Here is a 57,671-nt window from a genome sequence, read left to right as displayed (position 1 = left end):
CTTAGTTTTACAGATTTAGAGGGGTTAACGGAGGAAGAACTCAATACTGGAGGAAACAAACTCAGAGCAACCAGAAAACAGCAAATGCTAGATGAGATTGCAAAACTCGCTAGTGGTCTTTCTGGTTCAGAGCAAATACAACTCAACAAAATCTTGTCTACCATTAGCCCACTTTATCAAACCATTTTGGCCGACGTAAAGTTCCAGCAAAATATTCTACCGCCCGCAGCAGCCATGGCGGGTGTCTATACCATGGTTGATAATGCCCGTGGCGTCTGGAAAGCCCCAGCGAACGTCAGTCTGAATGCGGTCGTTGCGCCAACTGTCAACATTAGCGATGATGAGCAAGAGGATTTAAACGTTACCACACAAGGTAAATCTATCAATGCGATTCGTCCATTTATCGGTGAAGGCACTCTCGTATGGGGAGCACGAACATTAGATGGCAACAGTTTAGACTGGCGCTATGTTAACGTGCGTCGAACTATGATTATGCTGGAAGAGTCAATCCGACTGGCCTCAAAAGCTTACGTGTTTGAACCGAACGTTGCCAATACATGGGTTTCCATGGAAAGTATGATTAGCAGTTTTCTATATGGAATTTGGAAGCGTGGCGGATTAGCAGGGGCCGCGCCAGCGGACGCCTACAGTGTTAGTGTCGGATTAGGAAAGACCATGACACCAGATGATATCTTAGAAGGAATTTTACGTATTACTGTACTGGTTGCGATTAGTCGTCCGGCTGAGTTTATTGAAATCACTTTCCAGCAACAAATGCAGAAATCGTAAACCACTAACACAAACTCCTAGATAACTAGGAGAATAAATACATATAAATAGGAGAATCCCATGGCAGATGATGGATCAGCACAGTCAGAAACCGTATGGCCAATGCCAAAATTCCATTTTGAAGTGAAATGGGAAGGTGGCGCTGGAGCAAAAATGGTTGCTGCGTTTCAGGAAATATCTGGGCTCGATACAGAAGCTCAACCCATTGAATACCGTGCCGGTAATAGCAAGGTTTTCTCAACCATAAAAATGCCAGGTATCGTTAAAACCAGTAACGTCACCTTGAAAAAAGGCATATTTAAAAGTGACAATAAATTCTATGATTGGTATTCACAAATCAAAATGAACACCATTGCTCGAACACCTGTCACGATCAATTTATTAGATGAAGCTGGTAGTCCGGTTATGACTTGGAAACTGACGAATGCATGGCCAACGAAAGTCACAGGCACGGATCTAAAATCAGATGGAAATGAAGTCGCCGTTGAGACCATTGAATTGGCTCATGAAGGCTTAGCGATCTCAGTCTAATTGACTTATCACAACCAGCCATCATCACACTTATGGTGATGGCTGGATCTCAAATGCATCCTTTAAAATAATAGAGAAAAGGTACAAATGTCTGACCAATGGCCCCTCCCTGCATTTCATTTTAGTGTTGTGATTAGCGGCAGTATGAGTGATGCTGCATTTCAAGAGGTTACTGGAATTCAAACACAGATAGAAACACAAGAATACCAAGAAGGGGGAAGTAATTTAGTCTATCACCTCCCCCAGTCTGTCAAACATAGTAATCTCACTCTTAAACGGGGTATTGCTGAATCACAATCGGCCCTAATGAAATGGTGTCAGAGTACCCTTGAGTCACAATTAAACACGACAATCAAAACAAAAACGGTCACCGTACGGCTTTTAGATGCCGATGGTTCACCATGCCGTATTTGGGAGTTCCATAATGTTTATCCAGTTAAATGGAACGTCAATGAATTTCATGCAACTAAAAACGAAGTAGCGATTGAAGAAATTGAACTTTGCTATAGCCGTACTAAAAGAACATTATAACTATGCCTATTGAAGTCAAACAAATGACCATGCGGTCAAACATTACAACAAATAAGACGAACGACTCCGGATCAGAAAAGTCGCAAGAAAATACAGATGAATGTTCACAACAATCTCAGTTGCAACTTCACGATGGAGAACAGTTTCAGACAATGAAAAGACTCTTTAATAAGCTAAAACAAGATCGTAGGGAGCGCTGAGTGACATGGATAAGTTAAAAATCCTATCACAAGAAGGCGCCTATATTGCCATGCTCAACCCTAATTCACTGAAACATGGGTATGGGATAGACTACACAAATAGCGAGTGTAATAATCGTCAAGCACAAGGTAACTTGGCTCCAAAAGTTGAATTAAAAGGCTATAAGAGTGAAAAGCTAAGCTTTGAAATAATAATAGATGCCACAGGGGCTGTTGACCAACTGATTACCATTCCCGTACCGGTACAATTTAAACTATTAAAAAGTGTTATATATGATTATTACGGGGATAAGCACGAACCCTACCCAGTAATTATCACATGGGGTACGCTTATTTTTAAAGGTCGGTTAACGTCCATGGATATCACCTATCAATTATTTGATTCCTATGGTATTCCTCTGAGAGCGACCGTTAGCTTAAGTTTTGACGAATATTTAACAGACAAAGAAAAAGAGAAACTCGCAAAAAATTCCTCGCCAGATCTCACTCATATTGTTGAATTTAAAGCGGGAGATACACTCCCTCAGCTTTGTCATAAAATTTATAACGACAGTTCGTACTATATGGACGTTGCTCGCGCTAATCAACTCGTTAGTGTAAGACAAATAGCGCCGGGAACCAGACTTTATTTTCCACCTCTCATCTAATAAGGAATTTTATGGCGGAATCTCCAATAACAAATATTTCTGGTGCGACCTCTTTTACCATTAAAGCAAATGGCAGTACCATCAACAGTGAGATTGGAATAATTGCCATCCATGTGTTTTATCAGGTCAATCAAATAGCCTCAGCAGAATTAGTATTAAGCGATGGTAATATGGCCATGCAAACGTTTGATACCAGTGAAGGCGAAACGTTTAAACCTGGAAGCAAAATTAGCATCAGCGTCGGCTATTCAAGTCAAGAAGAAGTCATCTTTGAAGGCCTCGTTATATCCCATGCCATCCGTATTGACAACAACAATCAATCTACCCTAAATATCACCTGCAAAGATCAAGCGATTGCCATGACGGTAGCTCGCAACAGCCAAAGTTTTTTAAAACAATCAGATAGCGACATAATCAGCACTCTGATTAGTAACTGCTCTGGTCTTACTGCTGAAAAAGTAGAGAGCATTTCTGAGAAACATGATGAATTGGTTCAGTTTAATTGTACAGACTGGGACTTTTTGCTAACGCGAGCAGAAGCCAATGGTCTGGTGGTCAGTAATCAATCCAATAGCCTCTCTGTAACGGCTCCCGCCATTGATAAAGCACCTGAACTGGTCGTTACCTATGGGACGGACTTGATTGATTTTTCCGCCGAAACGGATGCCCGTCATCAACTCAGTCAAGTAACAGGCATTGGCTGGGATCCAAGCCAGCAAAAAATACTCAAAGGGCAAGCCGCCGCAACATCGATTTCAGGTCAAGGTAATTTTAGTGACAGTGATCTCGCAAAAGTATTGGATGTCAAAGACTACCGCTTACAAACCTCCGGTAGTCTCACACAGGAAATGCTGGAAGGCTGGGCAAAAGGTCAACGGGTAAAATCCATGCTAGCCAAAGTCCGAGGCTCACTCACCTTTCAAGGTAATGCCAAAGCAAAAATCAATACCCTCATACAACTGGCGGGGGTGGGCGACCGGTTCAATGGATCCCACTATATCGGCGGAGTGCACCACCAGATAGAAAACGGTCAATGGCTCACCACAGTCGATTTAGGACTATCCCCTATGTGGTCCACTGAACACCGTGACCTTGGTGCACCATCAGGCGCAGGTTGGCTACCTCCTGTGGATGGATTGCAAATTGGACTTGTCACCAAACTGGACGAAGACCCGGAATCCCAGTTCCGCATTCAAATAGAAATGCCAGCTCTGGGAGATGAAAACAATCTGGTTTGGGCAAGACTTGCCAGTTACTACGCCACCCAAAAAAGCGGTAATTTTTTCATCCCTGAAATAGGTGATGAAGTCATCATTGGTTACGTCAACAATGACCCTAGCCAACCCATTGTGTTAGGAAGCCTATACAGCAGTCAACATACGTCACCTTATGATTTAACCGCAGAGAACAACACCAAAGCAATTGTGACCAAAAACCAACTGAAAGTGGAATTTAATGACGAAGATAAAGTGATTACCATCGTCACCCCTGGCAACAACAGTATTACTATCAGTGATAAAGGCAAATCCATCACCCTTTCAGACCAAAATAAAAACACCATTACCATGGATGATAGTGGTATCACCCTCGATAGTCCGAAAGACATCACACTCTCAGCGAAAGGAAAAATAGAGCTAAAATCAACAAACAATACTAGCATCACTGCACAAGCTGATGTCAAAGTACAAGGGCTCAATGTCAATCTAGAGGCACAAACAGGACTCACTGCTAAAGGATCAGCAACGGCAGAATTGTCCGCCTCAGGCATAACGACCATCAAAGGTGGTTTAGTTAAAATTAATTAAAGGAGAAGATTATATGACATTTGCAGCAAGACTAACTGACATGCATGTTTGCCCAATGGTCACACCAGGGTTACCTCCCATTCCTCACGTGGGTGGGCCAGTGATTGGACCAGGTGTCCCTACGGTTCTGATTGGCAATCTTCCTGCTGCGGTTGTTGGCGACATGTGCACCTGCGTAGGGCCTCCATCCACCATAGTGAAAGGGTCTGCTACGGTTCTCATTGGTGGAAAGCCAGCGGCTAGGATGGGAGACAGTACCGATCATGGTGGCAGCATTGTACTTGGTGACCCCACCGTAATGATTGGCGGATAATGCTTCAAGCATCAATACTCTATTAACATGACCACTCTTTGAAAAAGGAATTTAAATGAGTAAACAAAACGCTTTTCTAGGTTCAGGGTGGGCTTTCCCGCCCACATTTGCACCATCAAATCAACGTGTCACATTAAGTCAGGATGAAGTAGATATTCAACAAAGCTTGTCTATCCTCCTCTCTACTTCCCCTGGAGAACGGATAATGAGCCCTGACTATGGCTGTAAACTCAATCAATTTGTGTTTGCAGAACTGACTCAAACAACGCTCACTGAAATCAAATATGAAATTCAGCAAGCTATTTTATTTTTTGAATCGCGCATTAATTTACAAGAGATTCATATTCAGCCCAACGTAGATCAAGGCCAATTAATGATTAGGCTTGAATATCTCATTGTGACAACCAATACACGCAGCAATATGGTCTACCCATTTTATTTACAGGAAGGAACCTTAATCAATCCCAGCCTACTTCCAGCTCGTGATGAACAGGATGCATAGCCCATGACAACGCGGCAGCAACGAAAAAACAAGGCTCTTTCCCCGCATTTTTTTCAGCTTCACGAACAAAGCTTTGAACAGCTTTTAGTTTGGGTCAAACGATTTGCCAGACAGATTCCTTATCGTGATCAAAACGATCAAGCGGCAGGGCATTGGGGAGGCATGTTCGAGCAAAGTGAACTGGTTGTCAGTGCAACAGTAATAAGCATTAATCTGAATCAGTACAAACAGCAATTTAAACAGGCTAAACAATTAGGTGAGGACTCAACACGACAATATTTGCTTCACTTATACCACCAACTCAACCAATGGTATGTACACCTACCAAGCTCTCCTGACATTGCTTATCAACTAAAATTCACCTTATTAAATCTTTTTCAAACGCACCTTGCTGTCCCCCTTAAACAACTCCTAGAAGATGTGACACCTGAAGACCGTCCGGATATGAGTCAATTCGATGCGCTGTGGGGGCTAGATAAACTCGCGTTAACTCAGCATCTGTTGCCAAATTCGCTGGATCACTTACAATTCTGTTTTTCAAAAATCAACCTTGTTATCACCCGATTACAAGATATATGCCAGAGCATACTTACCTCTTCTCTAAAACAAGGTGAGCAAGCACCGCAGCTAGCACTTTACATCAGTTTCTTAAAACTGTTTGAACGTGCACAACAAAAAATCAATACCTTTACCCAACGGCATTTACTCTTTTACTATCAAGATGTTCTACAACAAGATTATAAAAAAGTACCCGACGATCTGGTTTATCTAAAGCTGTCACAATCACCGACGAGTTCGACCCCAGCCGAGATCATCAAAGGGAAGATTTTTAGTCCTGGCAACAATGCACAGTTTCAACGGGTCGACTACCAAGCAACTTACCCGATGGTAGTGACCGATGCGGAAGTAACACATGTATTTAGTTTAACCTTGCACAGAGACTCTCAGGCCTCACCCGAAAGAGAAACAGGCTTCGTTTGTGGCATTAATGCCCGAAAAATCATGGTGGAACCGACTGCAAAAGGACCAGACTTTCCCAAATCCCAAAACTTCCCCATGTTTGGCACGCCCATTGAAGAAAATGAAACCCAAGTAAACTCGCATACACAGAGCATAGGGCTGGTTATTTCAGACCCTATTTTATCCATGGCGGAAGGACAGCGTAATGTCACCATACGGTTTGCACTGCAAGAAGTTCGCCAAGGGATTATTGAGCAACAGCTTTATCTATTCAGCGAGTTCAAAGGCCAGCAGGATAAAGACATCGATATCCGAAAAGTATTAACTCAGTTCTTTGAACAATTACTCATTATACACAACCATCTTCTTGATCATGTCGATACCAAGATTTCAGCCAGTCAATTGGTGGAACAGCTACAGCCTAATCAGTTACAACAACTGATAGCACACTCTCCATCACAACAACTTAATGATATCTATCGCCTATTTTTCCTCACCTTACTAAAACAGACAGAACAGCTACAACAAACAGAACCACTGCAACAAGCTGCGCGACAAAAAGAAAGCAAACAGCAAGACATCTTTTTTGGCATTTTTGGTCAATTAATTTGTCGGCACATTCTAAGCGCTAATGACTGGCTGACAGAAAACGATATAGACAGTATTTGTCAAAATGCCAAAATACTCGCAGACAAACAAATTATCGACTCCGTCGCTCTAGAAACCATCCAGAATTTATTATCTCACTCTAAAACAACCGCCTTTTATCAACTATTTAATGGCGTATTTAATGTAGAGATTACGACCACGGACGGCTGGAAAAGCGTCCATAATAGCCAAATACACCCTGTTAATGAAACAACGGATGACAACACAACATCCCAACGAATGGGCTTCATATTATCACTAAAAATGGACCCTGGGTTTTCAGCGACGGTACCAGCTACGCCAGAACAACACGGTCAACAATGGTCTTTACCTCACCCGGCATTAAAGCTCACCCTCAAAAAGCAAACCAATTGTTATCCTTATTCCATTTTTCAAGGATTTGAGTGGTCCAATATGTCCATCCATTGTCAAGTCACAGGAATGACACGCTTGCAGCTTTATAACAATGATGGACAAGCTGACCCAAGCCAACCTTTTTTGCCTTTTGGTGCCCAACCAAGTGACGAATCTTATTTAGTGATTGCCAATGAAGAGCTTGCTCGCAAGCATGTAAAATCACTGACGTTTCAAATGGAGTGGGCAGGTCTACCCAGAGGCAGTGATGGGTTTAGGCAGCATTATGATGGGTATTCCTATCTTTTTAAAAATCACAGCTTCCAAGTCAGCACCGACGTCTTAAATAATGGTCAATGGACAACGCTCGGTCCATTAAGCCAGCCTTTGTTTCAGCCAGCAGATGGGCTGTTAGAAAAGAACAGCCATCTTCATATCAATGCGATGCAGCAAGCGTTCACCCCAATAACGCAGAACTGGCCAAATACCCCCTTTAGCCCTCAATCGGGCATTCGTAATGGATTATTCAAGATCAAACTGAATGGCCCACAAAATGCATTTGGTCATCGTGATTACGGACCACTATTCAGTCAAATTTTGACAGCCAATGTAAAAACGAAAAAGCCTAAGCCCTTACCCAATTTACCTTATACACCACTATTAAATCGTTTTTCGATTGATTATCAAGCCCAGGTACAAATCGACTTTGCGACTCTGGACCCAGCCCAACAAGGGCAAATAATACATTTACACCCATTTGGTCAGGCTCAAATCTACCCACCTTTAGAAGCTATGCGCCTTCAATGCCCTAGACTACTGCCAGATTACCGACATGATAGTCATCTATTTATCGGCCTATCCGCCTCCCAGCTGTCTGGTTATCTCAATCTATTTTTTCTACTTGATGGCAGCTCTAAACTTCTAACACCGTATCCATCAACCAGCTATCACTGGCATTACCTAGTCAATAATCAGTGGGTAACACTTCCTCCACAAAACATCATTCACGACACCACTCAAGGATTCCTAACCACGGGGTTAGTCACACTGGATATACCTGAAGAGATTAATGCAACCCACCAAGTAATGCCAGACGGTGTATACTGGCTTAAAGTGAGCACCAATCATGGTGTGAACCGCTACCCTAATTGTCTGCATGTCGCTACCCATGTACTGCAAGTTAGCGGACGCAGTGAGCCAACTCTTGCTGCTTCATTTAGTGAATGGAAAGCATACCCAAAGCAGCCTAATCTCACGAAAATAGCGCAATTGACGCCAATGAAACAAGCGCGAGAACAAGAAACTCAGGAACAGTGGATCACTCGGATTAGCGAAACCTTACGTCACAAAGGACAAGCTATTACACCCTGGGACTATGAGCGCTTAGTGTTGGAAAAATTCACAGACATTGGCGCTGCCTATTGCTTTTCGAGTCGTCAATTTGATCATCAAGAACCCGCTCCTGGAAGAGTATTACTGATCGTGACGCCCAGAAAAACAGACTGTCAGCACTCGCCTTGTCAGCCTAAAATGGTGGACGCTACAGCACTGCTGAGCATTCGCAACATGCTGCAATCCGTTGGCCGTCAAGGATTACAGATCGAAGTGCGTAACCCCGGCTATGAGAAAATCCAAGTCCGCTGTCGTGTATCATTTCATGCAGGTGTTCACCATGGCCTCGCTTTACGCCAATTAAATTACGCCCTTCATTGCGCCCTGTGCCCATGGCAAGAAAACAGCATGAATCAGGGGCTTGGATGGCAATTGTCTTTAAGCAAACTGGCCTCGTTTATTAACCAGCAACCCAATGTGGCCAACGTGAGTGGTATCTCGGTACTAAAAATCAGCCAACAACAAACCCGATATGCACTACAGGACAGCGCCAGTACACAGCAGCCAATTAAAGCCCAATACCCTTGGTATCTTTTGATACCAACGGAGCATCATTACATCCAAATCGAAAACGACAACATAACCATGCTCCCTGAACCAACAGGCATTGGAGAGCTCGTCATTGGCGAAGAATTTATCATCAACCCAGATAATGCAGCCATCACCAATACAAACGCCCCTGCATTAGACGATGGAACAACTTAATCATGGCAAAACGTAATCGAAGTACACTAAAAAATTATTTCCGCCAAGGCACCATGCCATCTGCCGAGCATTTTGCGGATTTGATTGACTCCTGCGTCAACCAAGTGGAAGAAGGCTTCGTAAAACCGCCTGTAACGGGCCTACAACTAACGGCGTTGGACCAACAGCATCTTTTAAGCTTTTATCAACAAAGTGATCCTAACCTGCCACTTTGGCAAATGCGCTTTGCAAAACAACAAACAGATCTTCAATTCAGAGCTTGCCCTCCTATTACACAAGAGGGTCAAGAGACAACGCACACTCCGAACCTAACACTTACTATTGATGGAAAAGCAGGTATTCAGACAGACAACCCCAAGCATACCTTGGATGTTCATGGCGTCATCGGCTCAGAGGGGCGCAGTGGTAGTCAATTACTTGAAGCGCCCATTCCTGCAGATGGCCAGTGGCATGACCTGACACCGGAGTTAGAAGGATGCAATATGTTTGAAGTGGTTGCGGGAATAGGCATTCGACACAGTGGTCGATACGCTTTATTGCATGCCATTGCTACGAACACTTGTGCGCCTAACACTTGGTGGTGGCAATGGCGTAAAAAAAATCCGATCAAAACTCAACACGCTTTTTTTCATTCAGCAGCCGATAAGCTGAAACTACGTTGGAAACAAACCACCCGCCACGGATCAAATCGCCCCTACGTGCTGCAAATTCGAACGAATACAAACTATGGAGAACACCTGTTTATCCGTTATCACATAACACAGCTTTGGCATGACCCATTTATGGCACTGTGTGAAAGCCGCCAAGCGGATGAACAGGCGTCATCATGACACTAACAATTTCCAAACAAGATCATCAAGCAAATCCAGATAGTTTTGAACAACTGTTTCAGTTGGGGTTAACCTATATTCAGCAGCTTAGTGGCAAGGTCTGGACAGACTATAATACCCATGATCCGGGTGTCACGATTTTAGAACAACTGTGTTATGCACTCACTGACCTCATTTATCGCAGTGACTTTGACGTCAGTGACTACCTCACCGAGTCAAACGGCCAAATTGATTACCCTAGATACGGTCTGGCTCCACCGGAGGACATTCTTCACCCCCCGCCACAACACCCTGATGATTATCAGTCATGGTTACTATCGGTCATCTCTGACTTGGACCAAGTATGGGTAGCATTAAACCAACAAGTACCACATTGTGGACTGTATCAAATTGATGGCTTACTTCCGGTGGTATCTCAACAGGGGCAAAGTGACGACTCACGGCATATTCAGCAAACCATCCACGCCATCACCCAAGCCTATCATGGTGTTCGTGGGCTGGGAGAAGACCTAGATCAGGTCAGGATAATTGGCGAGACAAGCCTATCGCTCCACGCCATTATTGATATCAGTGATGATGTAGACGATACCAATAAACTGGCGGCAAGTATTTATGACCAAAGTAATCAATGGATTCGACAAAAAAATATCAAACCGTCATTAGCGGAACTAAAAGAGCATCTGTTAGCCAATAACGCCATACAACACATTCACGACTTATACTTTCAAAGCACAGACGCCTCGGATCTCAATGAACGAATCAAAACATTGCCCGAATACGCAAAGCTTATGCTCCCAGAACAGGAGTCAGACATTAAGTTAGCTTTGCTCCAGAAAAATCATGCGGTGACACTGGATGTCAGCGAAATTGGTCTTAATTTTCATCTATACCAACAACAAAGACGCATTCAACTGACCGCTAGCACTTCCACAGAGCCTTCTCTACCTACTGGAAGGTTCTACGATTTTGCTCAATATGAGTCAGTGCAAACGTTATTCCCCCGCAATTATCACCTAGCACCTGGGCGATCAAGCCACTATAACCCGCAACAACAAGCGGAACGTCATCAACTACGTAGCTATTTACTATTGTTTGATCAACTGATGGCGAATTTTTGTCGGGATTTGGATGGAATCCGTGAGCTTTTCTCTCTCTCATTGGATTCCCCATACAGTTATCAAATACAAGCTCTCAGTCATAAACAGTTTTACGATATTGACCAACATTACCCAGCGCAAGCAGCTCAACAACTAAGAGCGTTACAAGACCAATTTGACGATTTCCCAGAGCGTAAGGGACGCCTCTTTGATTACATACTGGCGCTTTACGGCGAACAATACCCAAACGATTTTCATCGTCAGTTTAACCCGTACCTGTCATTTAAGGCGCTAAATTGGCAGCTGCTGAAAAGCAAGCAAGCCTTTATTAATGAGATTATCCCCGTTACTAATGAGCGTGGCCTTGGCCCGAATTTGTTCCAAGTGAATCACCAAAGCGGGTATGAAAAAAGAATTTCCTTGCTACTCGGTGTACAAAAAACAGATAAAAACCACTATAGCCGCACCCTCACCCGACATTTACTCAATGTGGTCAGTGATGCGCATTTTGCCCACAGCCCAACTGGTCAAAAAACCCTATTTAAAATTCGCAAACCAATACGCTTGTTGCTCGAATCCGTTAGTGAACGTCCGGAAAACATGGCCCTAAGTGATCAACAGATTCATCAAATACGCTCCACTATCATCGCGTTTAGAGGCCAGACCATTCCCGAGTCTTTATTCTTATTAGGTATCGATCATCATTGTTTTAAAGTGCTACACCACACTCGCAAAGAGGAATATCAGCTGTTTTTCAATTTTTCGGGTAAACAATCCGCAGACGACGACACCCTATGGCTCTATATTGGACATCATACCAATAAAGACAAACTGCTCAACTTTTGCCATCAGCTACAACAGTGGCTTACTCAGCTAAACCATGAGAGCGAAAGCCTTCATCTAGTGGAACATATCACCCTTCGCCCTCAAGGAACATCGGTCGACCTTACTCCGTATGCGCATCAAATCAGCGTCGTTTTACCCGGGTTTACTGCACGCCATCATAATGAACACTTTCGTCAACAGGCCGAAGCACTCATTCGCAACAACAGTCCTGCTCATTTGCTTGTGCATATTCATTGGCTTTCTTTTCATGACTTCTGTGAATTTGAGTCCTTATATTTTGCGTGGCGCGAGCAAAAAACCAAAGTGCTTAACCTAAGTCATTCTATGTCAGGTTATGAGCGTCAAGATGAGCAACAAGACTGTGATCAATTAGCGGACAAACTTCATACGTTTTTACAGCAGCCCAGCACCCAGGATGAAGAGTTGATACTATGACAAGAGGCCATAACATCCAAAACGCTGAATTAAAGCTCAACTTTGACTCACCTCTTGAAGCCGAAAGTTTTGAGCAAAATGCCCATCACTGGGTGATAAATGAACTACTGCCACATATCGAACAGATCTTTAATCGTTATTGTCCCGCCAATGAAGTCATCACCATCGAGCATCTTTCTCTTGATCTTGGCAACCTAGACACCAACAGTCTATTTAGCGATCTACTGAGCGCTATTGACGCACAACTGTGCGAACAATTAGCTCAATACGCCCGTTCTGAGTCTAAAAATACTCAAGCACTGTCACAGAACCCCTCATCCAAAAGCCTTTCAGAGGACGTTAGCTCTAACGTAACTCGCTATAGCAACGAGGACTATTCTTGGCATCAAGCACTGCACTTTCTGCAAACGGGGCGGCTTCACTGGACATTTGATAACCAGCAACCCATCGAGCAAACAGGCATTATAGAAGCGTTATTGAATCATCCCCATCAGTTGAATAACGCACTCACTCAATCCACGAACCATGAACGTTTGTTAACACGTTTGATTGGCCAACTGTCTGCTGAACAACTGACTAAGCTACTGGATAACCTGTCCCCCATATTTTGTCAAAATGCCGTCATACAATTGTTAAAGAGCCCCAAACGGTATCACCCAAGATTAAAAAGCTGGCTTGCTCACTATTGGCAATCGCGTATTCAAGAGGCCTTGAGCCATCACCAACTCACAGAGTTAGTTGCGTTATGGCCAGTATTAATACAGGACTACCGCCAACCACTGCTTGCCGCCTTACATACTCAGGCGCAGAATGGAAAATTGCCCTCGACACTAATGAATTCACTTAATGAAGCGCAACGTTTCGCTTTACTTAAGTGCATCGAACCCACTGAATACCCATTTCTTTATGCTTTATTAAACACACCACAACTTTGGCAGGCACCGGCCTCTTCCACGACAGACTCTTCAACTGCTGTAGTAAAGGTGGCAAACGATTCTCTCTCTGCTGAACCGTTACCCGTCGTACCAGAAACAACCATCAACCAGCAGCTTTGGTTATTTACCCTGCATTACCTGCTAATTGAACGGGGCAGCCGATTTAATAAACAGCAATATATGATGGCGCTTATTACACAAATGGCAGCGGCACACAATCAAACACAAGCGCAATTGATTAACACACTGCAAACCTCATTGGCGTTTTTTAGTCTTGATAGCACACTGAAACAACAAATGACGTCGCTATTAGCCGCTATAACCCCAACATTCACCAGCACAATGTCCGCACGAAACACACCGTTTAATATGGATCTTACCAAAGCAGAAGATAGCCACCGTCTTATACACACCCTACTCTATGGTGAGATAAACAAAGAAATCGTGCCTTACATAGATCAGCTAATGCGTCAGCCTAAATCCTTTAAAGCCATTCTGACTTTTCTTGCCTCTACGCCTGAGCTGAAAGATAAACTTTGGCAACGGTTACCACAGGCAACCATAGTGAATATTGTCAAGCAATTGGGACAACCGCCTATTAATGACTTAAACGACACCCAACAGATCAAACAAGCTTGGCAGCGGCTCTTGACCCCAACTCTTAGCCAAGCAGCCGCCAAAACAGACAACAAAACCGCGCCAGCACTGAACAACGCATTTAATGATTTACTGATTACCTTGCAACAAGGCAATGAAGCCAGCCTTAAGCGTGATTGGCCCAAGGACAATGCGGCCTTCAGGTCACTATTATTATGGATTGGGCAATTAGCTGCGGTACGCCAACATTGGGCGGAACACTATTCTGACCCGACACTGCTTGATCTGACCCACGTCATTGAACCCAAGGCCCTCGATGCCGTTCGCGCGGTGATGCAAGAAAAAACACTCTTTTCGGCAGACCTTGAATCCTCCCAGCCAACGAAAAACATAAATGATGCCACACTTCGCATCAGCCTCTGGCAATTCACCTTTAGTTTCTTATTAGCGGAATCCGCCAGTGAGTTTAATCGTCATCGCTATTTACTCTCCCTAACGCGTCAGATGGCGGCAAGACGAAATTTAGGACAAGAGCAATTAATTCAGGCCATGCTCTTGGCGTTAAGCCCCTACCCACAACACGCACTGCTCAACACATTAAGCGCACTGTTAGAGGATTTTCACAAAGAGTCAGCAACGGTTTCCCCCCACTCATTGCTGTATGACCCAGTTCTTTTTCATTCAGAGCAAAATGGGCAATTCACCGCCATACTGACAGACAACCATAGCGAGATCGCTTTCGCACTGATGGCCATCTTACAACAGCCAAACTCGACCCTGTGGCAACAACAAGCCCCACAATGGCTGCGATCGCACCGCCTGCTAGCACAATCACTCATCGTCGAACTGGGTAAAACGGACATCATTCGTCAACGCTGGGCAACGGGCTTTAACGACGCCATTCTCCTCACCTTAGTGGAATTGATTGATGCATCCGCCGCCGCAACGATAGAGAAGATGATAACCAGCCATCAACTCATTAGTAGAGTGTTAAGTACACCACCAACGCCGTCTGGCACACAACCCATACAAGCCACATCCATTCCACCAACGCCCCTACGAAACAGTCTGTGGGAATTGAGTCTGACTTATTTACTGGTCGAACGTGGCAGCCAGTTTAACCGCCGCAGTTATCTTGCCTCAGTCACCAGCAAACTCGCCGCTCGGTATAACCTAGATCATCACCAATTGATTCATGCACTATTAGAAATCAGCGATGGTCAGCACCATTGGCGCAATGATTTACAGCAATTATTCCCTCAGGGCCACCAAACTACGCAGTTAACAGAACCGGAGTTACTCAACCAACTACAGCAAGACAACGAGACCTTGGTATTAACCAAAGAACAACACCAACAATTACGGACATTCCTAAGTGCACCCTCATTGCCGTCTCGTTGGGCTATTCAGCAATGGTCAAGGGAAGCCCAGCAAGGGTTAATAAAAACCCTAGTGCCCCATTTATGGCCCTCACTGGAACCTTTGCTCGCTGGACTCAGCCACCTATTCAACAAGCTAAGGATAAACGCCCACTGGTTTTATCGCATGCTACTGAGCCAACCACCACCAAGAACCATGGGCGACTGGCTGAATCGCTTATATGAGGAAATCAAAAGACAGCAGCCAAGCAAAACATCTGCACAAGTGTTTAGCGAACTACGCGACATTATCAAAGTCGCCCCCACGCAAATAACACAGACACAAGAACAAGCTTGGTTGACCGCATTAACGGACCCAGCTGAACAAATTGACCTAGTAGTAGAATGGCTCAAAGGCAACGGTGGTCGACCAGAATCAACAACACTCTCGTATTTAATCCAACAACATTCTTCTCGCTTATGGTCACAACTGACCCACCAACTGCAATCACCTCAATTACTGTTACATTGGATAAATGATCTTGACGATGCCAGCCATTTCCAGTTTATTGCGACTCGTTACTCGCACATCATGGGTGACTTAATGGCAATTCACCAAGCCTTTAAAGACTGGCTAAAAGATGAGAGAGAGCACAAACAACTGTTTTGGCAGGTACTCTACCACCGCTTACTGCTGCAAGGCAGACAAGGAATAAGCAGCGTATTATTACGGCAAATACTCAATGACCTAACGCAAAAGCCCGCGATCAGAGCCAAACTGAATCTGGACTCAAACCTCTCACTGGTCAGTCAACTGTCACAAGTGCTAGCAAAAACAAACGCGCTGGCAGCAAAAGACGCTCTAGTGCGTGCCACCCCATTGCCAGAGCACGATACGCCATCGATAAAACCGAGTGTGCCAAAGCCACTTAATATTGAACGAAAAGACATTCGTCGATTGTATGAAGCCATTGAGCAGACATCGCCACAAAGCTCGAAAACGCACACCAGCGACTCAATCCCTTGGCAAGACCCCAATGCTGAGGCAACAGAAACATCAGACCCGATTGCCGTTCATAATGCCGGCTTAGTACTGGCGTCAACCTATATTCCTATGCTGTTCCAACGGCTCAAGCTCACAGATGGTCAGCAATTTGTTAGCCTTGATGCACGTCATCAAGCCTTGTTTTGTTTACAATACATGGCAGATGGCAGTCAAGAAGCGCCCGAGTATCAACTGATGCTCAATAAAGTCTTATGTGGCATAGCCATTCAGGACCCTATACCCAATACCACCCCATTACCGGACGGCGCCACCGCCCTGATAGAAGGCCTGCTCAATGCCCTTATTAGCCACTGGAAAGCCTTGGGCTCAACCTCCATTCAAGGCCTACAATCCACCTTCATACAGCGCAGTGGACAACTCATTGCGCAAGACAAACAATGGCAGTTAGAAGTTTTCCCTGGCACCTTCGACATGCTGCTGGACCAATTGCCCTGGAGCTTTCAAACCATTAAATACCCATGGATGGACAAACCTTTGTTTGTCACTTGGCGTTAAAGGACCTTCACCATGATCAAACCATTTATCGGCTTCCCCATAAAAACGATCAGAGAACGCTCAGCCTACCGTCAGGCCCTTCTACTACTAGGGCTCTTATGGTGGACATGTACAGGACAAGTGTTTGCCACCGAGGAAAGCGAAACATCAACGTCTCAAGACAGTTTGATTTACTATCAACTGAGTGCAAGCGATTTTGACAAGATGCAACAGGATCGCTTACTACGGGACAAATTACAGGCGCTTAGTCTCAAGCAGTTTGAACAACGTAGCCAGCTTATAAACTCACTTAGTGAGGTGTTGTCAGAACCGCCTCTTTCTCCCGATCCCTCAATAGATTTGGGACAACTGATTCAATCTCAATCTATCCCTATCAAATCAGACAAAACACCCACCAGCGAAACACAGAGCGCTACCCAAACAGACGCTTCACAGATAGTCTGGGTGATTAATACAAAGGCCCTAGAGACAGTATTAAGTAAACAACACATCTCCAATTTCTCGCAGGAAACATTACAACTGTTCAAGCCATTACAAGGTGAGGTGTTCTACAGTCTCTATATGCTCTATTCGGCGATCAAACTCGCAGGGATTCCAACCACTTTCTCTGATGTAAAAAGCATTGTCAGCATTGCCAAAAAATCCGGTATACCACCTGAGCAAAATAATCCTGTCATTTGGAACGCTCCCGCCAACTGTGGTTGTGAGGACAGTCTATTGTCCATTTTCAGTGTCGGCACCTTCTATGGTTTATACCCCTATTGGGATCACCCGAAAACCGGTCAAACCATCAATTTCAGCCAACTTGATCGTATAGGTTTTGTGGGTGCCGTCATCACCCCCAACCAAAAAGATGGCAGCAAGCTCATCTTACCTCCTAACTGGCAGCCCCAACCCGAAAACAGCCAATTTGTCCAAATGGCCCATCGTTACCGTAGCAATGTAGACCTCGTCGTAACGGCTGCCCAAAAGCCGACCGAAAAACGACTTACCGAGCAATATAATGAGCAATTAATCCAGCAAATTGTCGCCTCCATTACCCAGCCTCTCGATCAATACTTTATTAATAGAATGGAGCCTATTGTATCCTTTGGTCTCACCCCCATCCCCACAATAGGAGACGGCATCACATTGGACATAAACCTATCCGCACTTAAAACACAGCAAAGCCAACAGCAGTTTTTAGCGTTTGTGCGTAACTTAAAAAAAGCCTTGCTCCTCAAAGCCAATAGTAAACGGGCTAATGCCAAAGTGATTACGGCACGACCCAATGATCGATATTATCTTAATATCATTATTCCCGTTGAAGACGTTATCGCCCCCACCAACAACGGCTTTTATCAATTTGATAATCTCAAAACATTAGCTCAACTCACCAACTTAATCATTATGCGCCCATCCACGCCTAACAGCAGCCAAAAAGCTGCAGATGAATTAACACAAATTCAGGAGCTGAGATACTGGCTCAGCCTTCAAAAGGATCAGCTAGGCGCCGAGCAAGTCTTTAAACGTATTACTCCCATGTTAGTGACAGAAGACAACCGCAATCAGCAAAACAACCTCACGCAACTCGTCCGTTTATCCCGTTGGTCTTTCTTAGGCGCCGCCTATTGGCCGCTGCCACTTAACAGCATAAGCCAAAGCTTAATTGATAGAACGTTCTTTCCCACTCTTTCTTCGTACCCACCACCATTAGATATGGCGATATCAACCATCAATAAAGTGTTTAATTGGGTCTGTCCAAACCGCTGGGAGCTAAGGCTAATATTATTTGTTACCTTCGCCGTCATCGTCAGCCTACTCATCATCAGCATTTGGTACTATCCACTGCGATCCTATCTCAGCAAACTGCCATTTGTCGCACTCAGCGCCGCCGCTATTATTGGATTAATGCTGGTGTTTATTGCCGACCCATATTTTAAAGACTACCAAGGCCCAATACTGCTGCTCTTTATGCTAGTGATTGGCTTGATACTATTCGCCGTTCGATGGGCGAATAAAGAAGGGGATAAACCGTGATGGCGGTTGGATGACCGTCATTTTTGGTTAACTATATTTGGGGATTACTGTAATGCTGTAAAGCTGCTGTAGGTCTGATTTGGCTTAAACATTTAAAAGCCATCCTCGCCATTATCTGAATTCTTATTGCACGTGATAGGATGGACGTACGGCGTCAATGCACCATACTGAATGTAACAATTGGGCTAAAAAGCGTTTTAATGATTTTTAGGTTTTGTTATGGGCTTTTCTTCTTGTTACTTTATTCAAGACTCAGGGGCTGCCTCTTTGTTTTCGATTAGTGAAAACCCTCTCCTTCATGCATTTCTTCAATAATTGAGTCCAAATCAGCTTCTTCTTTTTCTTTTTTAATTCGATCAATTAGTGCTCTAATATCTTCAATTACTTCAATTGCATCTCCGTCTCTAAAGACTACCTCTAAATTATTATCGTATACTAACGTCTCCAGTGTGTTGAACCTATCGTGGTATCTATCAATGCGGAATTTAGCAATAAGTGAAGCTAAGTTATCATGTACAACTACACGGGCCACTCCATTATTACGTTCAGCCCAGGTGAGTAAGTTAGGAAATTGATTGGATCCAATTTTATCAACAAATGCTCCAGCTGTTGATTTTACCTCATCCACATGCGGTGTATCCTCTTTTGCATAAAGCAAATCCACCTCCGTTAAAGGTTCAATGGAGTATGTTCTTGCAAGGCCAATATTATACTGAGTACCTGCACGCGCGTTAACATATACTCCATTAGAAGACCAAATCGCCAATCTCCCCACTTCTTCTTGCGCCGCAATTAATTCTGCCATATCTTGGTTATACTTCGCAGTACTAGAATAGTGATCATCACGTGCACTTGCTTTAAATGAGTTATAAACCATTTGATTGCTGCGATTCTGCGATGTTTGAAACTCCTTTAAAATTCGAATATGTTTTACAGCAGTTGCTCGGTCCGGTGTATGTTTCAAAACAGCACCAGCTACGTCCCGATCACTTATTTCAGCTAAGACCATTTGTTCTGTCCAATTTTTTTCATAAGCAGCATTACTCATCATCTCATCAGGTGCAGGATTTTCGAATTTATACTTTTCTAGTTGAATAGTTTGGAAGGGAGGCGTCAAAACTTGTAGTTGAACCGTTTGTTTTGATTGTCTTCTATTATTTGTTATCACCTGCTGTGCCCTTTGAGCAGCAGCCTCAGGTCGATTATCCACAAACCAAAATCCTTGCCTCCCAGCATTTTTTTTCTGAGTAACGGTATTAGTAACCGCCCTACTTTTATTTTCTTTCGGCTTCTCTACTTGTTCATACATATCTCAAACCTTTTATTTTTTCTTTAGTGGCTGTTATAGGTTTTCTTCAGTTGCCTATAGCAATTGGGCTAAAAGACGTTCTCAATGGCTTTTAGGTTTTGTTATGGGTTTTGGCTGAACAACAGAGTTGTATTTTTATATCGACTTCACTATATCTTTTTCTTTTTTGATGTCATATTTCTTTTCAATTAACCTAATTGACACAATGTTCTTTGCCAATAATTCCAAAGCATTCCCACTTTTCCGAAATCCTATGTTAATTGAAGTATAACTTATTCCCTTTTTTTTCTTGGGGCTTTCACGCTTCAAAGTAATTGGTGACGGTTTTCCTCCTGTTTCTTTTCCAATATTGTGTTGCTTTTTTAACCAATCGTTGGCATCCCCTTGAGCCGTTGTAAATTTTGGGTTGTATATCATATCCTCTAAACCTTTCCTATTGACTATTATCTCCATCAGGTTACTGCGTTTACCCTTATTTCCCATACTTTCCACAACATAACTCTTGTTGGGGGCAAACATCTTTTCAGCATCTCCTTCCTTACCTGGTTTAAACGTAAAGATGGGTATCCCATATTCTTTAATCATAGTCTTCAAGGCGTCTAATTCTCCAGTTTCTACCGAACGATATAGAGTAAAATAGTTGTCACTTTCTTCTATACTAATCGGTTTACCGAATATCTGCGCCGAGTCTGTTAACGCTTCTTTTGTCACTTTTGACTCATTTTTGGTCTTTGCAAGATCTTGATCAGAGTCAAGGTTATCCTCAATATCCGCCTCATAACCTGACTCATCTACAGGTTCCTCTTCCCCCTCCAAACCTTCAATAATTAGTTCTTGCTTTAGTACCTCTAACAGCTTCTCTGGAGCAGCGAAGGTGATGTTATCTTGGTCGTATTTTTTTAGTAAATTATTGATAGTTAAATCTGTTGCTCCTGTTTCCAATCTAATCTCAGCTAACCTTGGGTAGATATAGTCAAAATAAGCAATATGCCAATCAATATTCATATTTGGGTTGACAATGTTTATTTTTCGTTGCATTATTCCATTTATTTTGTCAATATCATTGGTTATTCGTTGTTGAGACGTAGGGGTATTAGCCAACTCTTGGAACTTTCTTTGCGCAACAGCTTCTTGTCGATTATCCACAAACCCTTGCTTCCCATCACTTTTCTTCTGAGAAACAGAATTAGCAACGGCCCTGCTTTTTTCTTTCGGTTTCTCTACTTGTTCATACATATCTCAAACCTTTTTTAAAATTTTTTTAGTGAATGTTATAGGCTTTCTTCATTGCCTATCGCTACAGGGATGTAGCTTATTAGAGTAATGCAGGAGCAATTACCGATAACATACTCGGAAAGTCCCTTGTGGACTTTATTAACACTATCTTTTTATCAACACTGGTCTTTTAACGCCCTTTTAGTTTGTTAAAGAGCCACTTCTTATAAATCCATTTCATCCAAGGGAGAGCGAATTCCCGCAAAGCCTTTATATAGACTCAGTCGCCGTGATTCTGTGTTGGCTTCATTTGCAATGCCTTATAACCTAAGGCAGTCGCTTCATTCTCTAAAGATTGGCTATCGTTCACTGCCATGCCGCCCACGGAGGTGGTTGGTTGAACACGCCCTTGGGCTTGTTGAACAACGTGGCCTAGTTCATGGGGAAGGTGTTTTTCTTGGCCGGAAGCAAGGTGAATGTCGCTGCCTTGGGCATAAGCGTGGGCTTGCACCGCAGCGGGTTTGGGGGAGTTGTAATGGACTTTAACATGATCAAGACTCATGCCACTGAGGTTTTCCATGCCACTTTTAAGGTTGTCTGGCAAGCCTGTGCGATTGGGCTGGCGCTGAACAGGGGCATGGTCACGGTTATCTTCCAGTGTTTTACCGGTATGACTGGCGTTACGCTGCACAGGTGCCTGCCTCTGCCGAGTCGACTTATCTTTAAGCTCTGAATACATACGCCCATTCCCTATGAGTTGTGAATGTATCTTATAGCCTTTGCTCACGACGTCACGCAAAGGCCTTTCTGATCATTTTATAGACAATCTACCTTTTTTTCATTGAATTTCACACAATAATTTTATTTCCTTTCTGAAACTCTTGCCGAATGCTTTGTATTAAGTCGGCTTTATAGACGATACGCTCATTACGGCGTACCGCGTTCAGGGCGCATTGGCGCAAGATGTTAATCACATGTCCACCGGCTACTTCGTAATCCTTGGCGATTTGCGATAAATCCACGTCGTCTGCAAGGTCACAAACACCACGAAAGGCGTTTTGCCAAAGCTGTAGACGCTCTTCGACACCTGGCATGGTGAATTGCACCATGCTCTGGAAGCGACGGGTAAAAGCTTCGTCCATATTACTTTTCAAGTTGGTGGCGATGATAACGGTGCCGGGAAAGTCTTCAATTTTTTGCAGTAAGTATCCTGTCAGTTGGTTGGCATGGCGATCATTGGAAGAGCTGCCTTCGCTGCGCTTGCCAAACAGGGCGTCCCCTTCGTCAAAAAACAGAATCCAGTCTTTATAACTTGCCGCATCGAAAACACGGGAGAGGTTTTTCTCGGTTTCCCCTATGTATTTGGATACCACCATGGACAAATCCACTCGATACACCTCTCTGCCTGTGGATTTACCCAATAAGGCCGCTGTGAGGGTTTTCCCTGTCCCTGGAGGACCAAAAAACACCGCTCGATAACCCGCTTTGATTTTTTTATCAAGTTGCCAATCTTGCATTAAGGTTTTACCATGGGATAACCAAGCCCGTATGTCATCGAGTTTACTCATCACACTGTAGTCGAGGACCAGATCATCCCAAGTCATCGGTGTATCTAAAGGGTGGGCAGGAAAGCTCGTACTGAGTTCAGGACGTAAATGTTCCCCTGTGACAAAATAATGAAGCCAATGATCGCTCATTTGGTACACACCCGCCCAAGCGGGTAGACCGGAATCCACCGACATCAACTCTGTCACCTGTTCCGCCATTAAGCGATGATTGTGTGACAAAATAGCCATACAATGCTCGCGCCATTCAGGGTTGTTGGCACTAATCAGAAAATTCAGGGTTTGACCAGTGGGCAAAAAGCCACTGAACGCTTTATCCGACACGCCACCAAATTCAGTAAACGGTCGGTCAATCAGACCATTTAAGCCAAAGAAAAAGTCCAGAACATCTGGCTTGATGGAAGGCGCCATAGCAAGCGCCAATGCCAAACGCTCAAATACATTAAGCTCCCAATCAATCAGTAAATCCGCATAGAGACTAGAGCCAGGTGCTATCGGCGGCTGGGGAATCTCCAACCAATGATTCTCATGCCCTTCTTGCTTGAGGTAGCTGCAAATCACCTGATTGATCACCAACCTCAACCATTCCATTTCCTGATAAAGCGCAAGCAAATTCTCTTGCTGATAAGTAAATTGTCGGCCCATTAGAGGCGCTTGTGATGACTCTGCCATGTACCTTCCTTGATATTGAGACCTGTTAAGGAACCATGATAAATATACTTCTTGAGCAAAAGAATAGACACTATTTTTCCGACAAAGCAAGCATTGGGCTGATGAACAAACAAACTTGCTGCTTGAGCATCATAGAAGGCTAAGCGATCAATCCTTAATCGCTTAGAAGACAGTGTCTACAAAAATGCTTCAGAGATTTGAGGAATAAAGGCAATTAACAGGGCAGCCACAAGCATGCCTCCTAATGTTGGCAGAGCACCAATAAACACACTTTGAACGGATGTTCGACTTATCTGATTGGCGATAAATAAGTTTCCTCCCAATGGTGGCGTCACAAAACCCAAGCCTAGACACACTATTAGAATAATCCCAAAGTGATACGTGCTGATACCATATTGACTGACTAGTGGATACAGCAACGGGGTAAGCACAATAATCGACGCCAAAGTATCCATAAAGCAGCCGATAAAGAGTAACAGCAAGATGATCAAGAGAATGGTGGCGACCTTTCCATCCATAAACCCTGATAGTGAGTGTGTCATTAACTCTGGCACCTGTTGTGAGGAAAGTAACTTCCCTAGCGCGACCGCAAACGGAATAAGAAACATCGCAACAACAGACATGATGGCTGACTTAGAAAGGATATCAAATATCTTAGTAACCTTTATTTCCTTATGCACAAACATGCCGATTATAAATGCGTAAAGCGAAGCCACGGCTGCGGATTCGGTTGGAGTGAAAACACCTGAGTAAATTCCTCCCAAAATGATTACTGGCGTTAGAATGGCCCATTTTGCCTCATAAATTGCTTTCCCACGGGTTCCCCATGTTCCAGCGGCTCTGGTTCCACCCCAGCCGTTCTTCTTCGATACCCAATACGCTGGTATTGCAATACCCAGTGCCAATAAAAACCCTGGCAAGATCCCGCTCAAAAACATGGCCGACACGGACGTTCCTGGTTGGGATAATGAATAGATGATCATAGGATTTGATGGTGGCACCAAAATCGCAATGACGCCAGAACAAGCCGTTACACCAGCAGCAAACCCTTTGCCATAACCTTGTTTAATCATTTCAGGAATGGTGATTGCCCCTATCGCCGCAACCGTAGCAGGCGCAGACCCAGATAAACCACCGAACAACAAACAGGCAAAGATAGTCACGATGGCAAGGCCGCCAGGCAAATGGCCAACAAATTCATCGGCAAGCCCTAATATACGTTTTGCTACGCCACCTGTCGCCATCAGTGTGCCAGCAAGAATAAACATCGGGATTGCGAGCAAGGGAAAGCTATCAAGAGACTGATAAGCGTCCATGACTAATTCGATGGTGTTGAACCCCATAATGTAATAGCACAAAAACAGGACCGTTCCTAATGCAATCGCAACGGGCACTTGAAGAGCAATAAACGCAAAAAACGAGCACACCATCAGTAAAACTTCAAAACTAGACATGAGGCACCTCGTGCTCTTCTATTAAGGTTTTATTGGTAAGCAATAAATAAATTCGTTGTAACAGACGAATGATGGTTAAACCGAATATGGCAGGTAAAATAGATAGCGGTATCCAATAAGGAATTTCCATGCCTTCCGTTACCGTCCCCAACATGTGATGGAACTCTGCTGCATGTATTGAAGCAAAGATAAAACAGATGCTAAAAGTGATAAAAATCAGGTGTGAAATTAAGGCAATTACGCGACGCCTAGTACGCCACTTTTCTGAAACAGGGATCAAATCAATAATGACATGTTTATCAAGTTTGACAGCCCAAGGCACGCCAAGAAACACTATCATGATCATGAGCAATCGAGCGGCCTCATCTGTGTAGGCCGATGGCGAGTTCAACACATAACGATTAAATACTTCGATATTCAAGGAAACCATAATGTAGCCAAGCATAAGGCTACAGAGAAACTCTTCGAAATGTTTCTCTATTAATTTTATAGGCTTTAGCATAATAGGTACTACTTATGAAATTGGGCAGGTTGCCCTGCCCTGATGACGCTACTTAAAGCTTTTAATAGTCTCTTTCACCGTTTGGTAGAACTGCTTCTCCCTGCTATTAAACTCTTTCGTCGCCACTTTACTAGCCGGCCCTTGAATAACATCCGCAAAGGCTTTTTTCTCAGCGGCCGTAGGCTCAATAACATTGGCACCCTTTGCTTTGAATTTATTAATTGACTCGGTTAAGACGGACTTAAAAAGTGCCGCATTGTTATGCACCGCATCATCAGCCGCTTTTTGAAGTTCATCCTGAATATTTTTTGGAAGCCTCTTCCAGGCAAGAGCATTCACTGTCATAAATGAGCCATGCGGTTGAAAGTTCAGCTCATTGAAATTGCCCGCCACTTCATCTAAACCAAATGCGACAGCGGTAATTGGAGGGATAGCCAAGCCATCAACGGTTCCCGTTTGAAGAGCCGTGTAAACCTCTGAAATACCTAATGTTGTCGCGCCAGCGCCAAGAGATGTAATAATGGTACGTTCAACATCGCTTGGTGTTACTCGCATTTTTAGGCCTTTCATATCGCTAGGCGTGCTCACTTTCTTGTCCGTCGTTAAAATGCCACGGAATTCAAACGGCATTACGTAAAGCAAACGAAGATTCTTTTTCGCCATTAAGGTTTGGAGCTCATCCACTACTTTGCCGCCAAGCTTTCCGTTTGGATAGAAAAGCTTCATCCCGGTTTCGACGCTATTAAAAATATAGGGAATATCAAATACTTTAAAAGCGTGAACTGTCGTGCCTAAGTTTGCTCCAGAGGATTGAGCACCTTGTACGATAGAACCTAGCTGAGCTTTTTGAAGTAACTGGGTATCATTACCTAAAGCGCCGCCGAAGCTTGTCTTAATTTCAACTTTACCGTGGGTGTATTGCGCCGCTAAGTGTTGAAAGTTTGTTAGCGTCTTCCCCCATGGAGAAGATACCGGCGTAGTTGTCGCCATCGTAAAATCATATTGCGCTGCAAATACAGAACTTGCAGTAAAGACAGTAAGCCCCAAAGAAAGTGCTTTCGCTAAAGATATGAACTTCATTTTATTGTCCTTTGTTAACCTTGTTATTAGACGATTAAAGTTGGAGGCCCCAAAGCCCCCTTTCATTAAAGAGCAGACAAAATCTCCGCCGTGTTATGACGAGGTACATCACCGATTTCGGCCATCTTCTGATCAAGCGCAATGGTCAGCTCTCGAACAACCTCTTTGTATTCAGGTTTGCTATAACAGTTAAATAGCTCTAGAGGGTCTTCTTCACAGTCGAAAAGCTCCCACTCTTTCTCTTCACCACCCGGCTGTGTACCAGGTAAGTCAAAGCCTTCGTTGTACCAGAAAATTAATTTGTAGCGTTTATTACGAATGCCGTAATGCGCATAAGCATTATGATGCTCATCGCTGTGCATCCAGTAACGATGGTAGGCCACTGTTTGCCAATTCCTAGGAGTATTGCCTTCCAGTAAAGGACGTGCGCTTGTACCTTGCATATAACTTGGTACTGTGATGTTGGCGTAGTCTAGAAAAGTCGGTGCAAAATCCACATTGGAGATAATGTCATTGCAAACGCTTCCTGCTTTGATGCCATTGGGATAACGAATTAAGAATGGCATTTGGAAAGATTCTTCGTACATAAATCGCTTATCAAACCAGCCATGTTCACCTAAAAAGAACCCTTGGTCTGAAGTGTAAATAACGATGGTATTATCGGCTTGGCCTGTTTCATCCAGATAATCCAGTAAGCGACCAACACTTTCATCAATGGAAGCAATGGTGCGAACATAACGCTTGATATAACGCTGGTATTTAAAATGCGCTAACGCTTCATGAGTGTTAAAGGTAAATACTTCGCCAGTGTCTTTATCAATAAGCTTGAAATGACTCAAATCTTTTGGCGTAGGAATTTTGCGGTCTTTTGAGCCAATAAAGGAGGCTTCACCAACTTCTGCACCGCCTTCTGGTTGCACAAGACCTAAGTCGAAATACGTGATATCGCCATCAACACGCATTTTGGCGGCTTTAGCGGCTTTTGCACGGTTTTTGTAGTCATCCGTAAAGGTATCTGGAACCTTAATATCATCAGTGTAGATATCACGATATTTTGGATGAGGCTCCCAAGAACGGTGTGGCGCTTTGTGATGACACATTAAAAAAAACGGCTTATCCGTAGAGGTTTCTCTCAGCCAATCAATGGATTTATCTGTGATGATGTCTGTCGCATAGCCAGACTCATGAACCTCTTTACCCATTTCAATAAATTCGGGGTCAAAATACTCCCCCTGCCCCGGTAAGACAGACCAAAAGTCAAAACCAGATGGCTCGTGATCTTCACCTTCTCCTAGGTGCCATTTGCCTATCATTGCAGTCTGATAACCGCCCGTCTGAAGATGCTTAGCAACATTGGGGATGTGCTTATTAATCTTACTTGCTAAGGTCATGACGCCGTTTACATGGTTATAGTTACCACACAAAATGCTGGCACGGCTTGGTGTACAAATTGAGTTGGTGACATAACAATGGTTAAAACGCATACCTTCTTGACCAATACGATCAATATTTGGCGTTTTGTTTAAGCCATGACCATAGCAACTGATTGCTTTTGAAGCATGGTCGTCGGCCATGATAAATAGAATGTTTGGCTGCTTTTTCATGTTTAGTTGATTACTCCCTATGAAGAAAGGCGGTTAACTTAGCGGCGGCTTCGTTAATGATTTTTTTATTACTTTCGATATGCGATTGAATGTCATGCTTGGATATGGCAGCTTCAGCAATACAAAGCAGATGAACAAACTGTCCATGACGATCAAAAATGGCTTTTGAAAAACGTCTTATGCCTCGAATATTCCCTTCTACGTCGTAAACCACATCAGTTAGGCAAGTATTTTGAAGGCGGGCTTTCAGTGATGCCTTAGACACCTTTTCTCTTTCCATTCCCGTTTCAAAAAAGGCATTGACATCAAATTGCTCGCGCACTTTATCCCATCCCATTGCGGCTAGGCTTAATCGAGAAGGCGAATCAAGTTCGTACAACGGACGCTTGAATCCTGGATAGGCTTTCAAACGGAAGGCAACATTCTTAGACTCTTTTTTGGAAAGCCAATGCAACTGACTGTTTTCAATAAAAATGGCTTCACTGGACTGCTCAGATAACTCTGACACATCTTCTAAGACTTGTTCTAAGCAACTTAAGTACCCTTCAGACAGATTCATTTTTTTCTGTAAAGAGAAGTTACGGTAATACATCTTGTCTCTTGAACGATGTAAATACCCTTCGCTCTCAAGCGTACCAACAATACGAGAAGCCGTTGCCATCGGAATACCACACTTGCGTGAGATAGTGGCTAACGTTTCAGGTTTGTCACTTTGAGCAAATAGTTCAAGGACTTTTATTGTTCTTATTACTGGTGTTGATGTCATATTGATCTCCGATACCGAATCTTAGAAAAGAGAATTTATCGAGTAAACCATATAAGAAATTCATATTTCCATATATGAAACAAAGTCCATAACGCCATGTTTTAAAAAAATTTATTTAAAAATTTGCATTAGTAAGAACGAACTTAGAAGGGGAAGAAATCAATAGAATCGATCAGAATCAACTCCGTAATGGTTTGCATCCGACAGAGAGTTAAGAAGACACAAACCAAAAAGAGCATTGTCAAAAGAGCCGTTTTTACGCGAATTCGATTTCTAAGAGCGACACTTTCCTATGCTCGCTCGACCAATCCAGACGGTTTAATCTGCCAAATCAGTTTGAAGCCTTTTGTGCCTAAATACAGAAACAAAATGGGAATGAACACGGTGTTGAAAGCAAACAAGGCTAATAAGGTGAGAAAGTCGTTCACTAGGCCGTTGAGTGTTTCTACATAGTGGCTGATTTTGTCTTTAAAATGGCTCAAACCAACAACATTTTGTTTTAGATTGCTCAACAAGCCATCCTCTGAGTTATCTGAACTCAGCTTTTGGATGGACTCTTGTATGGCACGAATCTGACTTTGTGTGGTTTTCATGCTCTGCTCTGTTTGCAAACGCTCGTCGTTAAGGGCGCTTTGTTTGTCTTCTAGGTCAGACAATGCCTTATCGTTATTAAACAAAATATCTAACGTAGATAACGCTTTTTTACGCTCGGTAATTTGCTGATTCAACGCTTCATTTTGCAGGATCAATTGCCGCAAATGGACACTCTCATCAGCCAGTACTTGCTGCTGTGCGTTGCGTTTTTCTTCGAGTGTTTGTTTGTCTTTATCAAGGGACTGTTTTAAATCCGCAGCAACCCCCAACCCTGTTGTGACCTCGTCCATATCGGCGGAATGTGCTTGGATTTTGTCTATGGTTTGAGTCTTCTCATGACTCAAAAAAGACACGTCCACCAGCGCGGACAATAACACCACCAACACCAATAGAAATTTGGCCCCCAGCGCGCTCACAAATATTTTATAAGCGAATTCCGTAAAGCGACTTTTGATCCTGTATAAATAGCCAAACAGCAAGGCCGATAGAGTTAAAAACCCTTTGAAATAGACAGTGGAAATAATTTTAAGCAGAATGCTTTGAAAAATCAGTGACGTGACCGCGATTTTCATCACACCGGAAAAATCTTCGATCATGTCGTTAAAGGGATCTAATAACTCGCCAATGGTCACCGAGCTGACAAACACACTGATCTGCACACTTTGCAGCACAGACACCGTGGCATTGAATAATTTGGCGAGCCCAAAAGCACTCAACGCCTGTACCAGTGACGACGAAATGTATTCCGACGCTTTGCTGTCCAACAAGCCCCACCAAGAAAAGACAATCGCCACAATAATCGCGATGTAGTAACCGTTTATAATGCGTTTTGGCTTGATCACTCATTTCCCCTCGCTATGATATAGGCCAGATTACCGTATCTGGTGGGAATAAACGAGTGGTAAGGACACGCTGAACTCAATCCAATAACAATCCCATACTGACTCGGGGCTCCACAGAAAAACCAAGGGCTTCATAAAACTGCACAACTTGTTTGTTGTCCTCTCGCACCTGTAAATTGACCTTAATGCAGCCTATTTCTCGCAAGGCGTCTAGCGCATGAGTCACCAAAGCTCTACCAATGCCTTCGCCTTGATGGTCAGGCCTTACAGACACAGCATATAGCCATCCACGATGGCCGTCATATCCTGCCATGCAGGCTCCTACCAATTCCCCATCCTCCTTGGCAACAAAAATCAAGTCATCCACCTCGCGCTTCGCCGCCAACATTAAAGTGGGTTCATTATGAGCACCGTTATTGGGAAACAATTGCAGCCATAACTCAATCAAGTCCTGCTGATCATTGGGGTGATAGGTTTCAATCGCCATATTCTGCTTCCTTACATTGCATTTAATACTGGGTTAAAACAACAATACGGCCTGATAGACCGTATTGTTCGTTGTAAATGTGCTAATCGTTTATCCTACTAGAAAGTCATTCTAAAACAGAAGAAAGCCGGCTGAAATAATCACTCCAGAACCTAGTAGCGCCATAATGCAATAGCCCATCACGTCTTTTGCCCCAAGCCCCGCAATCGCCAAGGCAGGCAAGGCCCAAAAAGGTTGGATCATATTCGTCCAAGCATCGCCCCAGGCAATGGCCATGGCCGTTTTTGCCGCATCCACACCCAGCGCCGCGCCCGCTGGCATCATGATAGGTGCTTGTACCGCCCACTGACCACCGCCAGAGGGCACAAAGAAATTCACCACACCAGCACTTAAAAAGGTAAACAATGGAAACGTCGTCTCATTGGAAATGGACACAAACAGCTGGGAAATAACCCCAGCGAACGACTGACCAGTTGGACCGACCGCCGTCATCATTCCCATGATCCCCGCGTAGAAAGGGAACTGCAGCAGAATGCCCGCACAATTCCGCGCCCCTTGGGAGACCGAATTCAACAAGCTCTTAGGGGTACCGTGAAGTAAAATCGCCGTGAACAAAAAGGTAAAGTTCACGATATTCAAATTCAAAGCAAAACCCTTGGTCACAAAATAATAAATAATATGAGACCTTTGTACGATGTCACGAGCGACGCCAAGACGCGGCAAAAACAGACGAGAAAGCGGAGTTTATAGCGATAAATGAGCATTTTGAGTCTGTTTTTAACAAAGTATTGGCAAGCGCAGTAGTCGTACAAACGTCTCAATATAGGCAAAGCCCATAACGCCCAATAACCAAGACAGTAAACGGCTGCTCTCTAAACGCTCGGCAACTCCCAAAATCCACCCGCCCATGCGTTTACTACATGCATTGGCGATTGTCCGGTGCTGGGCATTACCATCACAAAAACCACTAAGGTCAATACAATGGCGAAAATAAACGGGTCTGGCAGATAACGCTGCAGTAATACCACAAAGAATTGGCTAATTTTTTGTAAGAGCGTTTTCTCTTGTGTGAGAGTGTTCATAAGTCTTCCTGTTTTTGTATTTGTTATAGGAGATACGAAACGGTCGCCTGCTGACGACCGTTTTATTAATATCAATGGATAAGGCTTTTAATAGTGTGACTAACTAGAGGGTGACAGACTAACGAGACACCAACATGGCGACACCCATGCCGCCACCGATACATAAAGTTGCCAAGCCTTTATGGGCATCTTGTTTGTGCATTTCATTCAACAAAGTCACTAAAATACGACAGCCCGATGCGCCAATAGGATGCCCCAGTGCCACCGCTCCTCCATTAACATTGACTTTGCTGGTGTCCACGCCCAGTTCTTTATTGACACACAATGCTTGTACGGCAAAAGCCTCATTCGCTTCGACAAGATCCAAATCCGCCACCGACCAATTCGTCTTCCCTAAGACTTTTTTCGTCGCCGAGATCGGGCCTGTTCCCATGATGCTGGGATCAACCCCCGCACTGCTGCAAGCTTCAATGGTGGCTAATATCGTTAAGCCTAAACGCTTCGCTTCGTCATCAGTCGTCACCACCACCATGGCAGCGCCGTCATTCAATGATGAGGCATTACCCGCTGTAACGGTGCCTTCTTTATTAAAAGCGGGACGCAACTTAGCTAATGAGGCTTCACTGGTATCCGCACGGATTTGTTCGTCTTCTGAAACAATAATCGGCTCTCCTTTACGCTGCGGAATGGAGATCGGAAAAATTTCATCAACAAAGCGCCCTGCTTCTCTGGCTTTAGCGGCTTTTTGCTGAGATTGAACAGCAAACGCATCCTGTTCATGGCGACTAATATCCCAACGGGAAGCAATATTCTCAGCAGTTTGACCCATATGATAGTCATTGAACGCATCCCACAGACCATCTTTTACCATGGAGTCCACCAACTCCCAGTTGCCTAATTTCTTACCACTGCGGCTGTTTGGCAACACATGGGCCGCTTGGCTCATGCTTTCCTGCCCGCCTGCCACTACCATCTTGGCATCTCCGTTCAATACGGATTGTGCCGCTAGTTGCACCGCTTTTAAGCCAGAGCCACAGACTTTATTGATCGTCATGGCTGACACGGTATGGGCCAAACCCGCATGAATCGCCGTTTGACGAGCTGGGTTTTGCCCACAACCCGCCGTTAATACTTGACCTAAAATAACTTCGTCTATTTGCTCTTTTAACTCAGGCTGTTTGGCTAACAAGCCTGATAACAATTGCGTTCCTAATTGAACTGCACTCAATGAGGATAACGCTCCATTAAATGACCCTATGGGCGTTCTACCCGCAGCAACAATAACAGCTTTCATATCGGCTCCTTTGACGGTCTCTTATCTTTATGTATTTTCGTTTGTCGAAACAGCGTTTTACGACGCCTGCGCGAACTGCATCTCTGGTACATCATCCGGCACGATTAATTTACCCTGAGTTTTCGCCTGAATCTCTTCTACGGTGACACCAGGGGCACGCTCTTTAAGAATAAAAGCACCATTCTCTATTTCTAACCAGGCCAAATCGGTCAGCACTTTTTTGATACAGCCTTTGCCCGTCAAAGGCAAACGACAAGATTCCAACAATTTGGAATCGCCATCTTTAGAAGCGTGGGTCATGGTGACAATGATATTGTCTGCCCCGGCGACCAAATCCATCGCTCCGCCCATGCCTTTCACCAATTTGTTTGGAATCATCCAAGATGCAATACTGCCCTGAACATCTACCTCAAACGCCCCCAATACGGTTAAATCCACATGCCCGCCGCGGATCATCGCGAAGGATTCAGCCGAAGAAAAAATCGATGCGCCCTTTATCGCCGTGACCGTCTGTTTGCCCGCATTGATCATATCCGCATCAATGGTCTCTTCAGTAGGAAACTCTCCCATGCCCAATAAACCATTTTCGGATTGCAGCATCACCGCCATATCTTGTGGAATATAATTTGCCACCAAGGTTGGAATACCAATCCCCAAATTGACATAGAAGCCATCTTTTAACTCTTGAGCGACTCGCTGCGCCATTTGTTCTCTTGTTAAAGCCATCTGACACCTCGTTATTCTTTTAGTGTGCGTTTTTCGATGCGTTTCTCAAAGGTACCGAGAACCACCCGATCCACGTAAATACCTGGCGTATGAATTTGCGAAGGCTCTAACTCACCGACGTCAACAATTTCTTCCACTTCCACCACTGTGATTTTCCCTGCTGTGGCGGCAAGGGGATTGAAGTTTTGCGCGGTATGACGATAAATAACATTGCCATAACGATCCGCTTTCCAGCCTTTAACAATAGCAAATTCACCGGTAATGGCTTCTTCCAATAGATATTCACGCCCTGCAAAGACACGAACCTCCTTGCCTTCTGCAACCGGTGTGCCCACCCCTGTTGCAGTGTAGAAGGCCGGAATGCCTGCACCGCCCGCCCGCATTTTTTCAGCGAGGGTTCCTTGGGGAGTGAGTTCTACCTCCAGCTCACCATCAAGAAGCTGCTTTTCAAATAGCGCATTCTCGCCAACGTAGGAAGAGATCATTTTTTTGACTTGTTTCTTTTCTAACAAGAGACCAAGGCCAAACCCATCGACTCCACAATTATTGGAAACAATCGTGAGCCCCGTGGTGCCTCTGCGTTGAATTTCGGCAATCAGATTTTCTGGAATACCGCATAGACCAAAGCCGCCAGCAAGGATAGTCATACCATCTTCTAATCCTTGCATGGCTTCTTCATAACTGGAAACCACCTTATCAAACCCCGCCATTATTATTCTCCTTATGAATCGGTGTTTAAAACAGATAAGTTCAGTTTGACGGATCGTGACAAATAAATTAATTTTAATTTTTATATTTATTAATAAGTTTTACAAAACAAGGGCAGCAATGAATATAAAGCAACTACGGGCCTTTTTGTGTGTCGCGCAAAGCATGAGCTTTGCCAACGCTGCCAACCAACTACACCTATCGCAACCGGCATTGAGCTTATCAATCAAAAGCTTAGAAGCGAGCCTCGGTGGAAAGCTACTGACTCGCTCTACCAGAACGGTATCATTAACGCCCGAAGGGGAAGCCCTGTTGCCCATAGCCAAACGCTTATTAACACAATGGGAAAACGCCGAAGATGAAATGAAACAACGCTTTGCCTTACAGCTAGGTAAAATCAGCATTGCGGCCATGCCATCCTTCGCCGCCTCCTTACTGCCCCAAGCCATTCGTCAATATCACCAGCGTTTTCCCAACGTCCAAGTGACCATTGATGACGTACTATCCGATGCGGTGGTCGACATGGTCGCCAACAATCAAGTGGAGCTCGGCATTTCCTTTGAACCAGACACACTAAATGACCTCACCTTTCACCCTCTGTACGAAGATTGCTTTATTGCCATATTGCCAAAAGACCACCCACTCACAGAGCAAAACAGCATCACTTGGCAAGCGCTCCTCGCCTACGACTTTATTACCCTACAACGTCCCTCCAGCGTACGCGCCTTAATAGAAAGCGCACTAGCTAATGCTGGCATTCAACTCCATGTCGCCTTTGATGCCCACCAGCTCGCCACCGTGGGACGCATGGTCAGCGAAGGCATGGGCGTCGCCGTCGTGCCCGCCCTTTGTCGTAAACAAGCCAACGAACAAGGCGCCATCTGTCGCCCTATCACCACTCCCGATATCCGCTGGCAAGTCGGCGTCGTCTGCAAACCCAGATCCCACCTCTCCGTTGCCGCCGCCGCAATGCTGGATGTACTGATCGACTCTTATCGATCACTCGACATGGCCACCCTATAAACAAACACCTAATTATTCCAAGTGGCGCATCTCGTCATTTCCAATTTCCTCAACACACTACCCCACTATATTCACACTCACCCGTCATTCCCGCGAAGGCGCACTACTGTCCGAAATAAAATTGAAGAAAACGCTGAAAGGATTGCAGCTCTTAGTCTTAACGGGTAGAACCCTTTGATACGACTCAGAAAACCAAAGGCTGCAATATGAAAAGCAGGACGACGTCTTGTTGATGGGGTTGTCTCACCTTACGGTGATGCATTGGCAGTCATTTCGTAGTACTCAGTTTCGTAACTGTTATGGGCTGCGCTATTGGTGTCGTCATGGGTTATCGCTTTGAAAATCATCCTGATTTACTTCAACTTGCTAACCAAGCCTTATATTGTGCAACGTTCGGAGGATAGAAAATAAAAGCCGAGACGTTGTGAATACAAGCCTCGGCTTTTTTGCATGTTATTTATCTATATCCTGATTAGATTGGCGTAACCTCGATGGCGGATACGAATGCATCACCTTGAATAGGCACAAATTGAAGGTTTAACCGACCATCTACCACTTTCACTTCTGCAGTATGATACTCAGCGGTTGGGGTAGCGCTAGACGTTGTCTTTAACGCGTTCACTTCAACAATTTTGTGGCCATTTGCTTCGACAACAAAACGCGACGACACGGCCTCTGTGGGGGCAACGGTCAATAAGACGACTTTGTAGCGGCCATTTCTTAATGGCAGTTCATAATAAAACTTCCCTCGACGATACGTCGCAGCCAAATCACGATCTGCTGTCTGAGCAATATTTGGTTTCACTGGTGGTTGCCCCCAACCACCTAACTTATCAAACGATGCAGCTTTACCACCATGAAAAAAGTTATCTGAACCAAAAGTATGCTGCTTGGATGATGCAGCAATTAATGCCCCAGCATCAATAAAGTAACGGTTGTTCTGGCTTTCATTTAAATGCCAATTTACCTTATCCTGAACAGATGATTGTTTACCTACACCCTTAGCTATTAAAGTGTTTTCACCTACTGCAAGACTCACATTTGGCCACATGCAAATCTTTAACGAGCAATCGTCTTTGACTCCCAAAGACTTACCATTCAACCACAACTCAGTGCGATCAAGATTAGAGTAAACTTTAACGTCGGTAACCTGATAGTGACGCTGTGAATAACGGCTTGAGGTGATATGCACCATCGGCTTGGTCGTCCAATTCGCTTGATAAAAGTAATACGCGTCTTTTTTTATCGCTCTATCGTAGGTAATCAGCCCTTTGGTGTTGATATCATGCGAGTCACCTTCCGTTCGCACCGTGGTCGCAAAATCAAACGCATTCCAGACCCAGCTTGCAAACAGATAAGGTTTACTCTTAATTGCACGCCAATTCTCTTCATGCACATAAGACATGTATTCTTCAGGTTGGTTGTGGCCTCTAGAGTCGACCGGACCGCCTAATTCATTGTCTGTGTGTAAGGAAACGGCACCACCTGCGCCATACTCACTCACCGATATGGGTAAATTGGGATATTTCGCATGCATAGCATCTAGATGCGGCCCAAGATCATCAGCGTCTCCATAATACCAGCCATAATAGCGATTAAGCCCAACGGTATCAGCCACTGGCGATGTTTTTGGAATATCGACGTTTTTGAATGCTTCTGTGGCTTCACAGCAATTAGCAAGAGTGGAAGCTCTGCTAGGATCCAACTGTTTTACTAGGCCTACCAAGGACTTCAAAATAGGAATAGGATCAGGAGCGTTGCCACGGGTAGCCCCTAGAAACGCAGGAACGACCGCGCCAAAATCCACCTCATTCGCTACCCCCCACAAGGCGACAGATGGATGGTTGAAATTTTGTTTGATCATCTCTTTTAGCTGCAATTTTGCATTGGCCAATAATCTATCATTCACTATTTTATGGCCTTTACCATACGTCCAACTTGTTACTAAAGGAATTTCATCCCAGAGGATCAAGCCATATTTATCCGCTAAGTCATGTACAGGCTGGCCGTGAGGGTAATGAGCAAGGCGAATTGTATTAACTCCCATTTCCATCATCAAATCTACATCCTGTTTGACATCTTTTGGACTCACGGCCCAACCAAGCCCCTCTCTATCTTGGTGATATGCAACCCCATGTAAACGTAGTGGCTTACCATTGAGAATAAAGCCTTTATCCGGCGATATCACAATATTACGTAGGCCGTATGGCTGGTCCATCGAATCGAGGACCACATCATTTGATCCAACAATTTCTGTTCGCAGAGTATATAAGTAAGGGTTTTCCTGTCCTTGCCATAAAGTAGGGTTAGACACGACAAGGTTTTGTTGCAGCGTCGCTAATGCATGAGGTTCCAATGTCAGAGCCTGTTCAGCTTTTGCTACTATTTTGCCTTTGGCATCGACAAGCTGAGCGAAAACACGAATATTCTTAGATATTGTTGCATCATTTTTTACTCGGCTACTTACCGTCACCTGAGCTTTTTTTGGATTATTTAAATGGGTGGTGGCATATACACCAGGTCCACCATAATCCAGCATGTCGAAATGTACTTGATCGGTTAAAACAAGTCGTACTGGACGGTAAAGTCCACCATCAACAAAAAAATCACCTGCAATGGGCAGAGTATCGGCAGTCGAAGAATTTGCAGTGGGTTTTGTATTATCGGTTTTTACGACAAGCACATTGTTTTTATTCCAATGCAGTGCTTGGGTCGCATCGAAACGAAAGCGAGTAAAGCCTCCTCGATGCTCGCCAAGGTAAACACCATTTAGCCACACGTCGGCGACTCGACTTGCTGCATCAAACTCTAACCATGCTTGTTGTTTTTTATGTGTAGGGGGAACTTTAAAATTTAACCGATATCAGCCAATGCCATATTGTTTGTTGATATTTTTTACGGTATTGATGTGAGGAGTCGTATCATTTAGATAATAACCTACATTGTTCCATGTGTGTGGAACACTGACGGTTTGCCATGAGCTATCATCAAAATCTTTTTGTAGAAACGCATCTGTGTTGCCTCCTTTAGAAAAAAGAAATTTCCAGCCCGTATCCAATATTAATTTTTCACGATGAGATGCAGCCGAAGCGTTTATCGACAGCATTGAAACGGTTAACACTACAACAGCTAAGACGATCCGATTCGTTATTTTTATAATTTTCATATCATTATCTCAGTCAACAATTAGGGTTAAATCCTTTATAAACCTGACAAAGCTTTAACTACCTCTAATAGGATTTTAGAAATCATCATTTCCCTCTAAATAAAACGCTAGGAAGAAATTGATGGCTACTATCATAATTTTATTTTATAGGGTAGGACTTTTGACGAAGGTAGCTTGATATTTGATTCTGTTGAATACAAATAAAAAAAGATGGAAAATTTAGTGAGCATTGGTATTTTTTCATTATTTTTCTCTCAACATTAATGGAGCAACATTGAGGAATATGTCATAGACATCGCCTATTCGTTCCATACTCCCCATCCATCTTTCCATGCTAATGTATTTTTAATAGAGATACATATCGAATAAATTAATACCACGTATTACTGATACTGAATCATGAGTATCGTCGTATCCTCTAAGTCAGAAATCTATTATCGCTAAGCCGTGCATTTGTTTAATTTGCACCCCTCTTCTTGTGACAAACTCAGCATCACTTATTAGCCATAGTCAATCGCTTAAAAGCCGCTTAACTGCTTCTTTGAACACTTCTCGTAACCAGATCATGCCAAGGTCAGCATTTTGGTATTTGTGCCATTGCATGTGCTCTTGAAGACGGGGCAACTCCACAGGTGGTGCCATGGAAGTTAATGCTAGACCTTGTGAGATGGCTTTTTTAACCAGTGTATTTTGTAAAGTGGCAATACGATCTGTACCAATCAATAAACTGGGTAAACATGAAAAACTAAAGGCTCGGATTTGTATATTGCGGTGGATACCTGCTTTTTCGAAGGAGTACGTCTCAAAAGAAGGATTCGAGTTGGGTGGCTGCATACAAATATGTCCAGCAGAAAGAAACTTTTCGATTGTCATGTCACCGAGTGCAAGGTGACTATGGCTCCATACGACGCATCGAAACTCATCCTCATGAAGGGGTTCGCTTGGGTGATCGTCCGAACAAAAGATACTCGGTATGATAAGTAAATCGGCCTCACTTCGATCTAGCTCTTTTTTAGGATCTCCCACCTGTGGGAGGAAGTTCAGCTTCACACTGCTTTTTTGCTCATTCGCTACTTCTAGCACGTAAGGCACTAATGTGTAGAGCGTGTAGTCGGACACGCAAATTTTAAATTCACGCACAGAAGTGGTCGGATCGAAGCCTGGCACGAGCATCAGCGATGCTTCAATAAGGACCAATATATCCCGCACAGGTTGTTCTAGCTGTTGCGCATGATGAGTTAACACCATTTTGCGACCTACCTGTGTCAGTAAATCATCTTGAAAATAATCTCGTAGTCGTGACAAGGAGTTACTCATCGCAGACTGGCTAAGGTGTAGCTCTTCTGCCGCTAAACTAACACTTTGTCGACGAATCAAGACATCAAGCGCTACAAGTAAATTCAAATCTAACTTTCTAAAATGCATTGTTATTCTTCTTTTTATTTGTTTTTTGATTTGTTATATACCGAGAGACCTTTATCAGAAACAGATTACACCCTTCAAATCGATTCTATCAATACATAATAGAAACATAATCCATTTAAACAATGCTTTTTTTTGATCTAGGATGATTTTTATCATAGCAAACGAACCGTAATCGTGAACAAGTCATACGATGATCACTTTTCTTTTTGTTAACCGTTACCTTGTTCAGCGTTACTTTGCTCACAATAAAAATAATGAGGAGTTATCTATGTTTCGTCTCTTTTCTACCCATTATGTTTGGGATTTATTGATTAATCTTGCCCTAGAGAAGGGAGCGAAAATGAGCGAATTTCAAGAAATGTGCGCTCATCTTAAAGCGTTTGCTGATAAGCCAGATGTTGCTCACTCAACACCTAGAAAGCTTACCCGTTAATAGTTTCTGGTATTTTGCTTCCCCTACAAGATTAAACACGTATCAGCAGGCTTTATTCGAGCCGTTGCCATCTTGGACGATGGCTAAAATACGCTAAAGGAGAGAGCGATTCCATAACAACACCCCATTGATAGCGTTGCCTTTAACAATATTAAAAAACCAAAAAGACTTTATGCTTTAAACAAAGCGTTCAATAAACTCAAAATAAAAACAAAAAGAGAGATTGAAGATGAAAAAAACATTAATAGTGTTGGCTATTCTGTCGCCTGCTGTTCATGCCGATGGCAATATTGAGCATTTTTTAAGAAAAAGCACACATACTTTTGAACTAAAAAATGCCTACAACCTTATTAAAAGTGGTCGCTATGATAAAACAGGGAACTCAAACTTACTAAACTGGGTTCAAACTGCCTCTTATGATTTTAAATCTCCTTATATAAACGATACCTTTGGCTTTGATTTCGGATTGTATGCCATTGAACCGATAGCATATGGCGATAAATTTTATGTTAGAAACGCGCTAAAAAAGGAAGTTGATAAAAACGGTAATATCACTGCTAAAGGTTTTTCCAAAGTGTCTAACGCCAGTCTAAAACAACAATTTAACATCTCAGATTTTGATGTTCGCTTATATGAAGGTCTGCGGGTTTTAAAGTTCTTTGGTGGCGTATCACGAGATGGGGTCGTGACCTCAAGCTCCTACTACGGGATCACATCAGAGGCGATATCAAAACACTGGAATATCAAATCAGGCTATTTAACACAATACTCAGATGCCAACTCATCAAGCCGAGAAGATTTATTAACCAAAGACAATAAAGACATCGACTATATTTATACGGTGGATACAAGATACCAATACCAAGAACAATCTTTTAGAGCCTATATTGGCGAAGGCCAAGGGTATTTACGAACCTATTTTCTAGGTTATAACACTATGGTGAAGTCCACCCAACTAGAAGGAAAAGTATTCTATGTGAATGCTTTATCGAAATATAAAAATATGTCACCTCGTAATCGTACGTTTGATAACAGTACCTATCTTGCTGAAATAAAATCGACTTTCTTTTTTCCCTCCCATTTTATTTCGGTCGGTTATACCTATGTATCGGCGGATAAAAAAGGCACCTTAGGTCGATTTGACAATAATTTATCAGGAAACACAAAAGGGAACAATGACACAATAGCAAGCGGCCTCACGAAGGACTTCTATAATAACAACGAGAGCATGGTGTATCTAAGCTATGCTCATAAAGTAAGTGATGAGGTTAAAGTCAGTATCCGTGGTCGCTATGGTTTTGGGTTTGACTATAAAGGACAAAGCTTAGATGAATACGAGATTGGCGCCATTATTTTCTATAAACCTACTCAAGTAAAAGGCTTAAAATTGAGCCTTGCCGGTGGCCCAAACAGATCTTTTAGACGAGGTTTTGACAACACCCCTATTCTTAATAGCAAAAATAAAGTTGAGAGCTTTAGCGGAACATCCCTGCTTGCTAAGGTGACTTATACATTTTAATAATAGGTCAACAATTAAAAAACACTCATCATTAAATAGCATCGCATTGTTTAAATTATCTATGGCAAGCGCTATTGCGTTATTAGTCGGCTGCGCATCACCCGCTCAATACCTCAAATAGATCTACCTATCATGATCCAAAAATGGTGATGCAGCATTGGCGACGACCTATTGAACAAAGGACCCTCAACCTTATTAGCCTCTAATGATGCTGTAAGAAAAAGTCGGGCTGATGCTTCTGCCACAGAAAGAGAACACTTAGCAATAACGCCAAATCGTACATTGATGATCAGCATATGCGGCTGTTTCATGTCCACAATATGATTACTAACCCCCTAAGCTGTGGTCAGACCGAGGTTTTTCTCTACCTCTTATAACTTAAAATTATATTCCAAATAGAAATATATAAATCATTTTTTATTTCTTTTAATTCTTAAAACACGCTCTAGAATGCCTTTTATCTGATTCTTTTCTTTGCCATCAAACTAGGAGCCTCTATGGGTTGGGACGGTTGGTTTTCGTTAACTCTTACCATTGTTGTTTTAGCTACATTAATCGTTTCACGCATTGGCCCACACATTGTGATGATGGGAGCGCTGACCTTGCTCAGTTTATTTGGCATTTTATCCCCTAAGGAGGCCGTTGCAGGGTTTAGTAATACAGGATTGATTACGGTCGCGGCGATGTTTGTGGTGGCAGCGGGCATTCATTCCTCAGGCGGTGTCGATTTGTTAGTCAACAAGCTCTTAGGCTCACCAAAGTCCGAACGTTCGGCCTTGCTTCGCATATTTTTCCCGGTTGCCTTGCTGAGTGCTTTTTTAAATAACACGCCAGTGGTCGCCACTATGATTCCAGCGATTCATTCGTGGTGCAAAAAGATCAATATACCAGCCTCTAAATTAATGATCCCATTGAGTTATACGGCCATTTTGGGCGGTACAGTGACGTTAATTGGCACCAGTACAAATTTGATTGTTAATGGGCAATATAAAGCCTTAACGGGCCACGCAGGTTTTAGCTTGTTCGATATCACTGCCCTAGGTTTGCCAGTGGCCATTCTTGGCGGGCTATTTATGTTTATCTTCTTTCCTAAACTGTTACCCAATAAGAAAGACAATCAAGCGTTTGCAAATGTTAGAGAATTTACTCTAGAAGTGATGGTGACAGAACATGGCCCCTTAGTGGGTCGATCCGTTGAAAACGCTGGCCTGCGCGATATTAAGCGCATTTATTTGGTTGAGATTGAACGCAACGGTGCCAGCATTTCTGCCGTGTCGTCAGATGAGGTCTTATTTGCTAATGACCGCCTTGTATTTGCTGGCGATACGGAGGCGATTTCAGATTTACTAAAAATTCATGGGTTAAGTGCCCCACAACACGATGATCATCTGGACACTCTCAAAGAGCCGAAAGCAGGACGACGCCTTGTTGAAGCGGTTGTTTCACCTCACTGTGATGTCATTGGCAGCAATATTCGTAGTGCCCAGTTTCGTAACCGCTACGGGGCTGCGGTATTGGCGGTTGCCAGAGCGGGGGAACGGGTAAAAGGCAATTTAGGGAACATTACCCTGCGCGCAGGCGATACGCTTTTATTAGAAGCTCGTCCCGCCTTTGTCACTCGTCAACAATATAACAAAGACTTTTTGCTGATGAATGAACTTGATCACGATACCCCACGCCATGAAAAGGCCTATTTAGCGTGGGCGATTCTCACGTCGGTTGTGGTAGCAGCAGGTTTTGGTGTGATATCTATGCTCAATGCGGCTCTGTTAGGGGCGGGGTTGATGCTGTTAACGGGCTGTTTGAGTGTCTCTCAAGCGGAAAAAAGCATTGATTTAACCGTGATCATCACCATTGCTGCCTCGTTTGCCCTTGGCGCTGCCTTACAAAAAACAGGAGTTGCCGAGTATATTGCGACCAACATAGTGGCGTTAAGCGCTGGCAACGCCGTGCTTTTGTTGATCCTCACGTACATCACTATCTCCATATTAACCGAAGTGATCACCAATAATGCCGCCGCTCTCTTGATGCTACCGATCGTATTAGAAATCACCAATAAGGCGGGATTAAACCAAGAACCCTTTATCTTCGCCATTATGATGGCCGCGTCGGCCAGCTTCGCTACGCCACTTGGTTATCAAACTAATCTAATGGTGTACGGGCCGGGGAACTATCGCTTTGGGGACTTCCTAAAAGTTGGCCTTCCCATGAACATTTTTGTCGGCATCGTTACCCTTACGTTATTAATTAACTTTTGGCCCTTACACCAATAGTTCTCTTCAATTATCCTTAGTTACTACAATTGCGGATAAAATAAGAAAGGATAAAAAGCGACTTCTAAGAAGTCGCTTTTGGCGTGTTTTTGGGTCGTGAAAAGGTCTATCCTAATGGTGATTGGTGACATTATGACCAGTCATTCCATACATAAAATAAAAAAGGATGTCGTATATGAACAATCATGCAAATCGCGGTGTCGTCTATCAAGGTAATGGTACAGTCAAAGTCAATCCGATTCCCTTCCCTGAATTGTCTTTAGGAAAACGTCAGTGCCATCACGGTGTTATCCTCAAAGTCGTCACCACTAACATATGCGGTAGCGATCAGCACATGGTTCGCGGTCGAACCACCGCCCCAACAGGATTAGTACTCGGGCATGAAATCACAGGTGAAGTCATCGAGTGTGGACGAGATGTTGAGTTCATCAAAGTGGGTGATTTGGTGTCTGTGCCATTTAACATTGCCTGCGGCCGTTGCCGTAATTGTAAGGAAGGCAAAACAGGTATCTGTTTGAATGTTAACCCTGCTCGACCAGGAGCGGCCTATGGTTATGTCGATATGGGCGGCTGGGTTGGTGGACAAGCTGACTACGTCATGGTGCCTTACGCTGATTTTAACCTACTTAAATTCCCTGATGCGGACCAAGCCCGCGAAAAAATCCAAAGCCTCACCCTATTATCTGATATTTTCCCAACAGGCTACCACGGCTGTGTAACGGCTGGCGTTGGTCCTGGTTCTACCGTCTACATTGCAGGGGCAGGTCCGGTTGGTTTAGCGGCGGCGGCCTCAGCTCATCTACTAGGGGCAGCCTGTGTCATCGTTGGTGACATGATCGAAGATCGTCTGAATCAAGCCCGTTCATTTGGTTGTGAAACCATTGATCTAAAAGAAGATGGCGATATTCAAGATAAGATTGAAGCCATTCTTGGTGATCGCGAAGTGGATGCGTTCGTGGATTGTGTCGGTTTTGAAGCCCATGCCTGTGGTTGTAATCATCATCAGGAATCTCCAGCTGTGGTATTGAACTCTGCGATGCAAATGACCCGTGCAGGCGGTCAGATCGGTATTCCAGGGCTGTATGTAACAGAAGACCCAGGCGCCCAAGATGATGCGGCAAAACATGGTAGCTTGAGCATGCGTTTTGGACTTGGATGGGCAAAATCTCACTCCCTACATACTGGCCAATGCCCTGTGATGAAATACCATAGACAACTTATGCAAGCCATCTTGTTTGATAAAATTGACATTGCTAAAGCTGTGAACGTGCAAATGATCTCCCTAGACGAAGCACCACAAGGCTATGCTGATTTTGATGGCGGCGCGGCGAAGAAATTCGTTATCGACCCTCATAAAATGGTGAGTTAATCAGTTAGTTATCTTAAAAAAGAGAAGAAGCGCGCAATGCCTTCTTCTCTTTTTCATTTGACTTAAACTCACATACTTTTTTTGATGTATTTGTTAATTTAAATCACGACACAAGTTGTTGAACTTAATTCCCCAGTTTAAACGCACAATCACCAACTAGAGATGAAAATAGCTCTAGTATTTCTATTTTAGACCTTCCTTCACCTGCGACTGTGATGCGTATTAGGCGAGAAGGGGTAGTCTATGCAAATGTTCCTAACCACTGTTTCCTAGTGACTTCGTTCTAACTCTCTATTCTTAGCTAGAAGGAAGCTGGCTTTTAAGAATGGCGATGTGTTTTTGCAAATCGTCAATTTCATCCAGCAATTCAAGGGTCAGAGCCACACCCGATAAATTCAATTCCAAGCCTTCCATCAAGCGTTGTGCTCGTTGCAATCTTACTAAGGCATGAGAGTTAAAATACCAATCCGATGGTGATGGCTGCTCAATCGGTTCGACAATGCCGTATTCGACCATCTCGACGATGAGATCCACATGAGCTCCGCATCGCTCACAGAATTCCTCTAAGGTAAATATTCGATATTCACTTGGCGATTCGATAACCACTATCTCTGATTTGGTCATGATCTACCTCTCGAAAACGTGTCGTGGGTTAAAGTTGGCTTCACACTCAGACAATTGTCGATAAAGTGCTTCGGCTTCGGCGCTGTGTGTCTTAGGCAAATGCACTTGCAGTGTGACAATTTGGTCGCCAGGGGTCTTACCGCCTTTGCCGAGCAGACCTTTGCCTTTGATGCGCAGTTTATTACCACTGCTGGCCCCTTTGGGAACCTTCACCTTCACTTTGCCACTGATGGTCGGTACTTCAATGGTTGCCCCTAAAGCGGCTTCCCAACAGGTAACGGGTAAGGTGAGTAAAATATTGACACCATCGACGGCAAAATAAGGGTGGGGAGCGAACTCGATTTCTAGTAATAAATCACCCGCTTTGCCATTGCCAACGCCTGCTTCGCCTTGTCCCGCCAAGCGAATATGCTGACCTTGTGTGACACCAGCAGGAATTTTGACATTTAGGGTCTTTTCTCTTTGTCTTGAAAAACCATTTTGATCAGGCTCAAACACCAAAAACGAAATTTGTCGTTGGCAGCCTGCATAGGCTTCTTCTAGAAATAAAGCAATTTTGTGGTGCATATCGCGACCACGTTGATTCGCTTGGCGTTGGAAACCATCTGCTTGATGAAATCCGCCTCCATTTGCTCCAAAAATAGAATAGAAGAAATCACTAAAGTCGCCACTCGAACTGTGGCTGTATTGTCTGTGGTCTGCCTGAGACGACTGCCAATCTGGCGGTGGCTGGAATCCACCATCGGCTCGCCGGGTTCCTTGCTGACGTAATAAATCGTATTCAGCGCGTTTTTCAGTGTCTTTTAATACGGCGTAGGCTTCGCCTACTTCTTTGAATTGCTGCTCAGCATTGGCTTCTTTGCTGACATCAGGATGGTATTTTCTGGCCAGCTTTCGGTAGCTCGCTTTTATTTCGGAGGCATCGGCTTGTTCACTGACGCCGAGAATCTTGTAGTAGTCTTTAAACTCCATGGTATTCTGCTTCCATCGTAACGTCACTCCTCTTACTAAAGATATTCGCTCGTAACGCTGCTATCGGCGAATCACTAAACCTCCATCATAGGCTTTTTCTAATGAATTAGAGTTTAAATTTCAAACAAGCCTGATTTAGATCTATAAAACTCCATGCTTAATAAAAGCTAACTAAACCTGCCGTGTTTTTTGTTATCAATACTTGTATGGCAACTTGCTGACAGCAGCAAGATATCGCATTATGATCGTATCGAATGCGATACACTCGCCCTCTCTTTTTACCGTTCTTACATAACACGATGCCGAGCTTAAGGATACGCTGCATATTATGCCTGCTTTAAACAAATTCACCGGATGGCTGGTGTTAGGGACACTCGTTTTTTATCTTTTATCGGTCGCAGACTGGGTAAGTACCGCGTTGCCAACCTTATGTGCTTGGGGCGCTAATGCGGCAATGTGGAAAACCCTGCCCAAAGGCGCGAAACGTCAGGTGCTGATTTTAATGGGCATCGGCGTGCTTGCTCTGATCTTTGCGGCAACACAAGGTATTTGGATGACATGGCGGGAAGTACTGGCCATCAATTTACCCATGCTTGCCATGTTCGTTGCGGTGTCTTTTTTGGATTTAACCAGCTCAAGAGATACCAGTCGCCCCTTACCAAAAGGACTAAAAGCCATTGTGAATACGGCTTTTGGGGTTCAATTATTGGGGGCGGTGATTAATATGTCGGTCATTATGGTCTTTGCTGATCGTATGAAAGGCATTGGGCGCTTAAGCTCAACACAACAATTTGTCATCACTCGCAGCTTTTCCGCCGCCGCTTGGTGGTCACCATTTTTTGTCGCAACCGGGGTTGCCCTGACCTATGCCCCTGGGATGAAATGGCAACATACGGTAATCCCCGGCATATTCATGGGGTTAATGTCTGTGGCTTTTTCTACGATTCAAGCCTATCGACGCACCAAAGGCGATTTCGAAGGCTACCCCATCCGGCGTGAAAGCCTGTTTGTACCCTTGCTTTTGTCCATTGCAGTCATCATCTGCCATTTTACCTGGCAAAACATCAGTATCTTGGTGCTTATTTGTCTGATCGCGCCAATAGCAACCATGTTACTCATGAAAGCTCGACCTAGAAAACAAGCGCTGCTGAGCTTTGTGGATGATAAGTTACCCCGTATTGGTAGCCAATTTGCGCTGTTTCTTGCGGCAGGCCTGTTTTCAAATGGCATCAAAGCCATTATTTTGTGTTACCCACAGGTCTTTGATGTCGCGTCCTCTCATTTCAGTGTGTTTATCTTCGCCGTAACCTTAGCCGGAATGATATTGGTCAGTTATGTCGGCGTTCACCCTGTCATCAGCGTTGCAGTTGTCAGCCCAATTTTGTTGCCTTTGCATCCTGAGCCGACCCAATTGGGCTTTCTCTTTTTTAGTGCTTGGGCCATCTCCACGGGGAGTAGCGCGTTAACAGGCCTCGGCTTATTGATGACTGGCCGTTATCAGGTACCCGCTAGCGTTATCGTCAAAAATAGCTGGCGATATGCCCTATGCATGTGGTTTCTTGCCTCGTTCGTAAACGCGGTCTTTTTATAATAACGATTTTTCAGGCAAGCATTGAGAACAAATCTTTTATTAAGTGATAATACGTAGGAGCCTTCTCAAAGAAGGGGCGAGCATTGGCAAAAAAATCCACGTATAATCTGGGATAATTGCAGCAACAAACACAGGAACAAGGTTGTGAAAAAAGTATTTATCGATGGCGAAACAGGTACCACAGGCCTTCAAGTTAGAGATCGTTTAATCAAGCATCCGAACATTGAAATCATCAGTATTGATCCTGAGAAAAAGCGCGATGTCGAAGAAAAGCGTCGTTTGATGAAAGAAGCCGATGTCACCGTCTTGTGTTTACCTGACGATGCCGCAAAAGACAGTGTTGCACTGGCGAAAGAAGAAGGCTGCCGCATACTCGATGCCAGTTCAGTACATCGAGTAGCTGAGGGTTGGGTGTATGGCTTACCTGAATTGGATGTTACTCAACGCGAAAAAATTCAACAGGCGCAGTTTGTTTCTAACCCAGGCTGTTACCCTACCGGCGCGATTTTACTGCTTAAGCCCTTAGTAGAGGCAGGGTTGTTACCCGCTTCGGGGGATTACAGTGTCAACGCAGTGTCTGGCTACAGTGGTGGCGGGAATGCCTTGATTGATCGCTATGAAAGTACTCATAACGCTCCGGCATTCGCGGCTTACGGCTTGAATTTTAGCCATAAACACCTTCCTGAAATGAAAATGTGGGCTGGCTTAGACAAAGCCCCTCTTTTTGTTCCCAGCGTTGGGCATTTTCGCCAAGGGATGCTGACCTTTTTGCCAATTCAGTTAAAAGATGGGGTCACCATGGCCCAGTTGCACACCAAGCTGGCGGAGGTATACGCTAAGGATACGTTCGTGACGGTAAACAATCTTAATGTGGTGAAAGACAACTCGGCGCCTTTCCTAACCCCCCATGGTTTGGAAAATACCAATCAAATCGAACTGTCTGTTTTAAGCGCACCAGACAACCAATCTGGTGTTCTCGTTGCGAAGTTAGACAACTTGGGTAAAGGAGCATCTGGTGCGGCGGTGCAAAACCTCAACATCATGTTAGGCTTTGCGGAAGACATAGCGGTTAATCTATAAGCTCTCTAGCCACGACAATGCCTTACTAAAAGTCACCAAAACAAAGCCCCTCTTTGCTAAGCCGCGAAGAGGGGCATTTTTTACTCTTTATTTTTTAACGTTAGTGTCACTCCTGTCGGTAAAAAACGTACACCTTTGCGGTTTTGCCATTCCCCCCATATACCATTGGGTGCATAAAGTGCAAAGAGAATAGCAGTCACCCCCAACCCCGCTAAATACCAAGCGCCATAGTCCCCGAAAAACTCCTGCAATAGAAAGAAAACGATGGCTCCCAATATGGGCCCTTCAAAGGTTTTGAGCCCACCGACTAATACCATAAACAACATAAAGACGGTCCATTGCACGCCAAAATAGGTCCTTGGTTGAAAGGTGACCGAACTGGCCAGCCACAATGACCCAGCCAGCGCACAACCAAAAGCGGCCACCACAAAGATGATCTGTTTCACCCGCATAACCCGAATACCAATCGACTTGGCGGCCTCTTCATCATCTCGAATCGCCTGGGCCGCTGCGCCAATACGGCTGTTCACCAACCAGAGAACAAGCCCTAACATGCCTGCAACCACCAGTAAGCCAAACCAAAAGTTAATATTACGCCGCAGCTCCGGAGCATATTGGTTCATGGCTAATAGCGACGTACCAGTTTCCCCTTGAACAATGGGATCGAACATCACTAAAATGCGAATGACTTCCGCTGTCACCCACATGGCAATAGCAAACTCCCCTTCTTTTAAGCGTAATGCGAATACCGAAATCACCAGAGCGACCAAGGCACAAATCAACGCGCCCACTATGAACGCGGGGTAAGGAGACATACCAATGTCCACCAGACGCAGCGCAAAATAGCCTCCTAACCCCAAGAATGCCTGTTGCCCAACGGATACCAAGCCCGCATAACCGGCTAGCAAATTCCACATAACGGCCAGCAGGATATACACAAACAAGGTTGTTAGTTTATCAACCACTAAGCCACTGCCCCAAAAAGGCACTGTCGCGAGTACGAGGAAGAGTAAGCCACCGACCATTAAAGCGGGTCGACCTACTTGATACCAATGCTCGGTACTAAAACCTTCTGTATTCACTTGTGAAGAGATTTTCATTCCAGATCACCCATTTTTTATTTTTGTTTTTGTCACTTTTGACGGCAATGAGCCCGTTATAGAAAAATAAGACTGCTTGAGAAACATCCGCCAACCGCCCCGTTGATGGGCAATAGCGCTGTAAAACCGAGCCGTTAAAACAGCAAGAAACACAAGGTGTCCGGTTAATTGAAACCATTGTGCAGAGATTAACGTGGCGCCCAGGCTTTGAGAGATGCCTAAGACAATGCCGCCAATCAAGGTCCCCCATAGGGAACCAATGCCACCGATAACAACAGCTTCAAATGCAAAGATTAATTGCACGGGGCCATCATAAGGTGTGATCTGCGCGCGCATGGCTAAAAAAGCCCCAGCAAGGCCCGTCACCATCACTGCAATCGCGGACACAGAGCAGTGCACGGCGTTGGCATTAATGCCATTGAGTTCAGCCGCTTCAGGGTCGCTCGCCGTGGCTCGGATGGCTCGCCCAAGGCGGGTAAAACTCAGCATCAACTGCAATCCAGCTAACACTAGGATCGCGCAAGCAAAGGTTATCACTGGTAACTTACCTACGCTGATCTGATCGGTGAGTTGCCAACTATCCCAGGATAAATCGCCAATGTAATTGGCAAGGGAACGAGTATCTGATCCGAAGACGCCGTATAATCCATTTTGTAATACCGCTCCCAAACCAAAGGTCACCAGCAAGGGCAACAAAAAGCCCGCCGCCTGAGTTCGAGTAAACAAATATTTCTGCAATAACCAGCCCAGTATGCCCATGATAGGCAGTGACAATAAAACGGACAGCCAAGGGGATAAGCCCAACACTTTCACACCAAACAACACGAGATAGGCGCCGAGGATGGCTAAATCGCCATGAGCTAAGTTAATAAATTTGGCCACACCAAACAGCAGGGATAAACCCGCCGCGAGCATGGCGTAGTAACCGCCTAGTAGAAGGCCTTGAATAATGGCATCAAGCATTCTCAGTCTCCTCTGCTTCCAGCCCAAAATACGCTTGCGTAATGGCTTTGTGCGTCAACTCATGTGAACAACCAGACAAGGCAACACGGCCTTCCAATAAACACAGCAAGTGATCAGAAAATTGAATAGCACGTTTTAGGTCTTGTTCAACAATGATCATGCTGGTTACTTTGCTTTTTTTGAGCTGTTCAAGAGACTGGTATAACCCCTCTACAGCAATAGGAGACAAGCCCAACGAGACTTCATCCAATAGCAATACCGATGGGTTACACATCAAGGCACGGGCAATCGCCACAGCCTGACGCTGCCCACCTGATAAGCCCCCCGCCACTTGATTCAAAATAGGCTCAAGTACTGGTAACGCGGCCACGACTTTATCCAGCACCCAGTCTCCTGAACGGCCGTGCTCGGCGGCGATTTGTAAGTTTTCGCGCACCGTCATATCGACAAATAAACGTCGGCCTTCAGGCACCATCGCCAATCCACTGCGCACTCGTTGATGGGCTGGCCAAGCGGTAATGTCTTCGCCATTTAGGGTAATGCGTCCTGAGTCCACAGGATGCACACCACTTAAACTACGAAACAGTGTGGTTTTACCCGCCCCATTTGCGCCCACAATGGCCAGTATTTCCCCCTTCTCTAGAGAAAATGAGACACCACGAACAGCCATCAATAAACCATGCTTGGCAACTAATTGGTCGACCATAAAAGCACTCATAGGGCCACCTCCAGCTCAGAACCAAGATAGGCTTTCATAACCTCATCATCACTCATCACATCCTTAGGATGTCCCTGAGCAATGACACGGCCCTCACTCATGCACACTAAGCGATCGATTACTTTGAGCAAGGCATGGAGAATATGCTCGATCCAAACAATGGTCAGCCCATCGTCTTTTAATTGAGCAATCAGTGTGACCAATTGATGCAGTTCGCCTTCAGTCAATCCTCCACCGATTTCATCTAATAACAGTACTTTAGGCGCCGTTGCCAACGCGCGGGCAAGCTCTAAGCGCTTACGATCCAACAAACCCAGCGCCGCTGCAGGACGGTTCGCCAACGGTGACATCCCCGTCTGGATCAAAGCCCGTACAGCGAATGCTTCTGCCTCATACCCAGTCAGCCCCGCACCATTGGTCGCCGCTGTGAGCAGGTTTTCAAATACCGTCATCCCTAAAAAGGGTCTAGGAACCTGATGAGTTCTGGCGATGCCAGCATGACAGCGTTGGGCCGCATTTGTCGCCGTTATATCAGTATATTGATAGGTAATGACTCCGGCTGACGGTGCTGTCGAGCCGGCTAATACACCAAATAAAGTCGTTTTTCCGGCCCCATTGGGACCCACAATGCCAACAGCCTCCCCCTTATTCGCAGAAAAATCCACCCCATGAAGAACCTGAAAAGCACCGTAGTGTTTATCAATCCCGATTCCGGCAATGACCGACGTCGAACCAAGCGTCATCCTCTAACCCCCTATTCTATAAGGCGTCATTGTGTTCGTCACTTTGACCAGAGGATGGTCCGCATTAGACACAATATTGAGCGCAAACTCCCATGGCCCTTGTTGTGCTTTCACCCACTGCACACCCACTAACCCCGTGGTCGCACAGTTGGGAACAGGGCCTTTGGTAAAGTCAATAATGCCGACGGCGGTTTCAGTACGTAATTTTGTGATGGCCATCACCAGTGCAACTTTGTCTTTAGGAGCATTGGATTGAATCAGAGCTTCAATGGCAGCATCAAACAAAGAGGCTGTGGCACCCACTTGCTGATCCCATTGTTTTCCTGTGCTTTTCTCAAAGCCACTCGCGATTTGTTGACTTGACAGCCCTGTTGACCCTGAAGCAAATGGAAAGTCTTTATGCCAATAGGCCCCAGCAGCTAAGCCGTAACCCAAGCGTCCTAATGAATTCAGTTCGGCAGGAAACAGGCCCGCCTTTGCTAATTGTGAAATTTTCACTCTTTGCGCATAGCCTTTTTGCGCCGCTTGTCGCCAAAATACGGGGAAATCTGGTGGAAATGGGAAGGTATTAAAAATCTCGCAATTCTCTTTTTTAAATAAGTTAATTTGTTGAGAAAAATCACTGGCCCCATCTTCATACGGACCCGCATCAATCACAGTGTAACCAGCTTTTTCTAAATCAGGGATAAGCAAATGCCGGATAGAATTACCATCGGCGTCATTTGGTAATAACATACCAACACGGTTATTGGTTTTTACCTTACTCCATTGATCAATATACAGTTTGGCAAAATCCGCGACCCCAAAACAAAAATGATAGGTCCATTTAAAAGGCGATGGCTGTCCAGGTTTGGCCCCACGGCCGTAATAAAAACTTTCCCATGGCGCCGTGGTCGATAAACATGGTACCCCTGCAGCCTCACAAGCATCGGCAACGGGGTTCACCGTTTCCGGTGTGGATGAGGTCAGCATTAAATCAATGTTTTTGCCGTTAATCAGATCAGAGGCAACCTGACTCGCGCGTATTGTGCTTGATTGCGTGTCGCCAAGAAAGAACTCCAACGCATACTGCACACCATTAATATTCAAGCCATTGGCCAGTTGCTTATGAACCTGCTTCAGAAGAAAATCATCCCCTTGGGAAAAGGAACTGAGCGGACCCGATCTCGGCATCACATACCCGATACGGATCACATTATCTGGATTAGCGAATAGAGACGATGACCCTAACAATCCAAGAGAAACAATACCTCCACTGGCACCCTTTATGAATTGACGGCGAGAAACAGACGAACGAATCAATGTGTTCTTAGACATTATTTAACTTCCTTTATTTTTATTATTTTGCTGAATCAATAACGAGCAAAAGGATTGCAACGAACATGCCGTCAATCGAAAAATCTAAGAAAGTTATTTTAATACATTGATTTATAATGACTTTAGTTAAGTATCACCCGCCCCACTATCATTTTTTGAGCGAACATGACTTATTCATTTCGTCAATAAAAACCAAAAGTCGATCAAACAACATGATGATTTCATAAACAATATGAGACCTTTGCACGATGTCACGAGCGACACCAAAACGCGGCAAAAACAGACGAGAAAGCGAAGTTTATCGCTATAAATGAGCATTTTGAGCCTGTTTTTAACAAAGTATTGGCAAGCACAGTAGTCGTGTAAAAGTCTCAATATGGCACGGAAGAGGCTGCCTTCAGAAGGAGGTTATACGCAAGGTTCTGCCGCTTGGATCCTGGCGTTTTGGCGCAACCATAATAAATGCTGCTGATAAAATGGCAGTTCCGCCATGCCATGTTGGCGTGCTTTTTTATAAATGCTGGCCACAAAGATATCAGCAATGGAGAAATGCTTTCCTATGGCAAATGGTGAGTCTGCACACAACTGCCCCATTAGCTGATTTAGACAAGTGGCGATCCAATGCCCTCTAAGCTCACGTTTAGACTGCTCCGTCAGCTCCGGCCTAAACGCCTTGAGTACCGTTCTATTTTGAGGGGAATGAATACTAGCATTAACGTATTCACATACACTTCGAACCGCCGCTCTTTCCAAAGCAGAGTCCCCTATCAGCTTATCCTTGGGGAAGGTTTCTTCTATGTATTCAATAATGGCCATGGATTCTACAAGCGTATGACCCGACACCACTAAACAAGGCACATAACCAAAAGGATTAACCTCACGGTAGGTGGAATGCAACGCCTCGTTGGTCACTTCGATTCGCGTATAAGGAATACGTTTATAATCCAGAACCCACTCCACTCGTTCGGAACTGTTGGAACCTTGAGCACTGTATAAAATGAGCTCTTGCAACATAAAAACCTCGTGTTTCTACCTAACCAGTTACTAATCTTATAAGGCAACTTTGGCATAAACCACTGTATTATTGACTTTGCCATTTGGGCTGATGCGTAATTGATGGCGCCACTAATTTGAGACGTTTACTTTCTACTATTGAATCCTTCTCCCTTCCCTCATTATCATTAGGTTGCCATAACCATATTAATCACCCCATAGATAAACAGTAGTAAGCATAAACTCGCTAGTGTAATTGGCTCCACTCACTGCGCAAGATAGCCAACACCACCGTATCCCACCATTGACCTTTGAAAAATCGATGTTCGCGAAAAATGGCCTCCTGCCTCATTCCTAACGATTGACACAAGCGCACTGCGGCGACATTTTCTCGAATCGTTTCAGCATAAAGGCGATGAATACCAAGTTCCGCAAAGCCAAAACTCACTAATGCTTTTGCAGCTTCCCGAGTTAGTCCTTTTCCCTGGTAAAGCCTAGAGACTCCACACCCTATCGAAGCTTGGCGGTCTGATTCTAAACGTAGGCAAACCGTACCAATAAATTTTCCGCTACTTTTATGCTCAATCGCTAGTTGAAAAGCTTTTCGGGGCACCTCATGCGACTGATTAATAAATAATTTAGTTAATTGTCTGTATTTGTCAGGATCGCAATCATCCTCATTATAAAATCGCTGATATTTATCATCCTGAGATATCGCAACAAAAGAGGCCTCATCATCAAACTGCATATCACGAAGTAGCAATCTTGGCGTATCAAGCTTAAACATTTTATACCTATGCCTTTGTTGAACAATAAAGTTTAGATTACCAACATAACATTCATAATCGTTATCCAACCCATCAATATAAAAACCAACCCTTAATATAAACAGCTTAACCCCAAAATCTACAACACTTTTCCATTGATTCCAGACAATGGTGTATTTTGGGGGAATACAAAAGACCACTTCCAATTGTTTAAACTCAAGCATGAAGGAGTCAACGACCTTCGAACGGCTGTGCCGAATGGGTAAAAGCTGAGCCCGACGAGCTACCAGACTGCTCCATCCCGCGACTAATTTTTTACGATGTGTTTCTGAAAGGATTGTGGTAGCCCTTTTCTAGTAAAAAGAGTACCAACGATCTTACAGTAGATTGGTTGCGGGAGCCGCTGTTTATAGCATAAGAAAGGAACCAACGACCTTCGAACGGCTGTGCCGAATGGGTAAAAAGCTGAGCCCGACGAGCTACCAGACTGCTCCATCCCGCGACTAATTTTTACGATGTGTTTCTGAAAGGATTGTGGGAGCCCTTTTCTAGTAAAAAGGGTACCAACGATCTTACAGTAGATTGGTTGCGGGAGCCGCTGTTTATAGCATAAGAAAGAAACCAACGACCTTCGGGTTAT

Annotated in this window: 46 protein-coding genes and 2 pseudogenes (1 of these 48 running past the window's edge); 19 read left to right on the top strand and 29 right to left on the bottom strand. The window is 44.2% G+C overall.

All coding sequences use genetic code 11. The features are described 5' to 3' along the window. From JHD45_RS20055 to JHD45_RS20000, 12 genes are all read left to right on the top strand, one after another. Nucleotides 1–789, top strand: partial view of a phage tail sheath family protein gene (locus JHD45_RS20055; RefSeq protein ID WP_199478253.1) — the 3' portion only. The gene continues 765 nt to the left of window position 1, outside the view; 789 of the gene's 1,554 nt are visible here — the last part of the coding sequence; its start codon lies off the left edge, out of view; it ends in the stop codon at nucleotides 787–789. A 60-nt stretch (nucleotides 790–849) separates the two neighbouring features. Continuing rightward, nucleotides 850–1,320, top strand: coding sequence for a phage tail protein (locus JHD45_RS20050; RefSeq protein WP_199478252.1), 471 nt, complete (start codon nucleotides 850–852; stop codon nucleotides 1,318–1,320). An 87-nt stretch (nucleotides 1,321–1,407) separates the two neighbouring features. Further along, nucleotides 1,408–1,851 (top strand): phage tail protein, encoded by a 444-nt coding sequence (locus tag JHD45_RS20045; RefSeq protein ID WP_199478251.1) that lies wholly within the window; start codon nucleotides 1,408–1,410, stop codon nucleotides 1,849–1,851. Nucleotides 1,852–2,056: 205 nt separating this feature from the next. Further along, complete coding sequence (locus tag JHD45_RS20040; protein WP_199478250.1) at nucleotides 2,057–2,698, top strand: CIS tube protein; 642 nt, start codon at nucleotides 2,057–2,059, stop codon at nucleotides 2,696–2,698. An 11-nt stretch (nucleotides 2,699–2,709) separates the two neighbouring features. Next, nucleotides 2,710–4,503 (top strand): type VI secretion system tip protein VgrG, encoded by a 1,794-nt coding sequence (gene vgrG, locus JHD45_RS20035; protein WP_199478249.1) that lies wholly within the window; start codon nucleotides 2,710–2,712, stop codon nucleotides 4,501–4,503. A 13-nt stretch (nucleotides 4,504–4,516) separates the two neighbouring features. Beyond that, nucleotides 4,517–4,816 carry a PAAR domain-containing protein gene (locus JHD45_RS20030; RefSeq protein WP_199478248.1) on the top strand — a complete coding sequence of 100 codons (300 nt, stop codon included), beginning with the start codon at nucleotides 4,517–4,519 and terminating at the stop codon, nucleotides 4,814–4,816. Between the two features lie 55 nt (nucleotides 4,817–4,871). After that, nucleotides 4,872–5,318, top strand: a complete 447-nt coding sequence (locus JHD45_RS20025; protein WP_199478247.1) for a GPW/gp25 family protein — start codon at nucleotides 4,872–4,874, stop codon at nucleotides 5,316–5,318. A 3-nt stretch (nucleotides 5,319–5,321) separates the two neighbouring features. Next, a complete protein-coding gene (locus JHD45_RS20020; protein WP_199478246.1) occupies nucleotides 5,322–9,377 on the top strand; it encodes a hypothetical protein in 4,056 nt (1,351 codons plus the stop codon). Nucleotides 9,378–9,379: 2 nt separating this feature from the next. After that, a complete protein-coding gene (locus JHD45_RS20015) occupies nucleotides 9,380–10,207 on the top strand; it encodes a hypothetical protein (protein ID WP_199478245.1) in 828 nt (275 codons plus the stop codon). Beyond that, on the top strand, nucleotides 10,204–12,585 hold the full coding sequence (locus JHD45_RS20010) for a hypothetical protein (protein WP_199478244.1): 2,382 nt from the start codon (nucleotides 10,204–10,206) through the stop codon (nucleotides 12,583–12,585). Before JHD45_RS20015 ends, JHD45_RS20010 begins: the two co-directional genes overlap by 4 nt. Further along, the gene (locus tag JHD45_RS20005) at nucleotides 12,582–17,036 is read left to right on the top strand and encodes a contractile injection system tape measure protein (protein WP_199478243.1); all 4,455 of its coding nucleotides are present in this window, start codon (nucleotides 12,582–12,584) and stop codon (nucleotides 17,034–17,036) included. The genes JHD45_RS20010 and JHD45_RS20005 overlap by 4 nt, the downstream gene beginning before the upstream one ends. Before the next feature lie 12 nt (nucleotides 17,037–17,048). Beyond that, on the top strand, nucleotides 17,049–19,055 hold the full coding sequence (locus tag JHD45_RS20000) for a hypothetical protein (RefSeq protein WP_199478242.1): 2,007 nt from the start codon (nucleotides 17,049–17,051) through the stop codon (nucleotides 19,053–19,055). 277 nt (nucleotides 19,056–19,332) lie between these two features. On the opposite strand, the gene JHD45_RS19995 is transcribed toward JHD45_RS20000, so the two are convergent. From JHD45_RS19995 to JHD45_RS19920, 16 genes and pseudogenes are all read right to left on the bottom strand, one after another. Beyond that, the gene (locus JHD45_RS19995; RefSeq protein WP_199478241.1) at nucleotides 19,333–20,364 is read right to left on the bottom strand and encodes a hypothetical protein; all 1,032 of its coding nucleotides are present in this window, start codon (nucleotides 20,362–20,364) and stop codon (nucleotides 19,333–19,335) included. 135 nt (nucleotides 20,365–20,499) lie between these two features. Then, a complete protein-coding gene (locus tag JHD45_RS19990) occupies nucleotides 20,500–21,600 on the bottom strand; it encodes a hypothetical protein (protein ID WP_199478240.1) in 1,101 nt (366 codons plus the stop codon). Between the two features lie 259 nt (nucleotides 21,601–21,859). Continuing rightward, entirely contained in the window at nucleotides 21,860–22,318 is a 459-nt protein-coding gene (locus tag JHD45_RS19985) for a DUF4157 domain-containing protein (protein ID WP_199478239.1), read from the bottom strand. Between the two features lie 109 nt (nucleotides 22,319–22,427). Beyond that, complete coding sequence (locus JHD45_RS19980) at nucleotides 22,428–23,816, bottom strand: ATP-binding protein (protein WP_199478238.1); 1,389 nt, start codon at nucleotides 23,814–23,816, stop codon at nucleotides 22,428–22,430. 176 nt (nucleotides 23,817–23,992) lie between these two features. Then, nucleotides 23,993–25,270 (bottom strand): TRAP transporter large permease, encoded by a 1,278-nt coding sequence (locus JHD45_RS19975; RefSeq protein WP_199478237.1) that lies wholly within the window; start codon nucleotides 25,268–25,270, stop codon nucleotides 23,993–23,995. Further along, on the bottom strand, nucleotides 25,263–25,772 hold the full coding sequence (locus tag JHD45_RS19970) for a TRAP transporter small permease (protein ID WP_199478236.1): 510 nt from the start codon (nucleotides 25,770–25,772) through the stop codon (nucleotides 25,263–25,265). Before JHD45_RS19970 ends, JHD45_RS19975 begins: the two co-directional genes overlap by 8 nt. A gap of 48 nt (nucleotides 25,773–25,820) precedes the next feature. After that, nucleotides 25,821–26,852 (bottom strand): TRAP transporter substrate-binding protein, encoded by a 1,032-nt coding sequence (locus tag JHD45_RS19965; protein WP_199478235.1) that lies wholly within the window; start codon nucleotides 26,850–26,852, stop codon nucleotides 25,821–25,823. Between the two features lie 65 nt (nucleotides 26,853–26,917). After that, entirely contained in the window at nucleotides 26,918–28,456 is a 1,539-nt protein-coding gene (locus tag JHD45_RS19960) for a sulfatase (protein ID WP_199478234.1), read from the bottom strand. A 10-nt stretch (nucleotides 28,457–28,466) separates the two neighbouring features. Further along, entirely contained in the window at nucleotides 28,467–29,222 is a 756-nt protein-coding gene (locus tag JHD45_RS19955; RefSeq protein WP_199478233.1) for a helix-turn-helix domain-containing protein, read from the bottom strand. A 290-nt stretch (nucleotides 29,223–29,512) separates the two neighbouring features. After that, nucleotides 29,513–30,658, bottom strand: a complete 1,146-nt coding sequence (locus tag JHD45_RS19950) for a hypothetical protein (protein ID WP_199478232.1) — start codon at nucleotides 30,656–30,658, stop codon at nucleotides 29,513–29,515. A gap of 76 nt (nucleotides 30,659–30,734) precedes the next feature. Next, nucleotides 30,735–31,145 carry a GNAT family acetyltransferase gene (locus tag JHD45_RS19945; protein WP_199478231.1) on the bottom strand — a complete coding sequence of 137 codons (411 nt, stop codon included), beginning with the start codon at nucleotides 31,143–31,145 and terminating at the stop codon, nucleotides 30,735–30,737. A gap of 111 nt (nucleotides 31,146–31,256) precedes the next feature. Continuing rightward, nucleotides 31,257–31,793, bottom strand: a pseudogene (locus JHD45_RS19940) (TIGR00366 family protein); the annotation flags it as partial. Nucleotides 31,794–32,017: 224 nt separating this feature from the next. Then, entirely contained in the window at nucleotides 32,018–32,227 is a 210-nt protein-coding gene (locus tag JHD45_RS19935) for a TIGR00366 family protein (protein ID WP_233407957.1), read from the bottom strand. A gap of 118 nt (nucleotides 32,228–32,345) precedes the next feature. Then, complete coding sequence (locus JHD45_RS19930; protein WP_199478230.1) at nucleotides 32,346–33,521, bottom strand: acetyl-CoA C-acetyltransferase; 1,176 nt, start codon at nucleotides 33,519–33,521, stop codon at nucleotides 32,346–32,348. Nucleotides 33,522–33,578: 57 nt separating this feature from the next. Continuing rightward, on the bottom strand, nucleotides 33,579–34,247 hold the full coding sequence (locus tag JHD45_RS19925) for a CoA transferase subunit B (RefSeq protein WP_199478229.1): 669 nt from the start codon (nucleotides 34,245–34,247) through the stop codon (nucleotides 33,579–33,581). Nucleotides 34,248–34,258: 11 nt separating this feature from the next. Next, entirely contained in the window at nucleotides 34,259–34,957 is a 699-nt protein-coding gene (locus JHD45_RS19920; protein ID WP_199478228.1) for a CoA transferase subunit A, read from the bottom strand. Between the two features lie 118 nt (nucleotides 34,958–35,075). On the opposite strand from JHD45_RS19920, the gene JHD45_RS19915 reads away from it, so the two are divergent. Then, nucleotides 35,076–35,978: a LysR family transcriptional regulator gene (locus JHD45_RS19915; RefSeq protein WP_199478227.1), complete on the top strand. Its 903-nt coding sequence runs from the start codon at nucleotides 35,076–35,078 to the stop codon at nucleotides 35,976–35,978. A 472-nt stretch (nucleotides 35,979–36,450) separates the two neighbouring features. Here JHD45_RS19915 and JHD45_RS22655 read toward each other — a convergent pair whose 3' ends face one another. From JHD45_RS22655 to JHD45_RS19900, 4 genes and pseudogenes are all read right to left on the bottom strand, one after another. After that, nucleotides 36,451–38,517 carry a glycoside hydrolase family 2 TIM barrel-domain containing protein gene (locus tag JHD45_RS22655; RefSeq protein ID WP_418903786.1) on the bottom strand — a complete coding sequence of 689 codons (2,067 nt, stop codon included), beginning with the start codon at nucleotides 38,515–38,517 and terminating at the stop codon, nucleotides 36,451–36,453. Between the two features lie 36 nt (nucleotides 38,518–38,553). Next, nucleotides 38,554–38,829: pseudogene (locus JHD45_RS22650) on the bottom strand (sugar-binding domain-containing protein); the annotation flags it as partial. Nucleotides 38,830–38,841: 12 nt separating this feature from the next. Further along, on the bottom strand, nucleotides 38,842–39,144 hold the full coding sequence (locus JHD45_RS19905; protein WP_199478226.1) for a hypothetical protein: 303 nt from the start codon (nucleotides 39,142–39,144) through the stop codon (nucleotides 38,842–38,844). Between the two features lie 510 nt (nucleotides 39,145–39,654). After that, nucleotides 39,655–40,548, bottom strand: a complete 894-nt coding sequence (locus JHD45_RS19900; protein ID WP_199478225.1) for a LysR family transcriptional regulator — start codon at nucleotides 40,546–40,548, stop codon at nucleotides 39,655–39,657. A gap of 211 nt (nucleotides 40,549–40,759) precedes the next feature. Between JHD45_RS19900 and JHD45_RS19895 the strand changes: the two genes are divergently transcribed. The 4 genes from JHD45_RS19895 (at nucleotide 40,760) to fdhA (ending at nucleotide 46,163) form a co-directional block, all read left to right on the top strand. Further along, nucleotides 40,760–41,002, top strand: coding sequence for a hypothetical protein (locus JHD45_RS19895; protein ID WP_233407956.1), 243 nt, complete (start codon nucleotides 40,760–40,762; stop codon nucleotides 41,000–41,002). 229 nt (nucleotides 41,003–41,231) lie between these two features. Continuing rightward, nucleotides 41,232–42,521: a hypothetical protein gene (locus tag JHD45_RS19890; protein ID WP_199478223.1), complete on the top strand. Its 1,290-nt coding sequence runs from the start codon at nucleotides 41,232–41,234 to the stop codon at nucleotides 42,519–42,521. 497 nt (nucleotides 42,522–43,018) lie between these two features. Beyond that, on the top strand, nucleotides 43,019–44,794 hold the full coding sequence (locus tag JHD45_RS19885; RefSeq protein ID WP_199478222.1) for an SLC13 family permease: 1,776 nt from the start codon (nucleotides 43,019–43,021) through the stop codon (nucleotides 44,792–44,794). 175 nt (nucleotides 44,795–44,969) lie between these two features. Further along, on the top strand, nucleotides 44,970–46,163 hold the full coding sequence (gene fdhA / locus JHD45_RS19880) for a formaldehyde dehydrogenase, glutathione-independent (RefSeq protein ID WP_199478221.1): 1,194 nt from the start codon (nucleotides 44,970–44,972) through the stop codon (nucleotides 46,161–46,163). 297 nt (nucleotides 46,164–46,460) lie between these two features. Here fdhA and JHD45_RS19875 read toward each other — a convergent pair whose 3' ends face one another. Then, nucleotides 46,461–46,787: a chaperone modulator CbpM gene (locus tag JHD45_RS19875; RefSeq protein ID WP_199478220.1), complete on the bottom strand. Its 327-nt coding sequence runs from the start codon at nucleotides 46,785–46,787 to the stop codon at nucleotides 46,461–46,463. 3 nt (nucleotides 46,788–46,790) lie between these two features. Then, on the bottom strand, nucleotides 46,791–47,786 hold the full coding sequence (locus JHD45_RS19870) for a DnaJ C-terminal domain-containing protein (RefSeq protein WP_325097341.1): 996 nt from the start codon (nucleotides 47,784–47,786) through the stop codon (nucleotides 46,791–46,793). A gap of 301 nt (nucleotides 47,787–48,087) precedes the next feature. On the opposite strand from JHD45_RS19870, the gene JHD45_RS19865 reads away from it, so the two are divergent. Further along, nucleotides 48,088–49,350, top strand: a complete 1,263-nt coding sequence (locus tag JHD45_RS19865; protein ID WP_199478219.1) for a hypothetical protein — start codon at nucleotides 48,088–48,090, stop codon at nucleotides 49,348–49,350. A 144-nt stretch (nucleotides 49,351–49,494) separates the two neighbouring features. Next, complete coding sequence (gene argC / locus JHD45_RS19860) at nucleotides 49,495–50,430, top strand: N-acetyl-gamma-glutamyl-phosphate reductase (RefSeq protein ID WP_199478218.1); 936 nt, start codon at nucleotides 49,495–49,497, stop codon at nucleotides 50,428–50,430. Between the two features lie 80 nt (nucleotides 50,431–50,510). Here argC and JHD45_RS19855 read toward each other — a convergent pair whose 3' ends face one another. From JHD45_RS19855 to JHD45_RS19825, 7 genes are all read right to left on the bottom strand, one after another. Beyond that, on the bottom strand, nucleotides 50,511–51,530 hold the full coding sequence (locus JHD45_RS19855; protein WP_233407955.1) for a branched-chain amino acid ABC transporter permease: 1,020 nt from the start codon (nucleotides 51,528–51,530) through the stop codon (nucleotides 50,511–50,513). Nucleotides 51,531–51,536: 6 nt separating this feature from the next. Further along, nucleotides 51,537–52,493, bottom strand: a complete 957-nt coding sequence (locus JHD45_RS19850) for a branched-chain amino acid ABC transporter permease (protein WP_199478217.1) — start codon at nucleotides 52,491–52,493, stop codon at nucleotides 51,537–51,539. Beyond that, nucleotides 52,486–53,211, bottom strand: coding sequence for an ABC transporter ATP-binding protein (locus tag JHD45_RS19845; protein WP_199478216.1), 726 nt, complete (start codon nucleotides 53,209–53,211; stop codon nucleotides 52,486–52,488). Before JHD45_RS19845 ends, JHD45_RS19850 begins: the two co-directional genes overlap by 8 nt. Continuing rightward, the gene (locus JHD45_RS19840; protein ID WP_199478215.1) at nucleotides 53,208–53,954 is read right to left on the bottom strand and encodes an ABC transporter ATP-binding protein; all 747 of its coding nucleotides are present in this window, start codon (nucleotides 53,952–53,954) and stop codon (nucleotides 53,208–53,210) included. Before JHD45_RS19840 ends, JHD45_RS19845 begins: the two co-directional genes overlap by 4 nt. Nucleotides 53,955–53,957: 3 nt before the next feature. Beyond that, nucleotides 53,958–55,271, bottom strand: a complete 1,314-nt coding sequence (locus tag JHD45_RS19835; protein ID WP_199478214.1) for an ABC transporter substrate-binding protein — start codon at nucleotides 55,269–55,271, stop codon at nucleotides 53,958–53,960. 408 nt (nucleotides 55,272–55,679) lie between these two features. Beyond that, the gene (locus JHD45_RS19830; RefSeq protein WP_199478213.1) at nucleotides 55,680–56,285 is read right to left on the bottom strand and encodes a glutathione S-transferase family protein; all 606 of its coding nucleotides are present in this window, start codon (nucleotides 56,283–56,285) and stop codon (nucleotides 55,680–55,682) included. 226 nt (nucleotides 56,286–56,511) lie between these two features. Beyond that, entirely contained in the window at nucleotides 56,512–57,255 is a 744-nt protein-coding gene (locus JHD45_RS19825; RefSeq protein ID WP_233407954.1) for a GNAT family N-acetyltransferase, read from the bottom strand. Between the last annotated feature and the right edge of the window lie 416 nt (nucleotides 57,256–57,671).

Source organism: Marinomonas spartinae (genome assembly GCF_016461715.1).
Taxonomy (GTDB): domain Bacteria; phylum Pseudomonadota; class Gammaproteobacteria; order Pseudomonadales; family Marinomonadaceae; genus Marinomonas; species Marinomonas spartinae_A.
The sequence above is the reverse complement of the archived record's forward strand: the minus strand, read 5'-3'. Positions and strand labels throughout refer to the sequence as shown.

Coding starts and splice junctions, on each gene's coding strand:
- JHD45_RS20050 (WP_199478252.1), top strand. CDS start 850: ATGGCAGATGATGGATCAGCACAGTCAGAAACCGTATGGCCAATGCCA.
- JHD45_RS20045 (WP_199478251.1), top strand. CDS start 1,408: ATGTCTGACCAATGGCCCCTCCCTGCATTTCATTTTAGTGTTGTGATT.
- JHD45_RS20040 (WP_199478250.1), top strand. CDS start 2,057: ATGGATAAGTTAAAAATCCTATCACAAGAAGGCGCCTATATTGCCATG.
- vgrG (WP_199478249.1), top strand. CDS start 2,710: ATGGCGGAATCTCCAATAACAAATATTTCTGGTGCGACCTCTTTTACC.
- JHD45_RS20030 (WP_199478248.1), top strand. CDS start 4,517: ATGACATTTGCAGCAAGACTAACTGACATGCATGTTTGCCCAATGGTC.
- JHD45_RS20025 (WP_199478247.1), top strand. CDS start 4,872: ATGAGTAAACAAAACGCTTTTCTAGGTTCAGGGTGGGCTTTCCCGCCC.
- JHD45_RS20020 (WP_199478246.1), top strand. CDS start 5,322: ATGACAACGCGGCAGCAACGAAAAAACAAGGCTCTTTCCCCGCATTTT.
- JHD45_RS20015 (WP_199478245.1), top strand. CDS start 9,380: ATGGCAAAACGTAATCGAAGTACACTAAAAAATTATTTCCGCCAAGGC.
- JHD45_RS20010 (WP_199478244.1), top strand. CDS start 10,204: ATGACACTAACAATTTCCAAACAAGATCATCAAGCAAATCCAGATAGT.
- JHD45_RS20005 (WP_199478243.1), top strand. CDS start 12,582: ATGACAAGAGGCCATAACATCCAAAACGCTGAATTAAAGCTCAACTTT.
- JHD45_RS20000 (WP_199478242.1), top strand. CDS start 17,049: ATGATCAAACCATTTATCGGCTTCCCCATAAAAACGATCAGAGAACGC.
- JHD45_RS19995 (WP_199478241.1), bottom strand. CDS start 20,364: ATGTATGAACAAGTAGAGAAGCCGAAAGAAAATAAAAGTAGGGCGGTT.
- JHD45_RS19990 (WP_199478240.1), bottom strand. CDS start 21,600: ATGTATGAACAAGTAGAGAAACCGAAAGAAAAAAGCAGGGCCGTTGCT.
- JHD45_RS19985 (WP_199478239.1), bottom strand. CDS start 22,318: ATGTATTCAGAGCTTAAAGATAAGTCGACTCGGCAGAGGCAGGCACCT.
- JHD45_RS19980 (WP_199478238.1), bottom strand. CDS start 23,816: ATGGCAGAGTCATCACAAGCGCCTCTAATGGGCCGACAATTTACTTAT.
- JHD45_RS19975 (WP_199478237.1), bottom strand. CDS start 25,270: ATGTCTAGTTTTGAAGTTTTACTGATGGTGTGCTCGTTTTTTGCGTTT.
- JHD45_RS19970 (WP_199478236.1), bottom strand. CDS start 25,772: ATGCTAAAGCCTATAAAATTAATAGAGAAACATTTCGAAGAGTTTCTC.
- JHD45_RS19965 (WP_199478235.1), bottom strand. CDS start 26,852: ATGAAGTTCATATCTTTAGCGAAAGCACTTTCTTTGGGGCTTACTGTC.
- JHD45_RS19960 (WP_199478234.1), bottom strand. CDS start 28,456: ATGAAAAAGCAGCCAAACATTCTATTTATCATGGCCGACGACCATGCT.
- JHD45_RS19955 (WP_199478233.1), bottom strand. CDS start 29,222: ATGACATCAACACCAGTAATAAGAACAATAAAAGTCCTTGAACTATTT.
- JHD45_RS19945 (WP_199478231.1), bottom strand. CDS start 31,145: ATGGCGATTGAAACCTATCACCCCAATGATCAGCAGGACTTGATTGAG.
- JHD45_RS19935 (WP_233407957.1), bottom strand. CDS start 32,227: ATGAACACTCTCACACAAGAGAAAACGCTCTTACAAAAAATTAGCCAA.
- JHD45_RS19930 (WP_199478230.1), bottom strand. CDS start 33,521: ATGAAAGCTGTTATTGTTGCTGCGGGTAGAACGCCCATAGGGTCATTT.
- JHD45_RS19925 (WP_199478229.1), bottom strand. CDS start 34,247: ATGGCTTTAACAAGAGAACAAATGGCGCAGCGAGTCGCTCAAGAGTTA.
- JHD45_RS19920 (WP_199478228.1), bottom strand. CDS start 34,957: ATGGCGGGGTTTGATAAGGTGGTTTCCAGTTATGAAGAAGCCATGCAA.
- JHD45_RS19915 (WP_199478227.1), top strand. CDS start 35,076: ATGAATATAAAGCAACTACGGGCCTTTTTGTGTGTCGCGCAAAGCATG.
- JHD45_RS22655 (WP_418903786.1), bottom strand. CDS start 38,517: ATGCTGGATTATGGTGGACCTGGTGTATATGCCACCACCCATTTAAAT.
- JHD45_RS19905 (WP_199478226.1), bottom strand. CDS start 39,144: ATGAAAATTATAAAAATAACGAATCGGATCGTCTTAGCTGTTGTAGTG.
- JHD45_RS19895 (WP_233407956.1), top strand. CDS start 40,760: ATGATCACTTTTCTTTTTGTTAACCGTTACCTTGTTCAGCGTTACTTT.
- JHD45_RS19890 (WP_199478223.1), top strand. CDS start 41,232: ATGAAAAAAACATTAATAGTGTTGGCTATTCTGTCGCCTGCTGTTCAT.
- JHD45_RS19885 (WP_199478222.1), top strand. CDS start 43,019: ATGGGTTGGGACGGTTGGTTTTCGTTAACTCTTACCATTGTTGTTTTA.
- fdhA (WP_199478221.1), top strand. CDS start 44,970: ATGAACAATCATGCAAATCGCGGTGTCGTCTATCAAGGTAATGGTACA.
- JHD45_RS19875 (WP_199478220.1), bottom strand. CDS start 46,787: ATGACCAAATCAGAGATAGTGGTTATCGAATCGCCAAGTGAATATCGA.
- JHD45_RS19865 (WP_199478219.1), top strand. CDS start 48,088: ATGCCTGCTTTAAACAAATTCACCGGATGGCTGGTGTTAGGGACACTC.
- JHD45_RS19855 (WP_233407955.1), bottom strand. CDS start 51,530: ATGAAAATCTCTTCACAAGTGAATACAGAAGGTTTTAGTACCGAGCAT.
- JHD45_RS19850 (WP_199478217.1), bottom strand. CDS start 52,493: ATGCTTGATGCCATTATTCAAGGCCTTCTACTAGGCGGTTACTACGCC.
- JHD45_RS19845 (WP_199478216.1), bottom strand. CDS start 53,211: ATGAGTGCTTTTATGGTCGACCAATTAGTTGCCAAGCATGGTTTATTG.
- JHD45_RS19840 (WP_199478215.1), bottom strand. CDS start 53,954: ATGACGCTTGGTTCGACGTCGGTCATTGCCGGAATCGGGATTGATAAA.
- JHD45_RS19835 (WP_199478214.1), bottom strand. CDS start 55,271: ATGTCTAAGAACACATTGATTCGTTCGTCTGTTTCTCGCCGTCAATTC.
- JHD45_RS19830 (WP_199478213.1), bottom strand. CDS start 56,285: ATGTTGCAAGAGCTCATTTTATACAGTGCTCAAGGTTCCAACAGTTCC.
- JHD45_RS19825 (WP_233407954.1), bottom strand. CDS start 57,255: ATGCTTGAGTTTAAACAATTGGAAGTGGTCTTTTGTATTCCCCCAAAA.